This window comes from Streptomyces sp. NPDC048111 (genome assembly GCF_043202815.1).
GTDB lineage: Bacteria > Actinomycetota > Actinomycetes > Streptomycetales > Streptomycetaceae > Streptomyces.
Map to the genome: position 1 here is coordinate 86,328 of NZ_JBIDBD010000015.1, position 57,671 is coordinate 143,998.

A 57,671-nucleotide genomic window follows, 5' to 3' on the forward strand; every position below is an offset into this window, starting at 1 on the left:
TCGCGCCCCCAGCAGGGTCGGTGCTGGGCAGGACCAGGTCACCTCGGCCCTTCCTGCGCGGTTCCTCGCGCCCCCAGCAGGGTCGGTGCTGGGCAGCATCGGGGACCTCAGCCCGTCCGGCGATTGAGGACGAGCGCCGTTCAGGCGCGATCGGGGTGCGAGGGGCGGAGCCCCTCAGGGGGTCTGGGGCGCAGCCCCAGGGCTCAGCCGGGTCGATGCGCTGTACGGGTGGGCGGGTGGGCAACCCCCCGGGGTAGGGGCGGAGCCCCAGGGCCAGGCACCCTCCGACCCCGCTGCACGGGCGGGCGGGTGGGCAAGCCCCCCGGGGTATGGGGCGGAGCCCCAGAGGACCCCAACCCCCCGCACCGAGAAGGGGGTTGGGGGCGAACCCCAACTGCCTAAGCAGGAGGCGCCCCCGTGGATTCGCGGGGCTGGAGCCGGGGCAGCGGGTCCTGGAGTTGGCGCGGGGCGCCCCCGTCCAGCAGGGCCAGCAGTTCGGACGCCGCCCGCTCCCCGAACGCATCGGCCTGCCGCACCAGCGCCGTGAGCTGGGGATGCAGCGTGTGGCAGATCGCGGAGTCCTCCCAGGACACCACCGACACGTCCCGCGGAATCCGCAGCCCCCGCTCCGCCGCGACACTCACCGCCGCCACCGCCATCACCTCGTTGTCGCAGACGAGGGCCGTCGGCGGAGCGGGCGCCGAGAACAACCGCCGGGCCGCCTTGGCTCCCTGACGGTCCGTGAAGTCGGTGGTGACGGAGACGGCGTGGTCGAGGCCGAGCCGGCGGGCCGCGGCCCGCAGCGAGGCGATCCTGCGCGCCGTGTGGGCGAAGCCCGGCGTCCCCGCGATGTGGCCGATGCGGCGGTGCCCGAGCCCGTACAGGTGCCGCACGATGAGGTCCATCGCCCCCGCGTCGTCGGCCCAGATGTTGGACAGCCGTGCCTGGCGCGGGAGTTGGGGCGCACCGGGGTTGCCCGGCGCCTCCATCCCGCCGATGATCACGGCCGGCAGGCCGAGTACCGCGAGGGTCTCGGGGCGCGGGTCGGACACCCGGGGGTCGACCACGATGACCCCGTCGACCCGCCCCTCCGCCCACCAGCGCCGGTAGAGCTCGCACTCCGCCTGGACGTCGTCGACCATCTGGAACACCAGCGCGTGGTCGCGCGGCGCCAGGCTCGCCTGGATGCCCGAGACGAGCTGGAGGAAGAACGACTCGCCGCCCAGGCTGTCCGCCGGGCGGGCCAGGACCATGCCGACGGCCCCCGCGTTCTCGCCGGACAGCGCCCGCGCCGCGGAGCTCGGCCGCCAGCCGAGCCGGTCGGCGACCCGTATGACCCGGCGCCGGGTCGAATCGGACACGCCAGGACGGTTGTTGAGGGCGAAGGAGACCGCGCTCGTGGAGACGCCGGCCTCTCTGGCCACGTCCTTCATCGTCGGGCGGCGGGGCGGTGGCGCATCGCTTTCGAGCTCGCTCATGGGGTGATGGTAACGCGGTTTAGTCGAACGTCACTAAACCGCCTTAGTTCGCCGCCAACATTCAGGACTTTAGTCCCTTTTAGTTTTGCTGACCTGCGCGTTTAGCCAAAGGGCCCACTTATTCGCTATTGACGGCCAATTCCTGCGCGCTGCATGGTGTGCGGCAACGTCATCGGGACGAGGCGAAGGAGCCAGCCACTCATGTCCATTCATCGCAGTGTCGCGATCCGGACGGCCGTCGGACTCGGCGCGGCCCTCTCGCTCACCGTGCTCACCGCGTGCGGTGGGGGCGGGGGCGGCAAGGGCTCGGCCACCGACGGAAAGATCGAGGGCGAGATCAAGTTCCAGACCTGGAACCTCCGCGCCAATTTCAAGGACTACTTCGAAGGCGTCATCAAGGACTTCGAGAAGGCGAATCCCGGCACCACGGTCAAATGGGTCGACCAGCCCGCCGACAACTACGCCGACAAGCTCAGCGCCGACGCCACCGCCGGCACCCTTCCCGATGTCGTGAACCTCTCGCCGGACCTCGCCTATCCGCTGGCCAAGGCCGGCACCCTGCTCAATCTGGACCAGGACAAGGTCGCCGCCAAGTTCAGGCCCGAGTACCTGGAGGGTGCCTGGCACGGCTTCGACATGCCGGGTCTCGACGGCTCGTACGCCTTCCCCTGGTACCTGAACACCGGCCCGCTCTTCTACAACAAGACCATGTTCAAGGACGCCGGCCTCGACCCCGAGAAGGCGCCCAGGACCTTCGACGACCTCTTCGCCGACGCCGCCCAGTTGGCCAAGAAGGGCAAGGCGACGCTGGCCCAGCCGCCGACCGTCGAGGACTTCGGGCGCTACGGCGTCGACATCATGAGCAAGGACGGGACGAAGTTCACCTTCAACGACGCCAAGGGCGTCGAGTTCCTGACGAAGTATCAGGAGATGTTCAAGGAAGGCGGTCTGCACAAGCAGGCACTGACGCTGACCGCCGAGACGGCCGGGCAGAAGTTCCTCCAGCAGGAGGTCGCCATGAACCCGGGCAGCGCCCACGACCTGGACACCTTCAAGAAGAACGCGCCCTCGCTCTACAGCAGCCTCGGCATCACCGACGTACCGACCAACACCGGCAAGCAGAACATGTACCTCCAGGGCCTGTCGGTCAACTCGCAGAGCAAGAACGCCGCCACCGCCCTCGCCTTCGCGCACTTCGTCACCGACCAGAAGAACCAGGAGGACTTCGGCCACAAGGTCGCCGTCTTCCCCAGCACCAAGGGCTCGCTCGACAAGGAGTACTGGACGAAGGCCGACGGCTCCGAGGAGGGCAGGATCCGGGTCGCCTCGGCCAAGATGCTCCCCACCGCCGTCAACTACACGCCGGTGCTGTTCAGCGACGAGATGAAGACGGTCCTGCGCAACGAGATAGCCAAGTGCCTCCAGGGCAAGCAGTCGCCCAAGGAGGCCCTGGACAGCGCGGCGAACCAGATGACCAAGCTGATCCAGCAGAAGTGACCCGGCGGACCGAGACATGAGCACCCCCACCCCGAACCGGCGGTCCCCGCGATGAGCACCTCCACCCCCGCCGTCACCGCCGAGGGGGCCGCGCCCCGCCCGCGCGCCGCGGCCCCCGGGCGCCGCGCGGGCCGCGCCGCGGGCCGCCCGGCCGGCCGTACGCACCGGGCGACCAGCCCCTGGCTGTTCCTGGCCCCCGGCCTCCTGATCACCCTCGCCTTCAACCTCTACCCCTTCCTCGCCACCGTCTGGAAGTCGTTCACCGACGCCCGCACCCTGACCCCCGGCACCTTCGTCGGCCTCGACAACTTCACGGCGCTGCTCGACGACGAACAGTTCTGGGTCGCCCTGCGCAACAGCGCCCTGTACGTGGTCGTCGTCGTGCCCTGCCTGGTCCTGCTGCCGCTGCTGCTCGCGCTCCTGGTGCAGCGGCACATCCCCGGCATCGCCTTCTTCCGGTCCGCCTACTACACACCGGTCGTGGCCTCCGTGGTCGTCGTCGCCCTGATGTGGGTGTGGATGCTGGACGACCGCGGCTTCATCAACGGCGTCCTGCGGATGGTGGGCGTCGACCCGGTGCCGTTCCTGTCCAACCAGTGGCTGCTGCTGCTCAGTTCGATGGCCCTGACCGTGTGGAAGGGCCTCGGCTACTACATGATCATTTACTTGGCGGCGCTCGCGAACGTACCGAGGGAACTGCACGAGGCCGCCGAGGTCGACGGCGCCGGACCGATCCGCCGCTTCGTCTCCATCACCATGCCCTCCGTACGCTCCACGATGGTCCTGGTCGGCGCGCTCTCCTCGGTCTCCGCCTTCAAGGTCTTCAGCGAGGTCTTCATGATCGCGGGCCCGACCGGCGGGCCCGGCGGCGCCGACACCACCCTCGTCATGCTCATCCAGCGGGCCGGCACCGGCCTCCAGGGCCGCACCGGCTACGCCTCGGCCATGTCGATCGTGCTGTTCCTGCTGACCCTGGTCCTGATGCTCCTGGTGCTGCGGGCCAACCGGAAGGACAAGGACTGATGGCCACCGCCGCGCCGCGCCCCGCCGCTCCCCGCCCCCTCGCCCACCGCCCCGCGACCCCCCGCCGCACCCGCGCCCCGCGCTGGCGCACGGCGCTGCGCTACGCGGCCCTCGTCGCCGTGCTGCTGGTCATGATCGGGCCGTTCCTGTGGCAGCTGTCCACCTCGCTCAAGGGCACCACGGAGGACATCTACACCTCGCCGCCCCGGCTGCTGCCCGAGCACCCCACCGTCGCCAACTACCGGGACGTCGCGGACATCATCCCGGTGTGGGACTTCATCCTGAACTCCCTGAAGGTGGCCGTCAGCAACGTCCTGACCAATGTGATCGGCGCCGCCATGGCCGGCTACGCGCTCTCCCGGCTCCGCTTCAAGGGGCGCGGCGCGGCGGGCCTGGTCTTCGTCCTCGCGCTCCTGGTGCCGATGGAGGCGACCATGCTGGCCCAGTTCGCCACCATGCGCTCGCTCGAACTCAACAACACGCTGGTCGCCGTGGTGCTGCCCGGCTGCATCGGCGCGATGAACGTGCTCCTGATGCGCAACGCCTTCGACAACATCCCGTACGAGATCGAGGAGGCGGCCATCGTCGACGGGGCCAACGTGTGGCAGCGCTTCACCCGTATCGCGCTGCCCGCCGTGAAGGGCACCCTCGCGGTCGTCGCGATCTTCTCCTTCATGGGCGCCTGGGACGACTTCCTGTGGCCGCTGATCGTGCTGTCCGACTCCGACCACTTCACGCTCACCGTCGGCCTCAACTTCCTGCACGGCACGTTCTCCAACAACCAGCGCGTCGTCGCCGCGGGCACCATCATCGCGGTCGCCCCGCTGATCGTGATGTTCGCCTGCCTCCAGCGCTTCTTCTTCCGCGGGGTCGGCGAGGGCGCCGTCAAGGGCTGACCCCGCCCCCGCACGTGCACCTCCAACTCCCCAGGCCCAGAACTACCTTGGAGTCCACCCCATGGCCGCCCCGCGCTTCGGCGTCAACTACACGCCCAGCCAAGGCTGGTTCCACCACTGGCTCGACTACGACCCGGACGCGATACGCGCCGACCTCGACGCGATAGCCGCGCTCGGCCTCGACCACATCCGGGTCTTCCCGCTCTGGCCCTACTTCCAGCCCAACCGCACCCTGATCAGGCCCCGCGCCGTCGAACACCTCCTCGACCTCGTGGACGCGGCAGGCGAGCGCGGCCTCGACGTCAACGTCGACGGACTCCAGGGGCACCTGTCGAGCTTCGACTTCCTGCCCGCCTGGACCAGGACCTGGCACCGCCGCAACCTCTTCACCGACCCCGCGGTCACCGACGGTCAGGCCGTCTATCTGCGCACCCTGGCCACCGCCCTGGCCGACCGTCCCAACTTCATCGGCATGACGCTCGGCAACGAGATCAACCAGTTCTCCGCCGGACCCCATCCCGACCCCGACCGGGCGAGCGAGGCCGAGATCGACGGCTGGCTCGGGCGCATGCTGGCGGCCTGCGAGGAGGGCGCGCCCGGCCGGCTGCACCTGCACGCCGAGTACGACGCGTGCTGGTACCAGGACGACATGCCCTTCACTCCGGCCCAGGCCGCGCGGCACGGCGCGGTCACCGCCGTGCACTCCTGGGTGTTCAACGGCACCGCCCAGCGCCACGGCCGCGCCTCGGTGCCGAGCGAGCACCACGCCGCCTATCTGATCGAGCTGTCCAAGGCGTGGGCCGACGACCCGCGCCGCCCGGTCTGGCTCCAGGAGGTCGGCGCCCCGGCCCCCCTGGTGCCGCCCGCCCATGCCGCCGCCTTCACCGCGGCCACCGTGGAGAACGCCCTGGACTGCCCCGATCTGTGGGGCATCACCTGGTGGTGCTCCCACGACGTCTCGCGCGACCTCGCCGACTTCCCCGAACTCGAATACGGGCTCGGCCTGTTGACCAACGACCAGCGCCCCAAGGACACCGCCGCGGTGCTCGCCCGGACCGCCGCCGCCCTGCGTGACGGCGCCCGCCCGTACGCCCCCGACCCGCGCACCACCGCGCTCGTCGTCCCCGCCGACCCGGCCGCCCGCTCCGTCTGCGGACCCGGCGGTCCCGTCTTCGAGGCGTTCTTCCGGCTCACCGCCGACGGCGCCCGCCCCACCACGGTCCTCACGACCCGCGCCGACGACCGGGAACACCTCGCGGCCCGGGGCATCACCGAGGTCGTCACCCCCGCCCAGGTCCGGTAACGCTCCCCGCCCAGGAGGCATCCCGTGCACCATCCCACCCGACGCGCCGTGGTCCTCGCCGGCGCCGCGGCGGCCCTCAGCCCCGCGCTGCCCGCCCTGGCCTCAACGCCGGTACCCAGCAGGGCGGTTCAGCCCTACGCCTCGTACTGGTACCCCGATTCGCTGCCCGCCGGGAGCCCCGGTGAAGGCATCACCTGGCGCAGCCTGATGTCCTGGCGCGCGGACCGCGACGCCGACCTGGCCTTCAACGCGGCGTCCGTGCCGCTCGCCCCGCGCTTCACCCCCGTCGCGGCGAACGCGACCGCCCGCGCCGGGCAGGCCCGCGTCCAGTCCCTGGTCTCCTTCGGCCCCACCGCCGGCAACCCCTCCCAGGGGGCACCCACCGCCGACCACTACGCGCTCACGCACTGGGCGTACATCGACGAGCTGGTCTTCTGGGGCGGCTCGTCCGGCGAGGGCCTGATCCTCGCGCCGAACGCGCCCGTCGTGGACGCGGCCCACCGGCACGGCGTCCGCGTCCTGGGCAACGTCTTCCTGCCGCCCGCCGCGTACGGGGGACAGCTCCAGTGGACGCGCGACCTCGTCCAGAAGGACGCGGCGGGCCGCTACCCGCTGGCCGCCCGGCTCGTGGCGGTCGCCGCCGCGTACGGCTTCGACGGCTGGTTCGTCAACGCCGAGACCGACGGCGGCGACCCCGCGCTCGCCGCTGACATGCTGGGCTTCGTGAAGGAGCTCAAGCGACTCGGCGCCGCCAGGGGGCAGCGCGTCACCTGGTACGACGCGATGACCAGCAACGGTTCGGTGAGCTGGCAGGGCGCCCTCAACGACCGCAACCAGACGTACTTCGAAGCCGCCGACAGCATGTTCCTCGACTTCCGCTGGTCGCCCCGGACGCTCGCCGCCTCCGCCGAGCGGACGCGTCAACTCGGCCGCAGCGGCCGCGAGTTGTGGGCCGGCATCGACGTCGAGTCCCGCGGCTGGGAGACGCCGGTGGACTGGGACGCCATCGTGCCGAACGCGGGGCGCCACATCACGTCGTACGGGTTCTACCGCCCCGAATGGACCCGGTCCCACCTGCCCGCCGGCCGCACCCCGGGCGACTTCCACGCCGCCGACGACCGCTTCTGGACGGGGTCCTCCCTGGACCCCTCGCGTCCGGACACGGCGGCGGCGTGGCGCGCCCCGGCCGTCGCCGTCGCCGACCGCTCGACGGTGTGCGGGCTGCCCTTCGCCACCACCTTCAACACCGGCCACGGACTGCGCTGGTACGAGGCGGGCCGGGTCACCTCACCCGCCGAGTGGAACCACCTCGGCCTCCAGGACCGCCTGCCGTCGCGCCGCTGGGTCACCCGCACGTCCGGCCAACACCCCACCGTCGCCTTCGACTTCGCCGACGCCTGGCGCGGCGGCAGCAGCGTCCTGGTCTCCGGTGCGCCCGGCGCCCCGGTCACCCTCGACCTGTATGCCACCCGCCTCCCGCTGTCGCGACGCACCGTCGTCGAGCTCACCCACCGGGCCGACGCGGACGTGACGGTCGAACTGGCCGTCGCCACCGCCGAACCCGCCCGCCCCGGCGACCCCCAGCCCTACCGCTGCGTGCCCGCCGGCACGCTGACCGCGGGCAGCACCTGGACCACCACGCGCATCCCGCTCCCCGGCGCGTCCGGCACCGCCCGCGCGATCGGGCTGCGCCTGACGGCCCCCGGCGCCCTGGCCTATCGGATCGGCGCCCTCGCCGTGCACGATGCGGTACAAGTACCGTCCAAGCCAAGGGAGTTGCGCGTGTCGGTCGGGCCGGACGGCATGCGTTTCAGTTGGCGCGGCGCCCCCGGCCCCGTACGCCACTACGAGCTGCACCGGATCCTGCCGGACGGCACCCGCCGCTTCCTCGGCGGCGCCTGCCAGAGCGCGTACTACGTGCCCGGTGCGGTACCCGAGCAGGGCGAGAGGGCGGCCCGGTTCGAGGTGCGGGCAGTGGGTGAGCTGTACACCGCGTCGGCCCCGGCGTCCGCCGTCCATCCCTGGTAGATCCACCCCTTCCGAAACGGAGCACCCCTCATGCATGACGACCGCGGCCTGGTCGAAGCCCGCCTCAAGCGCGTTCTGGACGAGCGCGTCCGCCCCGCCGTGTACCCGGAGTCGGTGCCGCTCGACGTCGCCGTCTGGAACGCGCCGGGGGAGCCCGTCGCCGTGGCGGAGGGCCTGGCGGCCCCGGTGACACCGGTCGCGGTCGGCGACATGTGGGGCCCGCCGTGGGGCACCAGCTGGTTCCGGGTGACCGGGACGGTGCCCGAGGCGTGGGCGGGCCGGACGGTGGAGGCGCTCCTCGACCTCGGCTTCGACGAGAACATGCCGGGCTTCCAGTGCGAGGGCCTGGTCTACCGCCCCGACGGCACCCCGGTGAAGGGCCTCAACCCGCGCAACCAGTGGGTGCGCATCGGGGCCCCGGTCGACGGCGGCGAAGAGGTGCGCCTGCACATCGAGGCCGCCTCCAATCCGGTCCTGCTCGACTACCACCCCTTCGTGCCGACGAGCCTCGGCGACATCGAGACCTCGCACCGCGACCCGCTGTACCGGCTGACCCGCATGGACCTCGCGGTGTTCGACGAGACGGTGTGGCGCCTGGTCATCGACCTGGAGGTGCTCGGCGAGCTGATGGCGGAGCTGCCCGTCGACTCGGGCCGCCGCTACGACGTCCTGCGCGCCGTGGACCGGGCGCTCGACGCGCTCGACCTCCAGGACGTGAACGGCACCGCGGCGGCGGCCCGTGGGGAGCTGACCGGGGTCCTGTCCTCACCCGCCGAACCGTCGGCGCACCGCATCAGCGCGGTGGGTCACGCCCACATCGACTCGGCGTGGCTGTGGCCGCTGCGCGAGACGGTGCGCAAGGTGGCGCGGACGACGTCCAACATGACCGCGCTCCTGGACGAGGAGCCGGAGTTCGTCTTCGCCATGTCCCAGGCCCAGCAGTGGGCGTGGATCAAGGAGCACCGGCCCGAGGTGTGGGCGAAGGTGGTCAAGGCGGTCTCCGACGGGCGCTTCGTGCCGGCCGGCGGCATGTGGGTCGAGGCCGACACCAACATGCCGGGATCCGAGGCGATGGCCCGTCAGTTCGTGCACGGCAAGCGGTTCTTCCTCGACGAGTTCGGCGTCGAGAACGACGAGGCGTGGCTGCCCGACACCTTCGGCTTCGCCGCGGGCCTGCCGCAGATCATCAAGGCGGCCGGCGCCAAGTGGCTGCTCACCCAGAAGATCTCGTGGTCGCAGACCAACAAGTTCCCGCACCACACCTTCCAGTGGGAGGGCATCGACGGCACCCGGATCTTCACCCACTTCCCGCCGGTCGACACCTACAACTGCGCCATGAAGGGCAGTGAAATCGCCCACGCGGCAAGGAACTTCAAGGACAAGGGCGTCGCCCGGCACTCGCTCGCGCCGACCGGCTGGGGCGACGGCGGGGGTGGCACCACCCGCGAGATGATCGCCAAGGCGGCGCGCCTGCGCGATCTGGAAGGCAGCGCCCAGGTCGTCTGGGAGACCCCGGCCGACTTCTTCGCCAAGGCGGAGGCCGAGTACGCGAACCCCCCGGTGTGGGTGGGCGAGCTGTACCTGGAGCTGCACCGGGCCACGCTGACCAGTCAGGCCAAGACCAAGCAGGGCAACCGGCGCAGTGAGCACCTGCTGCGCGAGGCAGAGCTGTGGTCCGCGACGGCGGCGGTGCGCGACCCCGAATTCGCCTACCCCTACGCCGACTTGGACCGCATCTGGAAGACGGTCCTGCTCCACCAGTTCCACGACATCCTGCCGGGCTCGTCGATCGCATGGGTGCACCGGGAGGCGGAGAAGACGTACGCGGCGGTGGCCGCCGAGCTGACCGCCCTCATCGAGCGGGCCCAGCGCGCACTGGTGGGCGAGGGCGCCCAGGCCCTGGTGTTCAACGCGGCCCCGCACCCGCGGGACGGCGTGGCGGCGGGCGGCGCGGCGGTCGCGGCGGCGGTCGCGGCGGCCGGGCCGTCGCCCCGCCCGGACGGCGGGTTCGTCCTCGCCAACGAACGCCTGCGGGTGGAGATCGACGCCCGCGGCCTGGTGGTCTCGGCGTACGACCGGCTCGCGGGGCGCGAGACGATCGCCCCGGACCGCCCGGCCAACCTCCTCCAGCTCCACCCCGACTTCCCCAACATGTGGGACGCCTGGGACGTGGACGCGTTCTACCGCAACACGGTGACCGACCTGACGGAGGCCGACGAGGTGACGGCCGGCGACGGCGCCTCGGTCCGGGTGGTGCGCTCGTTCGGCTCCTCGAAGGTCACCCAGACCCTCGCCCTGGCCCCCGGTTCCTCTCGGCTCGACGTCTTCACGGAGGTGGACTGGCACGAGACGGAGAAGTTCCTGAAGCTGGCCTTCCCGTTGGACGTGCACGCCGAGCGGTACGCCTCGGAGACCCAGTTCGGCCACTTCTACCGGGCCACGCACACCAACACGAGCTGGGAGGCGGCCAAGTTCGAGGCCTGCAACCACCGCTTCGTGCACCTGGAGGAGCCGGGCTGGGGCGTGGCCCTGGTCACCGACTCGACGTACGGCCACGACGTGACCCGCACGGTGCGTACCGAGGACGCGGGCACGACCACGACCCTGCGGGTGTCCCTGCTGCGGGCTCCCCGCTTCCCCGACCCGGAGACCGACCAGGGTCTGCACCGCTTCCACCACGCGCTGGTCCCGGGCGCGACGATCGGGGACGCGGTGCGCGAGGGGTATGCGGTGAACCTTCCCGGGCGCCGGGTGCTCGGTGCCGGGCCGGTCGCCCCGCTGTTCACCGTCGACAGCGACGCGGTCGTGATCACGGCGGTGAAGCTGGCGGACGACGGGAGCGGTGACGTGGTGGTCCGCTTCCACGAGGCCCACGGCGGCCGGGCCCGCGCGACCCTGACCCCGGACTTCGCCGCGGCATCCGTCACCACGACAGACCTCCTGGAACGCCCCCTGACAGCCCCCGAACCGACCCCCGGCCCGGTGCCGGTGACCCTGCGCCCCTTCGAACTGCGAACGCTGCGGTTCGGGCGGGGGTAGCCCCTGCCGACCTGCGGGACAGGCCGAGGGCCCGTGCCCGGACGAGTCGTCCGGGCACGGGCCCTCGGCTTGTGTCGGCGGATCAGTTGTAGGGCTTCAGGATGGTGTTCGCGGCGAAGCTCCAGTTCGCCGGTGTGGTGAACGCGTAGCCGCTCGCGGCGCCGTTGAGGGTGGCATCCGGTCTGGTCGTCCAAGTGAGCATCTTGGAGGTGCCGTCGCTGTACCCGTACATGGCGCCGAGGCCGTCGAAACCGCACGGACCACTTGTCGTCTTCGTACGTGGATTACAAGCAGCGGGTGTCAGCGGGCTTGTTCCAAGCACCCGGACTGCAAGAGCTGGAACGGGAGTCACGTCTCCTACAGCAATGCGAGCGTAGATCGCGAAGCGGCTGAGAGAAGGAAGAAGCAGGAAACCGAGAATGCCAAGAAAGGCGTTTGGAGCAGTATCGAGAGCGGCCTCGGCCACAGTGTTTCGAGCCTTGTGCGTGGGGATTTTCAAGACTCCTGGGACGCCCTGAAGGACACAGTGGTCGAGAACCGGCACTGGCTGATCGACAAGGGTTTCGGATTCTTGGCAGCGGCAGGAACGTTCGCTTGCATGGCATCGGCTGTATGTGGTGTCGCGATCCTCATCACGAGCGCCGGGGTGCTGCTCGCCTCTGGTATCGCGGCTCACAGAGCCGCTGCGTCAGACGATGAACGGGACACCGATAGGGGCAATCCGTGCGAAGTACGGCCAAGGCGGGTTCTTCGCTTGCCGGTGTTTCACGACCGGGGCTGCCCGGTGCGGCGGTCGAGCAGGTGGGGCGCACGCTGAAGGACTGGCTCTTCTAACGGCTGCCCCCTCCCTCGTTGCCTATGATGCGCGGGAGGGGAGCAGGTCGTTGAGCCAATCAGCATGTGCTCTGGAGTCCGAGGAGTCGAATTCTGTGGCTGCGAAAAAATATTTAGGCGTGATGAAGAACTGGGAAAGACCACCGGTTCCGCTCGAGGACGAGCAGTGGGTATCGCAATTCGAGGCAGCCAAAATTCTCGGAATCTCCGTGGTGCGCGTCGGATGGCGTGTGGCCTGCGGGCATCTTCAGCCGGCGGACAATGAGCGAGGGGGTGCGGGGGTTTCGCTGGCAAGCGTCCACGCGGAGAAGGAGTGGCGTGCGACAGCACGCAAGAGGTCGAAGGCGGCCCGAATGCTGAAGGACTTTCTTCGGGGCTTCTGACAGCGCCGGAAACCCATGCTGTCGCGCAGGGCTCCGGCACGGGGTGACTGGCCGCCGTGCCGGAGGTGGCGGCCCGGTGGTGGGCAGTGCTCACCACCGGGGCGCTGCCCTGCGGGGGAACGAGCGCTCTTATGCTCCGTGGCAGGTCTCGGGGATGGGGGTGGGGAAGATGGTCCGCGTCGTGGACGGTCCGACCTCGGAGGAGAAGCAGAGCTGGATCGCGGTCTGTGCCGTCCGGTACTGCGTGACGTTCGCGATCGGATGGATCGTGACGGCGGCCATTGCCCCGCCCGGGCAGGACCCGCACCGACCGGATGCCTTCGTGGCGATGTCGAGGTGGGCGTCGTTCAAGGACTACCTGTCCGCGGGCCCCGGAATCTTCTTGTTGATCGCGGTGCCGTCCCTGATCATCCTCTTGATCATCGGGCATCGGGGTCAGCGGATGCAGCCGGAGGAGATACGGGTGATGACGGGTTTCCTGTTGTTGCTCCCCACCCTCTTCCTTGCCCTCGGCGGTGGAGTCCTGCTGCTGGTCACCGCGGTGTTCCAGGGCGGGTTCGGCGCGGTCATGCCGGGGCCGCTGGCCCCGAGAGAGGACTGACGGGCTCGCCTCGACCCTCCCGGCGTGCCCCGGCACGGGCCGGCGGTGGGAGAGCGCCCCACCAGGGCCGTGTCCGCCGGCTACGCCGGGTGGTCGGGCTCGGCGAGCAGGTCGTCGATGAGCTGGAGCCGCGTCTCGGGAAAGCGCTCGGCGATGGCGTCGCTCATCAGGGCGGCGCCCTCGGGATCGGGCATCGCACACTGCTCACGGCTCTCGGCATCGGGCCACCGCGCGTACGCCACCCACGTGCCGTCGTCCGCCCGGTGCAGCCGGGACCCGTAACTTCCGCACCGCTCGTGAATGGCCTCGGTCACCCGATGCCATCCGTCGCGGAACTGCTGCTCCTTGCCGGGCTTGAGACTCCACCGGTAGATCACTGCGAACATGCCTGCTCCCCCTCGTTCGTGGGCCGTCCCGAAGCATCGTGCGCGTCGGATACGGCCCGATGAACAGTAGGGACAGGAGGGGTGGTGTGGTGTGACGAGGGTGATGTGTTCAAAGTGTGTGGTCGGCTTCTATGCTCTGAGGTCGTTCAGGTAGGTCGATGCTTCCTCCTGACCGGCAGGGGCCCCGGGCTCCCGTCGTTTCTGAGGTGGGGGTTGCAGCGTGCTCGATCACGACGTTCCGGCGATATCCGGGCCCCGGCAGCGCGCCGGGCATCGGCGCCCGGCCCTGACCGGGGCCGTACCACCCCCGCGCGGGCGGGTCTTCGCGCTGGACGGGCTGCGGCTGCTGGCCGCTCTGTCGGTGGTGGCGTACCACTACACGGCGCGGGTGGGCAGCTGGCCGAAGAAGCCCGAGACGGTCTTCCCGGCGCTGTTCCCGGTGACCGCCTACGGATGGCTCGGGGTGCACCTGTTCTTCCTGATCAGCGGGTTCGTGATCTGCATGAGCTGCTGGGGCAAGCCGCTGCGGGACTTCTTCGTCTCGCGGGTGGTGCGTCTGTACCCGGCGTACTGGTTCGGAGTGCTCGCCACTACGGTGACCCTCGCGGTGTTCCCGAAGGGGAACCGGCACCTGCCGTGGACCGACGTCCTCACCAACCTCACCATGCTGCAAGAACCCCTCGGCGTGCCCTCGGTCGACGGCGCGTACTGGTCACTCTTCGCCGAACTGCGCTTCTACGTACTGTTCGCGGCCCTCGCCTGCTGGGGACTGACCTACCGCAGGGTGCTGGTCTTCTGCTGTGTGTGGGCGACGGCAAGCATGCTGTGTGCGAAGGCGGAGCCCGGGCCGCTACGGCTCCTGGTGATGCCCGAGTACAGCTGGTACTTCATCGCCGGCATCGCGTTCTACCTGATGTACCACTTCCGCCCGAACCTGATGCTCACCGGCATCGTGCTGCTCTGCTTCGCGGCAGGTCTGCCCGCCACCCTGAAGATGTGGCGCAGCACCGGTGTCTACGTCGGCCGCCTGGTTCCGGCCTGGCCGGTCGTCCTTATCCTCGCGCTGTCCTTCGCCCTGCTCGCCCTCGTCGCCACCGGCAAACTCTCCTGGATCCGCTGGAGCTGGCTCACGTATGCGGGCGCCATCACCTACCCCCTGTACTTGACGCACCAGATGATCGGCTGGGAGCTCTTCCACACCTTCTCGGGCCGTATCGCGACCTATCCCCTCCTCGCCCTGGTCACAACGGGCTTGGTGCTCATGGCCTGGCTCATCCACCGCTGCGTGGAGCGGCCCCTGGGTCGAAGGCTCAAGCGGGGGCTCATACCGGCCTGAGGCTTCCTGCCGCGGTCGGTGAACGCGAACTCACCCCGAGCGCGACGATCGGGGACGCGGTGCGCAAAGGGTACCGGGGCACTGTCCTGCGGGGGGAACGAGCGGGCACGGCCTGCTTCGGAACCGTCAGAACCACCCGCCGGATCTGCGGCTCGCGGGTGGTTCTGGGCCCGGAATGGGTGGTGGTGAACCCCGTCTTCAGCGGGCGGCGTACGCATCGCACGTGACGCCGCCCGTCATCGCGTACCGGGCCGACTCGACCCGTCACACCCCCCGCAGCCAAACAGTCCCCAGCGGCGGCAGTGTCACCGTCAGGGAGGTCGGGTGGCCGTGGGAGGGGGACGGCTCCGGTTTCAGGGGGGTCGGGTTGGTTACGCCGCCTCCGCCGTAGCGGGTCTCGTCCGTGTTCAGGATCTCCTGCCACGCCGGTACCGACTCCGGTACGCCCAGGCGGTAGTCCGCCCGGACGACGGGGGAGAAGTTGGAGACCGACAGGAGCGGGGTGCCCTTCGCGTCGTGGCGCAGGAACGCGAAGACGTTGTCCTCGGCCGCGTCGCCCGCGATCCAGGAGAAGCCCGCGGGGTCGGTGTCGCGCTCCCACAGGGCGGGCTCGGAGGCGTACACCGTGTTCAGGTCGCGGACCAGGTCGCGTACGCCCCGGTGGTCCGACTCCGCGCTGTAGGACGGGTCGAGCAGCCACCAGTCCGGGCCGTGGCCCTCCGACCACTCCGCGCCCTGCGCGAACTCCTGCCCCATGAACAGGAGTTGCTTGCCGGGGTGGGCCCACATGAAGCCCAGGTAGGCGCGGTGGGTGGCGCGCTGCTGCCACCAGTCGCCGGGCATCTTGGAGACGAGCGCGCGCTTGCCGTGGACCACCTCGTCGTGCGAGATGGGCAGGACGTAGTTCTCGCTGTACGCGTACACCATCGAGAACGTCATCTCGCTGTGGTGGTACTTGCGGTGCACCGGCTCGTGCTGCACGTAGCCCAGCGAGTCGTGCATCCACCCCATGTTCCACTTCAGGCCGAAGCCGAGGCCGCCCTGGTCGGTGGGCCGGGTCACGCCGTCCCAGGCGGTGGACTCCTCGGCGATGGTCACGACGCCGGGGCAGCGCCGGTACACCGTCGCGTTCATCTCCTGGAGGAAGGCCACCGCGTCCAGGTTCTCGCGGCCGCCGTGCTCGTTCGGGGTCCACTCGCCGTGCTCGCGCGAGTAGTCGAGGTAGAGCATGGAGGCCACCGCGTCCACCCGCAGGCCGTCGACGTGGAACTCCTCGCACCAGTACGTCGCGTTGGCGACCAGGAAGTTGCGGACCTCCTTGCGGCCGTAGTCGAATTCGAGGGTGCCCCAGTCGGGGTGCTCGGCGCGCAGCGGGTCCTCGTGCTCGTACAGGGTGCGCCCGTCGAACCGCGCGAGCGCCCAGTCGTCCTTGGGGAAGTGCGCCGGCACCCAGTCCACGATCACGCCGATGCCCGCCGCGTGCAGTGCGTCGACGAGGAAGCGGAAGTCGTCCGGGGTGCCCATGCGGGAGGTCGGCGCGTAGAAGCCCGTCACCTGGTAGCCCCACGACCCGCCGTACGGATGCTCGGCGACCGGCAGGAACTCGACGTGGGTGAACCCCAAGTCCTTGACGTAGGCGGGCAGTTGATCGGCCAGCTGGCGGTAGGTGAGGCGGGGGCGCCAGGAAGCCAGGTGGAGCTCGTAGACCGAGAAGGGCGCCTCGTGCACCGGGCGGGCGGAGCGCCGCGCCATCCACTCCTCGTCCCGCCACACGTGGTGCGACTCGGTGACGATCGAGGCGTTCGCCGGCGGCACCTCGGCGCGCCGCGCCATCGGGTCGGCCCGCAGGGTGTGGCTGCCGTCCGGGCGCATGATGTCGAACTTGTAGAGCGCGCCGTCACCGATGCCGGGCAGGAACAGCTCCCACACCCCGGTGGAGCCGAGCGAGCGCATGGGGTGCGCGGTGCCGTCCCAGTAGCTGAAGTCCCCGGTGACGCGCACCCCTTGGGCGTTCGGCGCCCATACCGTGAAGCGGGTGCCGGTGACGCCCTGGTGGGCCATCGGGCGGGCCCCGAGCGCCGTCCACAGCTCCTCGTGCCGGCCCTCGCCGATCAGGTGCAGGTCGAGGTCGCCGAGCGAGGGCAGGAAGCGGTACGGGTCCTGGACCTCGATCTCGCTGTCCTCGTAGGTGACCAGCAGGGTGTAGTCGGGGATCTCGCTCAGCGGGAGCACCCCCGAGAAGAGCCCGTCGCCGTCGTCGTGGAGCACTGCCCGCAGCCCCTTGCCGAGCACGGTGACGGCCTGCGCGTACGGGCGCAGCGCCCGGAACGCCACCCCGCCGCGCACCGGATGCGCGCCGAGCAGGGAGTGCGGGTCGTGATGGCCGCCCGCGAGCAGGCGCCCGCGGTCCGTCGCGTCGAGGGCGGGCGCGGGCCGTACGCCGCGGCTCGCGGCGCGGCGCGGCGCGGGCGGCGCCTTGACGGCCTTCGCCCCGGCCACGGGTTCGGTGGTGCGCTGGGCGGACTTGGCGGAGTTGCGGGCGGGGCGGGGGGTCACGGGGTCTGCCTCCTCAAGTGGCGTACTGCGCGGGCGGGTTCAGGCACCGGCGAGCCGGCGGATGGCAGCCATCGGCACCGGCAGCCAGTCGGGGCGGTGCCGGGCCTCGTAGAGCACCTCGTACACCGCCTTGTCGGTCTCGTACGCGCGCAGCAGCCGGGGGGTGTCGCGCGGGTCGGAGCCCGACCGTGCCGCGTAGCCGTCGCAGTACGCCGCCCGGCAGTCGGTGGCCCACCCCGGGTTCGCGGGGCGTGCGGTGCGGGCGGCGTAGTCGAAGGAGCGCAGCATGCCCGCGATGTCGCGGACGGGGGACTGGGGGCGGCGGCGCTCGGCGATCGGGCGGGCCGGTTCGCCCTCGAAGTCGATCAGCGACCAGCGCCCGTCGGCGGGCAGCAGCGCCTGGCCCAGATGGAGGTCGCCGTGCACGCGCTGGGCCGTACCGGCCGACGGGAGCCCGGCGACCGCCTCGAACGCGCCGCGCAGCCCCGGCACGTACGGCGCGAGCGCGGGGACCGCCTGGGCGGTGGCCTCCAGGCGCTCGGTCATCGCGGCGGCGATCAGAGCCGTCTGCGGACGGCCGAGGGTGACCGGGGCGAACGCCTCGGCCAGCGCCAGGTGCACGTCGGCGGTGGCCCGGCCCAGTTCGTAGGCCTGCCGGGTGAAGGGGCGCCCGTCGGCGAGCGAGGCCAGCGCGAGCGTCCAGCCGTCGTCGGCGCCGCGCAGGAACGGCTGGAGCACGCCGAGGGTGGCCTCCGCGGGCTCGGAGGTGCCGAACCAGGCGGCGGGCGCGGGCACCCGGTCGCAACCCTGGCGGGCCAGGGCCCAGGGCAGCTCCAGATCCGGGTTCACGCCCGGCTGCACCCGCCGGAACACCTTGAGAATGAACGTATCTCCGTAGACGAGCGAGGAGTTGGACTGCTCGACGCCGAGCAGGCGCGGGGTGAGGCCCGGCGGCACCTTCACGTCCGGATCGTGCTCGAAGGTGAGGGGGCCCACGGTGCCGGGCGTACGCAGGCGCTCCATGAGCAGGGCCGCGGACTGCGGGTCCTGGAGGGCGTCGTACACCGACCGGCCGGCCAGCGGGCCGTGGCTCGCGCGTCCGATCAGCGCGGGGGCGAGCCGGGGCGGCAGCTCCTCGCGCACCCCGATCAGGAGCTGGTAGCAGTCGGCCGGGCCGGACGCGGTGCCGGCGGTCAGCGGCTGCGGGCCGTGCTCGGCGCGTACGAGCAGATGCAGGTGGCCGGGCAGCAGCTCGGTCGTGGTGAGCAGGGTGAAATCGGTGACGGGCCGCCCCTTGCCCGCGAACCAGCGCTGCCGGGGCAGCCATTCGTGCAGGAGGGGGGCGAGCGAGCTCAGCAGTGAGGTGGAGGGGAGGCCGGTGGTACGGGGCGGTGCGGCCTTCGGCATGGCGGCGCATCCTTTCCCCGGGCACACAATCGATTTGCGCAGAGTGTCCCGGATTCCAACAAGAAGCTGTCCGGCGGCGCGCGGGGGTTCGGCTTTCCGGGTGCCCCCGGGCGGTGCGGCCGAAACCGCTCCGCCCGGGGCGCCGGGTCAGGCGAGCACGGGGTCCTTCCGCAGCCGGAACCAGTAGAAGCCGTGTCCGGCGAGGGTGAGCAGATAGGGCCATTCGCCGATCGCGGGGAAGCGCACCCCGCCGATCAGCTCCACCGGGTGCATCCCGTTGAAGGCCCGCAGGTCCAGCTCGGTGGGCTGGGGGAACCGCGAGAAGTTGTGCACGCACAGGACCAGGTCGTCGCCGCACTCCCGCAGGAAGGCGAGGACGGCCGGGTTCGACGACATCAGCTCGGTGTACGAGCCGAGGCCGAACGCGGGGTTCTGCTTGCGGATCTCGATCATCCGCCGGGTCCAGTGCAGCAGCGAGGAGGGCGAGGCCATGGCCGCCTCGACGTTGGTGACCTGGTAGCCGTAGACCGGATCCATGATCGTGGGCAGATAGAGCCGGCCGGGGTCGCAGGAGGAGAAGCCCGCGTTGCGGTCCGGGGTCCACTGCATGGGGGTGCGCACCGCGTCGCGGTCGCCGAGCCAGATGTTGTCGCCCATGCCGATCTCGTCGCCGTAGTACAGGATCGGCGAGCCGGGCAGGGACAGCAGCAGCGCGGTGAACAGCTCGATCTGGTTGCGGTCGTTGTCGAGCAGCGGGGCGAGCCGGCGCCGGATGCCGATGTTGGCCCGCATCCGCGGGTCCTTGGCGTACTCGGCGTACATGTAGTCGCGCTCTTCGTCCGTGACCATTTCGAGGGTGAGCTCGTCGTGGTTGCGCAGGAAGATGCCCCACTGGGCGTTCTTCGGGATCGCCGGGGTCTTGGCGAGGATTTCCGAGACCGGATAGCGGGACTCGCGCCGTACCGCCATGAAGATGCGCGGCATCACCGGGAAGTGGAACGCCATGTGGCACTCGTCGCCGCCCTTGGCGTAGTCGCCGAAGTAGTCGACGACGTCCTCGGGCCACTGGTTGGCCTCGGCGAGCAGCACCGTGTCCGGGTAGCTCGCGTCGATCTCGGCGCGTACCCGCTTGAGGAACTCGTGCGTCGCCGGAAGGTTTTCGCAGTTGGTTCCCTCCTGCTGGTACAGGTAGGGCACCGCGTCGAGGCGGAAGCCGTCGATGCCCAGGTCGAGCCAGAAGCGCAGCGCGGAGACGATCTCCTCCTGCACGGCCGGGTTCTCGTAGTTGAGGTCCGGCTGGTGCGAGAAGAAGCGGTGCCAGTAGTACTGCTTGCGGACCGGGTCGAAGGTCCAGTTGGACGTCTCGGTGTCGACGAAGATGATCCGGGCGTCCTGGAACTGCTTGTCGTCGTCGGCCCAGACGTAGTAGTCCCCGTAGGGGCCCTGGGGATCCTTGCGCGACTCCTGGAACCACTCGTGCTGGTCGCTCGTGTGGTTCATCACGAAGTCGATGATCACGCGCATGCCGCGCTGGTGGGCGGCGTCCACGAACTCGACGAAGTCGGCGAGGTCGCCGAACTCGGGGAGCACGGCCGTGTAGTCCGAGACGTCGTAACCGCCGTCACGGAGCGGGGATTTGAAGAACGGCGGCAGCCAGAGGCAGTCGACACCGAGCCACTGGAGGTAGTCCAGCTTGGCCGTGATGCCCTTGAGATCCCCGACGCCGTCGCCGTTGCTGTCCTGGAAGGACCGCACGAGCACCTCGTAGAACACCGCACGCTTGAACCATTCGGGATCGCGGTCCTTGGCGGGGGTGTCCTCGAAGGTGTCGTGGACGGGCTCGTTGACGATCATGGTGTGGGTGACCCTCCGATCGGCGGGGACGGTCGCAGGACCAGGATGTGCGCGGGCGCTCGGCCCGGCTCCAGGCGCACATAGCTGTTCCTGCCCCAGTGGTAGGTCTCACCGGTGAGCTCGTCGCGCACCGGGACGGACTCGTCCCACGCGAGGCCGAGTGCCGGCATGTCCAACGAGACCGTGGCCTCCTGGGTGTGGTGGGGGTCGAGGTTGGCGACCACCAGAACGGTGTTCGACCCCGAGCGCTTGCTGTAGGCGATCAGGGCGTCGTTGTCGGTCGTGTGGAAGTGCACCGAGCGCAGCTGCCGCAGGGCCGGATGGCGGCGCCTGACGCGGTTGAGCGTGGTGATCAGCGGGGCGATGGAGCGGCCCTCGCGTTCGGCCGACTCCCAGTCGCGGGGCCGGAGTTGGTACTTCTCGGAGTCCAGGTACTCCTCGCTCCCCGGCCGGGCCGGGGCGTTCTCGCACAGCTCGTACCCCGCGTACAGGCCCCAGGACGGGGAGAGGGTCGCGGCGAGCACGGCCCGCACCTCGAAGGCCGGGCGCCCGCCCTCCTGGAGGTAGGCGTGCAGGATGTCCGGGGTGTTCACGAAGAAGTTGGGCCGCATGTAGGAGGCCGACTCGCCCGCGAGCTCGGTGACGTACTCGGTGAGTTCGTGCCGGGTGTTGCGCCAGGTGAAGTACGTGTACGACTGCTGGAAGCCGACCTTGGCGAGGGTGTGCATCATCGCGGGGCGGGTGAACGCCTCGGCCAGGAAGATCACGTCGGGGTCGGTGCCGTTGATCTCGGCGATGACCTTCTCCCAGAAGACCACCGGCTTGGTGTGCGGGTTGTCCACCCGGAAGATCCGTACGCCGTGGCCCATCCAGAAGCGCAGCAGCCGCACCGTCTCGGCGATCAGGCCCGGCATGTCCTGGTCGAAGGCGATCGGATAGATGTCCTGGTACTTCTTGGGCGGGTTCTCGGCGTACGCGATCGAGCCGTCGGCGCGGTGGTGGAACCACTCGGGGTGCTCGGTGACCCAGGGGTGGTCGGGGGAGCACTGGAGGGCGAAGTCGAGCGCCACCTCCAGGCGCAGGTCGCGGGCGGCGGCCACGAAGGCGTCGAAGTCCTCCAGGGTGCCGAGATCGGGGTGGACCGCGTCGTGGCCGCCCTCGGCCGAGCCGATCGCCCAGGGCACGCCGACGTCCCAACGCTTCGCCTTCAGGCTGTTGTTGGCGCCCTTGCGATGGGTGGTGCCGATGGGGTGCACGGGTGGCAGATAGACCACGTCGAAGCCCATCGCCGCGATGGCGGGCAGCCGCTCGGCCGCGCTGCGGAAGGTGCCGGAGACCGGCTTGCCGCGGCTCTTGACCACGGCGCCCTCCGAGCGCGGGAACAGCTCGTACCAGGAGCCGAACAGGGCGCGCTCGCGCTCGACGAGCAGCGGCATCCGGGCGGAGGAGGTGACGAGCTCGCGCAGCGGATGCGTGGCGAGGGCCTCCTCGGCGTCCTGGGCGCGGGCCGCCGCGAGCCGGGCGGCCGGGGTGCGGCGGGTGTCGCGCAGGGCGTCGGCCACCGCGAGGACCGCCTCGCGGCGCCCCTTGGCCTTGGGCACCCCGGCGGCGGCCCGCTCGTACAGCGCGGCGCCCTCGGCCAGGACCAGCTCGGTGTCCTGGCCCGCCGGGATCTTGATGCCGGCCTGGTGGTGCCAGGTGGCGACCGGATCGCTCCAGGCCTCGACGGCGTACGTCCACAGGCCCTCGGCGTCCGCGACGACCTCGGCGCCCCAGCGGTCGGTGCCGGGGGCGAGCTCGCGCATGGGGAGGTAGGGGCCCGGCCTGCCGCCGGGGTCTCTCAGCACGACATTGGCCGCGACGGCGTCGTGGCCCTCACGGAAGACGGTCGCGGTGACCCGGAAGCTCTCCCCGGTCACCGCCTTGGCGGGCCTGGTGCCGCACTCGACGGCGGGGCGCACGTCGAGCACGGGGATGCGGCCGATTGACGCGTTCGGGTTCACGGTCTCACCTGTGGGTGATGGGTAGGGTTTGCCGCGTTTGCGGGAATCTGTCCTTTTTAACTGTTCCGTTGACGGCTGACCGGCTGCGGGCATGGCCGCTCCTGTCCGCGTTCACTCGAATGGCGTGCGGGAGAGAGTGCGGGTATCCGTTACCGGAGGAGCCTTCCACGGTGTCCGGGCGGGCATTCCGGCGGTTCGTTAACTACCTGCGCGTAACGGCGGGGACAAGGAGTCCGGTGCCGGCTTGCGCCGACAACGGCTCGAACATCGCCTACCCCGAAGACGGATGACGGCACATCAGGGAGCCGGACGCGTTCGGGCCCGCGGCGCCCCTGGCCGCGGGGCGCGGTGGGTGCCGGGGGCGCACCGGCGTTACCTTCGGGGGTGAAGGAGGGGCGCACATCGCGGTGTGCCCGCCCCGGAACGTAGGTCCCCTGCGAAGGTGGAAGCGTGAAGGCAATCCGTCGATTCACCGTGCGCCCTGTCCTGCCCGACGCCCTCCGGCCGCTCAACGACCTCGCCCGCAATCTGCGCTGGTCCTGGCACACCGAGACCCGAGAACTGTTCCAGTCCGTGGACCCCGACGGCTGGCGGGCGGCGGGTGAGGACCCGGTGCGCCTGCTCGGCGCGGTCGGCGCCGCCCGGCTCGACTCGCTCGCCCAGGACCGCCGCTTCCTGCGCAGACTGACCGCCGCCGTCGACGACCTCGACGACTATCTGCACGGCCGCCGCTGGTACCAGGAGCAGGACGGTGAACTCCCGTCCGCCATCGGCTACTTCTCGCCCGAGTTCGGCATCACCGCGGCCCTGCCGCAGTACTCCGGCGGCCTCGGCATCCTCGCCGGGGACCACCTCAAATCCGCCAGCGACCTCGGGGTACCGCTCATCGGGGTCGGCCTGCTCTACCGGCACGGCTACTTCCGCCAGTCGCTCTCGCGGGACGGCTGGCAGCAGGAGCACTACCCCCTGCTCGACCCCAACGAGCTGCCCGTCTCCCTGCTGCGCGAGGAGGACGGCAGCCCCGTACGCGTCTCGCTCGCGCTGCCCGGCGGCCACGCCCTGCACGCCGCCGTCTGGCAGGCCCGGGTCGGCCGGGTGCCGCTGCTGCTGCTCGACTCCGACGTCGAGGAGAACGCGACCCGCGAACGCGACGTGACCGACCGGCTCTACGGCGGCGGCAGCGAGCACCGGCTGCTCCAGGAGATGCTCCTCGGCATCGGCGGGGTGCGCGCGCTGCGCACCTACTGCCGCCTCACCGGCCACCCCGCCCCCGAGGTGTTCCACACCAACGAGGGCCACGCGGGCTTCCTCGGCCTCGAACGCATCCGTGAACTCGCCGACGAGGGGCTGGAATTCGACGCCGCTCTGGAGGCGGTGCGCTCCGGCACGGTGTTCACCACCCACACCCCGGTGCCCGCCGGGATCGACCGCTTCGACCGCGAGCTGGTCGCCCGCCACCTCGGCGACGACGGCGAGCTGCCCGGGGTCGACGTGGAGAAGATCCTGCGGCTCGGCATGGAGACCTACCCCGGCGGCGAGCCGAACCTCTTCAACATGGCCGTCATGGGGCTGCGCCTGGCGCAGCGCGCCAACGGCGTCTCGACGCTGCACGGCGCGGTCAGCCGCCAGATGTTCGCGGGCCTGTGGCCGGGCTTCGACGCGCAGGAGGTGCCGATCACCTCGGTCACCAACGGCGTCCACGCCCCCACCTGGGTGGCGCCCGAGGTCGTGCGGCTCGGCGCCCGCCAGGTCGGCGCGGGCCGCACCGAGGACGCGCTGAGCGTGGGCGGCGCCGAGCGCTGGGACGCGGTCGCCGACATCCCCGACACCGAGATCTGGGAGCTGCGCAGGAACCTGCGCGAGCAGCTCGTCGTCGAGGCCCGGGAACGGCTGCGCGCCTCCTGGCGCCAGCGCGGCGCGGGATCGGCCGAACTCGGCTGGATCGACGGGGTGTTGAGCCCCGACGTGCTCACCATCGGCTTCGCCCGCAGGGTCCCCTCGTACAAGCGGCTCACCCTGATGCTGCGCGACCGGGACCGGCTCATGGAGCTGCTGCTGCACCCGACGCGTCCGGTGCAGATCGTCGTCGCGGGCAAGGCGCACCCGGCCGACGACGGCGGGAAGCGGCTGGTGCAGGAGCTGGTGCGGTTCGCCGACGACCCGCGGGTGCGCCACCGCATCGTCTTCCTGCCCGACTACGGCATGGCGATGGCGCAGAAGCTCTACCCGGGCTGCGACGTGTGGCTCAACAACCCGCTGCGCCCCCTGGAGGCCTGCGGGACCAGCGGCATGAAGGCGGCCCTGAACGGCTGCCTCAACCTGTCCGTCCTGGACGGCTGGTGGGACGAGTGGTTCGAGCCCGACTTCGGCTGGGCGATCCCCACCGCCGACGGCGCGGCCACCGACGAGGACCGGCGCGACGAGCTGGAGGCCAACGCGCTCTACGACCTCATCGAGGACCGGGTCGCGCCGCGCTTCTACGACCAGGGCGCGTCCGGCCTGCCGGACCGCTGGATCGAAATGGTCCGCCGCACCCTGACCACGCTCGGCCCCAAGGTGCTGGCCGGGCGCATGGTGCGCGAGTACGTGACCCGGCTGTACACCCCGGCCGCCGCCGCCCACCGGTCCCTCGACCCGTCCGGCGCACGGGAGTTGGCGCAGTGGAAGGGGCGGGTGCGGGAGGCCTGGCCGCGGGTCGCGGTCGATCACGTGGAGGCGCTGGCCCCGGCGGCGGCCGCTCCGGGCGGCACCGCCGAGCTCGGCTCCACGCTGGCGCTCAGGGTCCGGGTCGCGCTCGGCGACCTCGCGCCCGACGACGTCGAGGTGCAGGCCGTGGCGGGCCGGGTCGACGCGGCCGACGCCATCGTGGACGCCTCGACGTTCCCGCTGAAACCGGCCGGCGGCCCCGACCTGGAGGGCCGCTGGACGTATGAGGGGCCGCTCGCGCTGGACCGTACGGGGCCCTTCGGATACACCGTGCGCGTCCTGCCGGCCCACCGCCGGCTCGCCGGCCACACCGAGCTGGGCCTGGTGGCCGGGCCGACCGGGGCGACCGGCGAAGGGGCGGGCGTGCTCATGCGCTGAGCCCGGTCCGCCCGGGCGCGGACATGGGCGGTGCCCGGAGCCTCGTGGGCTCCGGGCACCTTCACTTTCCGGCCAGCCGCCTGGTCAGAAGGTGAGTTTCCAGAGGGTGGACGTCACGGCGTCAGGGACGCGCGAGGTCCGGCTCGTCCGGAAGCGGACCGGTTCAGAAGGTGAGCTTGAAGTCGGTGACGGTGCCGACGTCCTGCCGTGCCTTGTCCTGGACCTTGAGCTTCCACACACCGTTCGCCGCGACGCTGGAGGCGTTCACGGTGTACGTCTTGTCGAGGTTCCGCGTCGAGTCCGACGAGGAGCTCTTCAGACGGAACGTCGTGCCGTTCGGGGCCACCAGGTCGATCTGGAGGTCACCGATGTAGGTGTGCGTGATCTTCACGCCGACCTGGAGCGCCGACGGCGCGTTGCCCGTGATGCCCGAGACGGTGACCGGGTCGGTGACCGCGGCGCCCGGGTAGTCCGGGATCGCCACACGGGTGGTGGACTCGAAGACCTTGCCACCGGGGTCGGTGCCGCCGCCGTGGCGGGCGCCGACGTTGATGGCGGCCCAGGCGTCGGTGATGTTGTTGACCTCGGCGCTGCCCGCGCCGTACAGCTCGGTCGCCGCGGCGATGGTGCCCGCGCGGGCCCCCGCGTAGTCCGTGCTGGAGTTGAACTTGGTGGTCAGGGCCTTGTACCAGATCAGCTGGGCCTTGTCGCGGCCGACGCCGGTGACCGGCAGGCCGTCGGAGGTCGGCGAGTTGTAGGTCACGCCGTTGATGACCTTGGTGCCGCTGCCCTCGGAGGCCAGGTAGAACCAGTGGTTCGCGGGGCCCGAGGAGTAGTGCACGTCCAGGTTGCCGACGCCGTTGTACCAGCTGTCCGCGGACCCGCCGTCCTTGCTCGGCTTGTCCATGTAGCGCAGCGGGGTGCCGTCGCCGTTGATGTCGATCTTCTCGCCGATGAGGTAGTCACCGGGGTCCGAGGCGTTGTTCGCGTAGAACTCCACCGAGGTGCCGAAGATGTCGGAGGTGGCCTCGTTCAGACCGCCCGACTCGTCGGCGTACTCCAGGCCGGCCGTGGCCGCGGTGACGCCGTGGGACATCTCGTGGCCCGCCACGTCCAGCGCGGTCAGCGGGTCGTTGTTGCCCGAGCCGTCGCCGTACGTCATGCAGAAGCAGCTGTCGTCCCAGAACGCGTTGACATACGCGTTGCCGTAGTGGACGCGGGAGTAGGCGCCGACGCCGTCGCCCCGGATGCCGCTGCGGCCGAAGACGTTCTTGTAGAAGTCCCAGGTCGCGCCGGCGCCGTAGGCGGCGTCCGCACCGGCCGTCGCGGCGTTGGAGTTGGTGCCGTCGCCCCAGGTGTCGGTGGTCTGGGTGAACAGCGAACCGGTGCCGGACGAGCCGTGGTTCAGGTTGTACGTCTTGTGGCCGCCGCGGGGTCCGTCGGTCAGCGTGTAGTTCGACCCGCTCTGGGTCGTGTTCAGCGTGACCTGGCCGCTGTAGCGGGTCTTGCCGACGCCGGTCTCGATGGCCTGCCACTGGTGCAGCTTGGCGCCGGTCTTGGCGTCCGTGATGACGTGCAGCCGGTTCGGGGTGCCGTCGTCCTGCAGTCCGCCCACGACGGTCTCGTACGCCAGGGTCGGCGCGCCCTTGACCATCCAGATGACCTTGCGGGCGCTGTCGGCCTTGTCGGCCTTCGAACCCGCGGCCTTGGCGGCCTTGAGGGCCGTGTTCGCGGCGGCGGCCGGCGCGTTGTCGGGGGCGCTGGTCGAAACGCCCTGCAGCTGCGCGTTGTTGGCCTTGATGACGCCCTTGGTCTTGCCGGCCGCGGTGTCGACCATCAGGTCGCCGCCGAGGACGGGCAGGCCCTGGTAGGTGCGCTCGTAGCGGGTGTGGATCGTGCCGTCCTGGTCCTTGGAGACGTCGTGGACGACGAGGTTCTCCTGTGCGCCGAGGCCCAGCGACTTGGCGGTGGCCGCCGTGGTCGAGGTGGCCTGGCGTATGAGCTCGGCACGCTGGGAGGGGCTCAGGCTCGCGGGCAGGGCGCCCGGATTGCGTACCGCCTGGGCCTTGAGGGCCGCGGTGGCCGCGGAGTCGTCGGGGCGTGCGCTGGCGCTACCTGCCTGGACGCCGACACTGAGCATGGCGGCTGCGGCGATCAGGGCGCCGGTGGCGGTGGCACGACGACGATGCGTGGATCTCACGCGAACTCCTTCTGCGAGGGGGTTCCGGTCGACTGGGTGGGGCCGGCCGGGCAGAGCAAAGCGGAGCATGTGCGGCAACGAACTGTTGTGCGTGGAAACTTCGTGCGTGGAACGGGGGAAGAGTGCCAGCAGTGGAGAACCGGTGTCAGGAGCGCGTCAAGAACTTGGCCGAAAACCGTCCGCTGTCCGAAGGTCGTCGTTCGTTAAGCGGACGTTTCGCGCGTGCTCACCGCAAAGCCGTACGAGTGTCGTGCCTGGCCCTCCCCCCGAACCGGCACCAAGTGCCCGGTGTACACAACGTGTTCGAACGGGGCGCGCCCATCGCCGGTCCCGTCCGCCGACACGATGGCCGCAAACCGACCCCCGCCGACCCGCCCTCGCGGCACGGGGTGCCGATGGGGGGCGCGGAAACTCCCTCGTGCCGCCGACGATCACCCCGGTACTGTTCGGGCGCCCGGCCGGACAGTGCGAGGAGCAGCGCCATGAACGACCCCCGTATCGGACCGCCCCACTTCGGGGACGAACGCGAGACGCTGCGGGCGTTTCTCGACTACCAGCGCGCGACGCTGGCCATGAAGTGCCGGGGGCTGAGCGACGACGAGCTGCGCAGCCGCTCGATGCCGCCCTCCACGCTGACCCTGCTCGGCCTGGTCCGGCACCTGGCCGAAGTCGAACGGGCCTGGTTCCGGCGGGTGTTCGAGGACCACGACGTGCCGATGGTGTGGTCGGACGAGATCGACTTCCAGGCGGCGTACGACGCCAGTGCGTCCACCCGGGCCGAGGCGTTCGCCGCGTGGGAGGACGAGGTCGAGCACTCCCGGCGCATCGAGCGCGAGGCCGCGTCGCTCGACCTCGCCGGCCGCCAGCCGCGCTGGGACGAGGACGTGTCGCTGCGCATGGTGATGGTCCACGTGCTCCTGGAGTACGCGCGCCACAACGGCCACGCCGACCTGCTGCGCGAGGGGATCGACGGCGAGGTCGGCGCCTGAGCGGCGCCCCCGGCCACCGGGCGGTGGTGCCTCACTCGGCGCGGGCGGTTCCCAAGTGCCTCTGTAGAAAGTCCAGTTGAGCCTCGGCTGCCTGCTGGTGAGCCGCGAGGAACGGCGCGTAGTGGGTGCCCGGCAGATGGACGACCTCGGCCCGCGGCGCCCGGCCGGCGGCGCGCAGCGCGGGCCCGGGCAGGGCGCTGGCGTCCTGGTCGCAGACGACCACCAGGAGCGGGCAGCGCACCCTCGGGGCGTGGCGGCCCGGGCGGTAGCCGCCGATCCGCAGCGCGATCCGGGCGGCGACCGTCCGCTCCCAGGCGGTGTGCCTGCCGTCCGGATCGAGGGCCCGGTCGGCGTCCGCGGCGTCGGGGGTGGTGAGCGAGGCGACGGCGCCGCGGGGGCCGGCCGTGGGCACCAGGAGCGGCGGGCGCCCGACGAGGCCGCCCAGCGCGTCGGCGAGGCCCAGAGCCATCAGGCGCACCACGGCGGACGGCGTCATGGAGCGCAGTGCGTGCGGCGCGAGCGCACGGCCGTCGACCACCGGGGTCTGGGCGATGGCGCAGGCCAGGCGCGGATGGTCGGCCGCGACGTGGAAGAGGTGGCCGCCGGCGAGCGAGAAGCCCCAGGCCGCGACCCGGTCCGGAGCCACGCCGGGGAGCCCCGCCGCGCAGTCGATCGCCGCGTGCCAGTCGGCGACCTGCTCGTCGAAGCGGACGATCTGGCGCGGTGCGCCCCCGCTCTCGCCGAACCGCCGGTGGTCGAAGGCGAGTACGGCGAAACCGGCGTCGTGGAACCGCGCGGCGAACAGCTCCGACGCCGGTTCCTTGGTGACCGAGGTCCCTCCGGCCATGACCACGCAGCCGCCGTTGGATCCCGGGTAGTACCAGGCGGCGCACGAGGTGTCACCGCTGGCGAACCGGACCTTCTCCCGCTGTCTGGACGTGTGCACGAGGACCTCCGCGAAGGATCCGCCGGGCCTGCGCCCGGGCGAGGTGGATGCCTCCATCCTTGGGCCGGTCCTGCCGCAACGGCCGTTGCCGGGGCCCGTCATGGGCGAAACTGGTCCTCATGGCGCGCACATCGGCGGATTCGGTACTGAGCCTCCTGGACCAGCGGCTGGTGGCCGCGTTGCAGTGGGACGGCCGGCTCACCGCCGAGCGGGCGGCCCAGGTGCTCGGCACCGGCGCCGCCACCGTGCGCCGCCGGCTGCGGGCGCTGGGCGCCGAGGGCACCCTGCGAGTTGTGGTCTCACCCGTGGCGCGACCGCGCGCCGGCGGCTCGGCCGGTGCGCTGTTCCTGCGCCTCCGGGTACTGCCGGGGAAGCTCGACACGATCGTGGCCGCGCTCGCGGCGCGCGAGGACATCCCGTTCATCGACGTCACCACCGCGGGCGACGAGATCTTCGCCGTGGCCCGCACCGAGCCCGGGTCGAGCGATCCGCTGGTCTTCCGCCAGCTGCCCGCCACCCGGGCGGTGACGGCCCTGGAGAGCGCGACCATCCTGCACGTCTTCCGGCTCACCTCGGAGTGGCGCCACCAGGTCCTGACCGCCGCCGAGCGCGAGGCCCTGGCCCCGGCCCCGGTCGCCCCGGCCGCCACCGCGCCGGGCCCGTACGGAATCGAGGCGGACGCCCTGGAGCAGGCGCTCATCGACGCCCTCACGCCGGACGCCCGGCTGCCGGCGGCGGCCCTCGCGGCCCGTACCGGGCACCCGGAGAGCACCGTGCGCAGGCGCCTGGCCCACCTGGCCGACCAGGGGCGCCTGGTCACCCAGGTCCTGGTCGACCCGCACCGCCTCGGGCTGCCCATCGAGGCCAAGCTCCTGCTGCACGTGGCCCCGGACCATCTGGCCGCGGCCGGTCAGGCGCTCGCCGCGCACCCGGCGGTGCACGGCGCGTTCGCGACCTCGGGCCCCTCCAACCTGCACGCGGCCGCGTACTTCCCGGACCTCGCGGCGCTCTACGGCTTCCTCTCCCGCGATCTGGTGGGCCTCGGCATCAGCCACGTCGAGACCGCCATCGTGAGCCGCGCCGTCAAGCGCACGCCGCTGCCCGCCCGCCCCCGGTGAGCGGCCCCGCCCGCACCGCTCAGGCCAGGCTGTCGCGCCAGGCGCGGTGCAGGTCGGCGAAGCGGCCGGTGCCCGCGATCAGATCGGCGGGGGAGCCGTCCTCGACCACGCGGCCGTGCTCCATCACCAGGACCCGGTCGGCGATCTCGACCGTGGAGAGCCGGTGGGCGATCACCACCGCGGTCCGGCCGTCGAGGACGGTGTGCATGGCGCGCTGCACCGCCCGCTCACCCGGGATGTCGAGCGAACTGGTCGCCTCGTCCAGGATGAGCACCGCCGGGTCGGCGAGCAACGCCCGTGCGAACGCGACCAGTTGGCGCTGGCCGGCCGAGATGCGTCCGCCCCGCTTGCGCACGTCGGTGTCGTAGCCGTCCGGCAGCGAGGCGATGAAGTCGTGCGCCCCGATCGCCTTCGCGGCCTGCTCGATCTCGTCCCGGGTGGCGTCGGGGCGGCCGATCGCGATGTTCTCGGCGACCGTGCCGGAGAACAGGAACGCCTCCTGGGTGACCATGACGACCCCGCGCCGCAGGTCCCGTACGGAAAGCTCGCGCAGATCCGTGCCGTCGAGCAGCACGCGGCCCGCCGTCGGGTCGTAGAAGCGGGCCAGGAGCTTGGCGAGGGTGGACTTGCCCGCGCCGGTCGAGCCGACCACGGCCACCGTCTGGCCGGCCGGGATGCTCAGGTCGAAGCGGGGCAGCACCTCGCCCCCGGTGCGGTAGCCGAAGCCGACCTGCTCGAAGTCGACGCGGCGGCCCGGGAGCGCGGCCGTGGTCGCGGGCAGCGGCGTGGGCCGGGCCGGCTCCGGAACGGACGGTGTCTGGGCGAGCAGCCCGGCCACCTTCTCCAGGGACGCGGCGGCCGACTGGTAGGAGTTGAGGAACATGCCGAGCCGGTCGATGGGGTCGTAGAGGCGGCGCAGATACAGCACCGCCGCCGCCAGCACGCCCAGTTCGAGGCCGCCGTCGGCGACCCGGGTGGCCCCCCACAGGACCATCGCCGCCACCGCCGTGTTGGCCACCAGACGCGAGCCGACCACATAGCGCGCCATCTCCAGGAGCGCGTCCCCGTTGGTGCGTTCGTGGCGCCGGTTCAGCTCCCGGAACTCCGCGTCGTTGGCCCGCTCGCGCCGGAAGGCCTGCACCGGGCGGATGCCGTTCAAGGTCTCGGCGAACTTCACGATCACCGCCGCGATGGCCGTGGAGCGCGCCGCGTACACCGTCCCCGCCCGGCGCTGGTAGCGGCGGATCAGGAAGTGCAGCGGCAGATAGGAGGCGACGGCGAGCGCGCCGATGCCCCAGTCGAGCCAGAGCAGCATCGCGCAGATGTAGACCGAGGAGAGGATCACCCCGATCAGCTCCTGGAGGCCCTCGCTCAGCAGCTCGCGCAGCGACTCGACGTCGGTGGTGGACCGCGAGATGAGCCGGCCCGAGGTGTACCGCTCGTGGAAGTCCACGCTCAGCGCCTGCGCCTGGCGGAAGATCCGGCCGCGCAGATCGAGGAGCACGTCCTGGTTGACGCCCGCCGAGACCCGCACGAACGCGTACTGGAAGAATCCGGAAGCCAGTGCGCTGACCAGATAGCCGGCGCCGACGGCGATCAGCGGCCCGTAGTCGTGCGCCCGGAACGCCGGCACGCCCCGGTCGATGGCGTACGCCACGAGCAGCGGGCCCGCCTGGGCCGCGGCCTGCTGCACGACCAGCATCAGCGTGGCGAGCGCCACCCGCCGCCGCAGCGGACGCAGCAGCGACCTGAGCAGTGCGCCGGTGGCCCCGGCGGGCGCCGGCAGCTCGTCGCGGTCGAAGGGGTCCTTCGTGGGGTCCTTCGCCCGGCCGGGCTCCAACTCCCCGTCTCCGGCGGCCTGTTGCTCCCCGACGGTCGTGGTCATCGTCCGCCCTCCCGCTCGTCGTCGTGGTGTTCGTCGGTCCCGGACATCAGGTGGGCGTACTCGGCGTTGCCGCGCAGCAGTTCCTGGTGGGTGCCGACCGCGGTGATGCGGCCCCCGGACAGCAGCGCCACCCGGTCGGCCAGCATCACCGTGGACGGGCGGTGCGCCACCACCAGCGCGGTGGTGTCCGCGAGCACCCGGCGCAGCGCCGCCTCCACCAGGCCCTCGGTGTGGACGTCCAGGGCGGACAGCGGGTCGTCGAGGATCAGGAACCTCGGCCGCCCCACGACCGCGCGGGCCAGCGCGAGGCGCTGGCGCTGCCCACCGGACAGGCTCAGCCCCTGCTCGCCGACCTGGGTGTCCACCCCCTGCGGCAGGTCCCGTACGAACTGGGCCTGCGCGATGTCGAGCGCCCGCTCCAGGTCGGCCGCGTCGCCGCCGCCCATCAGCACGTTGTCCCCGACGGAGGCCGAGAAGAGCGTGGGCTCCTCGAACGCCATCGAGACGAGCCCGCGCAGCCGCTCCCGGGTGAGGTGCGCGATGTCCTGCCCGTCGAGCGTGATCCGCCCCTCGGTCAGCTCGTGCAGCCTCGGCACCAGCGCGGTGAGCGTGGTCTTGCCCGAGCCGGTCCCGCCGACCAGGGCCATGGTCTCCCCGGGCCGGATGTGCAGGTCGACCCCCGACAGGACGGGCGCGCTCCCGCTCTCGGCATCGGGATACCGGAACCCGACCCCCTCGAACCGGATGCCCCGCTCTTCGGCCGCGACCGCTTCGCCCCGGGCCGGCGCGTCCGGCGCCTCGGTCTCCTCCCGCGCGTCCATCGCCTCGAAGAACCGCGCCGTCGCCGTCGCCGACTCCTGGCTCATCGCGAGCAGGAACCCGATCGACTCCACCGGCCAGCGCAGTGCGAGCGCCGTGGACAGGAACGCCACCAGCGTTCCGGCCGAGAGGTCGCCGTCGGCGACCTGCACCGTGCCGAGCACAAGCGCCGCCCCGATGGCGAGTTCGGGGATCGTGGTGATCAGGCCCCAGAGCCCGGCGAGCAGCCGCGCCTTGGCGAGTTCGGTGCCGCGCAGGCGTGCGGAGAGCTCGCGGAAGGCCAGCGCCTGGCTGCGGTGCCGCCCGAACCCCTTGATGATCCGGATGCCGAGCACGCTCTCCTCGACGACCGTCGTCAGATCGCCCACTTGGTCCTGCGCCCGCCGGGCGACCAACGAGTACCGGGTCTCGAACAGCGAGCAGAGGACGACCAGCGGGATGACGGGCACGAGCAGCACGAGCCCGAGGCTCCACTGCTGCGACAGCAGGATCGCGAACCCGGCCAGGATGGTGACCCCGTTGACGAGCAGGAAGGTCAGCGGGAACGCCAGGAACATCCGCAGCAGCATCAAATCCGTGGTGCCGCGCGACAGGAGCTGGCCCGATGCCCAGCGGTCGTGGAAGGCGACGGGGAGCCGCTGGACGTGCCGGTAGAGGTCGGCCCGCATGTCCGCCTCGACGCTCGCGAGCGGCCGCGCCACCAGCCACCGCCGGAACCCGAAGAGCGCCGCCTCCGCGATCCCGAGCAGCAGCAGGTACAGCGCGCCGAGCCACACCCCGCCGGGGTCGTGCTCGGCCACCGGTCCGTCGACGATCCACTTCAGGACGAGCGGGATCACCAGACCGAGACAGGAGGCGACAACGGCCACAAATGCCGCACTGAACAGGCGCGTTCGTACGGGGCGCACATACGGCCACAGCCGCAGGAGCGAGCGCGTGGCCGACTGGTCCTTGGTGGGTGCATGTGTTTCGGACATCGAAGCCGAGCCTACGGACGGGCACCGACAGTGCCCAGCGAGTTTCGGACGGGCCCGGCTGGTCCGCCGACCCCAGGACCGTTCGGGCGGCCCGCGTCCCGGGGGGTCGTAGGTCCCGGTCAACCGATCGGTTGATGCGCGGTCGAGCGCGATGGGCGATGTGGCGGACCCCCGCCGACCGGGATTCTCGAGCCATGGCAATCATCGAGGTCGACTCAGTACGCAAGGCATACGGGCCGAGGCCCGCGGTCGACGGCGTCAGCTTCGCGGTCGAGGAGGGCGAGATCTTCGGGATCCTCGGCCCCAACGGCGCCGGGAAGACCACCACCGTCGAATGCGTGGAGGGGCTGCGGGTCCCGGACGCCGGGCGGATCCGGGTCGCCGGGTACGACCCGGTCGCCGACCACGACGAGGTGACCCGCATCCTGGGCGCCCAGCTCCAGGAGAGCGAGCTCCAGCCCAAGCTGACCGTGCGCGAGTCCCTGGAGCTGTACGCCTCCTTCTACCCGGACCCGGCCGACTGGCGCCCCCTCGCCGAACGCCTCGGCCTCGCGGAGAAGCTCACCACCCGCTTCGCCAAGCTGTCGGGCGGCCAGAAGCAGCGCCTGTTCATCGCGCTCGCCCTCCTGGGCAACCCGCGCGTGGTGGTCCTCGACGAGCTGACCACCGGGCTCGACCCGCGGGCACGGCGCGACACCTGGGAGCTGATCGAGGACGTGCGCCGCGGCGGGGTCACCGTGCTCCTGGTCACCCACTTCATGGAGGAGGCCCAGCGCCTCTGCGACCGCATCGCCGTGATCGACAAGGGGCGGATCGCCGCCCTCGACACCCCCTCCGGGCTGATCCGGCGGGCGGCCGGCTCCACCGTCATCTCCTTCACGCCCTCCGCCCCGCTCGACGACCTCGCGCTCGCCGGGCTGCCGCAGGCCGCCGCCGTCGAGGAGAAGCAGGGCCGGGTGACCATCCACGGCACCGACGAGACCGTCAACGCCGTGATCACCCTGCTCGCCCGGCACCACATCACCGCCCACCAGCTCCGTGTCTCCGAGGCCACCCTCGACGACGCGTTCCTCGACCTGACGGAGGCCTCGGCATGACCAGCACCCTCACCCCGCCGCGCTCCACCCGGGCCGCGCGCACCGCGCGCCCCGCCGTCGTCGCCGTACTGAGGACCGAGGCCAAGCTCTTCCGGCGCGAGCCCGCCGGGCTGTTCTGGATCATGGTCTTCCCGACCGTCCTGCTGATCGTGCTCGGCTCGATCCCGGCCTTCCGCGACCCCGACAAGGCGCTGGGCGGCATCCGCTTCGTCGATGCCTACGTCCCCGTAGCCGTGCTGATCTCCATGATCATGGCCGGGCTCCAGGCGATGCCGCCGGTCATCACCGGCTACCGCGAACGCGGCATCCTGCGCCGGATGTCGGTCACACCGGTACGGCCGTCCGCGCTGCTCGGCGCCCAGATGGGACTGCACGGCGCCGCGGCCCTCGTCTCGGCCGTCCTCTCGCTCGCGGTGGGCCGGACCGTCTTCGACGTGGCGCTGCCGCGCCAGCTGTTCGGGTACCTCGTCGCGCTGCTGCTCGCCGTCCTGAGCGCGCTCGCCCTCGGCGCCCTCGTCTCCGCGCTCTCGCGCACCTCCAAGGTCGCCAACGCGGTCGGCTCCGCGGTGTTCTTCCCGATGATGTTCAGCGCCGGCGTCTGGCTGCCGGTGCAGGCCATGCCGGACACGCTCGGCCGGATCGTGGAGCTGCTGCCCTTCGGCGCCGCCGCCCAGGCGTTGAGCGAGGCCGCGGCCGGCGGCTGGCCCGGCTGGGACCACCTCGGCATCCTCGCCCTGTGGACGGTGGTCCTCTCGACCGCCGCGACCCGCTGGTTCCGGTGGGAGTGAGCGCCGTGTCCTTCGGGGGCGGCGCCCTCGACGCCCCGGCCGTGGACGAGACTGACCCCATGAGCGACGGGGTGAGCACGGCCAGGCGGGATCCGGTGGAGGAACGCTGGGCGGCCTTCCACCGGTGGGGGCCCTACGGACTCCTCCTGGTCGGCACGCTGGCCGCCGCGGCCACCGCCGACCTCCTGATGAGCAGTGCCGACCGCTGGGCCGCCTTGGCCCTGGTCGGCTCCGCCGTACTGCTCCAGCTGTGCTGGGGACGGCTGCGCCGCACCCGGCCGGGGCCGGGCGCGGCCGCGGCCGTGTACTACTTCCTGCGCTGGGGTCTGGCCTTCGCGCTGACCTGGCTCAACCCGTTCTTCGCCTTCTACGCCGTCTGCGGCTACTTCGGCGCGCAGGTGCTGCTGCCCCGGCGCCTGGTCAAGGTCGGCCTGTTCGCCAGCGCCGTCACCATGGCCGGCTCGCAGTCCGGCGGGCTGCCGCCGAAGGGGTCCATGGGGTGGGTGCTGTTCGGCGCGGTGCTCGTCATCAACGTCGTCCTCATCACCGTGTTCAGCCACCTCGCCGCCCAGGAGGACGAGCGGACCCGGGTGCAGGGCGAGACGATCGCCGAACTGGAGACCACCAACGCCCGGCTCCAGCAGGCGCTCGACGAGAACGCCGCCCTGCACGCCCAACTCCTGCTCCAGGCGCGGGAGGCGGGCGTCGCCGACGAGCGGCGCCGGCTCGCCGCCGAGATCCACGACACCATCGCCCAGGGCCTGGCCGGCATCATCGCCCAGCTCCAGGTCGTCACCAGCAGCACCGACCCGGCCCTGGCGCGCGAACACCTCGCCAGCGCCCAGGCCCTGGCCCGGCACAGCCTCGGCGAGGCCCGCCGCTCCGTGCAGAACCTCAGCCCGCTCGACCTCGAACACGACGTGCTGCACGAGGCGTTGAAGAAGACCGTCACCGAATGGGGCGCCCGGCACGAGGTGCGCGCCGACTTCACCGTGACCGGCACCGCCGTCCAGCTCCACGAGGAGATCGAGGCCACCCTGCTGCGCATCGCCCAGGAGGCGCTCGCCAACGCGGGCCGCCACGCGGGCGCCTCCCGCGTCGGCGTCACGCTGTCCTTCATGGGCGACGAGGTCTCCCTCGACGTCCGCGACGACGGCCGGGGCTTCGACCCGCTGGACCTGCCGGCCCGTTCGGGCACCGGGGGCTTCGGGCTCGACGGCATGCGGGCCCGCGCCGAACGCATCGCGGGCGCGGTCACGGTGGAATCCGAACCCGGCCATGGCACCGCCGTCTCGGCCCGCGTACCGTTGGTCCCCCATGACCACTGACGCCACCATCACCCTCCTGATCTGCGACGACCACCCGGTCGTCCGCGACGGTCTGCGCGGCATGTTCGCCTCGGCCGACGGCTTCGAGGTGCTCGGCGAGGCATCCGACGGCGTCGAGGGCGTCGACCTCGCCGAGCGGCTCGACCCGGACGTCGTCCTGATGGACCTGCGGATGCCGGGCGGCGGGGGAGTGGCCGCCATCGCGGAGCTGACCCGGCGCCGGCTGCGCTCCAAGGTCCTGGTCCTGACCACGTACGACACCGATTCCGACACCCTGCCCGCGATCGAGGCGGGCGCGACCGGCTATCTGCTCAAGGACGCCCCGCGCGAGGAGCTGTTCACCGCGGTACGGGCCGCCGCCGCGGGCCGCACCGTGCTCTCGCCCGCGGTCGCCTCACGGCTGGTCACCGCGGTGCGCCGGCCCGCCGCCCCCGCGGGCGAGCCGCTGTCGGCGCGCGAGCGCGAGGTGCTCGAACTCGTCGCCAAGGGCACCCCCAACCGCGAGATCGCCCGCGCCCTGTTCATCAGCGAGGCCACCGTGAAGACCCATCTGACGCACCTCTACGGCAAGTTGGGCGTCAAGGACCGGGCGGCCGCGGTGGCGGTGGCGTACGACCGGGGCATCCTCGGCTAGGCCGTCCCTCCGGGGCCGGGCCGCATCCGCGGGAGACGGACCGGCCCGGCGTCACCCCGTCACCTTCAGGACCAGCACCGAGCGGGCCGGCAGGGTCACCATCTCGCCGCCCCGGTGCACGACCCCCGGCTCCTCGGCCTGGTCCTCCCGCGAGGTGTCCACGACCAGTTCGTAGGAGGCCGCCCACGGGGGCCCCGGCAGGACGCAGTCCGCGGGGCGGTCCGCGGCGTGCAGCAGGATCAGGAAGCTGTCGTCGGTCACCGGCGCCCCCCGGGCGTCGCGCCCCGGGATGTCGCGCCCGGACAGGTACAGGCCGAGCGTGGCGGCCGGCGCGTACCAGTCCCGCTCGGTCATCTCCTCGCCGCGCGCGGTGAACCAGGCCAGGTCCCGCAGTCCGTCCGCGGCCTGGGCCCGCCCCGAGAAGAAGGCGCGCCGCCGCAGGACCGGATGGCGGTGCCTCAACCGTACGAGCCGGGTGGCCAGTTCGAGCAGCTCGCGCGAGCCCGGCTGGTCCAGGAGCGACCAGTCGAGCCAGCTCACCTCACCGTCCTGGCAGTAGGCGTTGTTGTTGCCGCCCTGGGTGCGGCCCAGCTCGTCCCCGGCCACCAGCATCGGCACGCCGGTGGACACCAGCAGGGTGGTGAGCAGATTGCGCAGCTGGCGCCGCCGCAGCGCGTTGACGCCCGGGTCGTCGGTCTCGCCCTCCACCCCGCAGTTCCAGGCCCGGTTGTCGTTCGTGCCGTCCCGGTTCCCCTCGCCGTTGGCCTCGTTGTGCTTGCGCTCGTACGACACCAGGTCGCGCAGCGTGAAGCCGTCGTGCGCGGTGATGAAGTTGATCGACGCGTACGGGCGCCGGCCGCCCCAGGCGTACAGGTCGCTCGAACCCGACAGGCGGTAGCCGAGGTCGCGCATGTCGGGCAGTGCGCCCCGCCAGAAGTCCCGCACCGCGTCGCGGTAGCGGTCGTTCCACTCGGTCCACAGCGGCGGGAAGGCGCCCACCTGGTAGCCGCCGCTGCCCACGTCCCACGGCTCGGCGATGAGTTTCACGCGGCGCAGCACCGGGTCCTGGGCGATCACGGCGAGAAAGGGCGACAGCATGTCCACGTCGTGCATCGAGCGGGCCAGCGCCGCCGCAAGGTCGAACCGGAAGCCGTCCACGCCCATCTCGGTCACCCAGTAGCGCAGCGAGTCCGTGATCAGGCGCAGCACATGGGGCTGGACCACATGGAGCGTGTTGCCGCAGCCCGTGTAGTCGGCGTAGCGCCGGGCGTCGGACTGGAGGCGGTAGTAGCCGCGGTTGTCGATGCCGCGCAGGGACAGCGTGGGGCCCAGCTCCCCGGCCTCGGCGGTGTGGTTGTAGACCACGTCCAGGATGACCTCGATGCCCGCCTCGTGCAGCGCCCGCACCATCCGCTTGAACTCGCCCACCTGCTGGCCCGCGGTGCCGCTCGCCGAATAGCCCGCGTGCGGGGCGAAGTAGCCGATCGAGTTGTAGCCCCAGTAGTTGCGCAGGCCCCGCCGCAGCAGATGGTCCTCGTGCGCGAACTGGTGCACCGGCAGCAGCTCGACCGCCGTCACGCCGAGCCGCACCAGGTGCTCGATCGCCGCCGGGTGCGCGAGGCCCGCGTACGTGCCGCGCAGCGGTTCGGGGATCTCCGGGTGGAGCCGGGTGAAGCCGCGCACGTGCAGTTCGTAGATGACGGAGTCGGACCAGGGGGTCTTGGGGCGGCGGTCGTCCGCCCAGTCGTCGTCGTCCAGGACCACCACGCCCTTGGGGACGTGCGGCGCCGAGTCGCGGTCGTCGCGCACCGTGTCGGCGACCTGCTGCTGCGGCCAGTCCCGCACGTGCCCGTACACCTCGGGCGGCAGCACGAAGTCGCCGTCCACGGCGCGCGCGTACGGGTCGAGCAGCAGCTTGGCCGGGTTCCAGCGGGCCCCCGTCCACGGGTCCCAGCGCCCGTGCACCCTAAATCCGTACCGCTGCCCGGCCCGTACGCCCGGCACGAAGCCGTGCCAGATCCCGTGGGTCAGCTCGGTGAGCGCGAGCCGGGTCTCGGTGTCCGCCGCGTCGAACAGGCACAGCTCGACCGCCTCGGCGCCGCCCGCCCACAGCGCGAAGTTGGTGCCGGCCACCCCGTCGGGGCCGACCCTGAAGCGCGCCCCGAGCGGTGTGGGGGCGCCCGGCCAGACGGGAGGGCGCAGGGCCCCCGGTTCACCCCGGTGGCCGTTCACGGCGGGGCGGAGCGGGTGCTGCCCCTCCGTACCGGGCGCACCGCCCATGGCCTCCCGCACTGCCTTCTGTTCGGCTGCGCTCGACACCTGACGGCCTCCCGCGGCTCGGCGCCGGGCAGCCGCGGCGTCCCGGCCGCGGCTCCCCAGCGTGTTCCTGCACCTGTTCTTCCCGCAACAGCCCTCGTACTCACGTTTCCCCCGGCGGGGGGCGGTCGTTGGGCCGGTCGTGACAGACGTACTGAAGCGGGCAGGGGCGGGCGCGGCCGCCGCCCTGGCATGGGCAGGACTGACGGCGGTCCTGGTGACCGCGCTGACCGGGTGCTCGGGCGGCGCCCTGGACATCGGCGACATCGGCGGCAAGCCGTTGACGCCGCAGGAGGCCATTGTGGTGACTCCGGACGACGGGGCCAAGGCGGTCTCGGCGGACCAGAAGGTGGAGGTGCGGGTGCCGGGCGGGCGCCTGGAGCGGGTGAGGATGATGAAGACGGAGGACGCGCAGCCCGAGGAGGTGCGGGGCCGGATCTCCGCGGACGGGCTGGCCTGGACGCCGTCCGCCGGCGCACTGCAACTGGCCGCGCGCTACACGCTGGACACCGTGGCGCTCGACGGCCACGGCCGCCGCCAGGCCCGCCACACGAGCTTCACCACCTTCGTGCCCGAGCACCGCTTCATCGGGTACTTCAAGCCGGAGAACCGCTCCACGGTGGGCGTCGGCATGATCGTCTCGTTCAACTTCAACCAGGCGATCAAGGACAAGGCGGCCGTCGAGCGGGCCATCCGGATCACCGCGCAGCCGCCGGTGGAGGTCAGGGGCCACTGGTTCGGCAAGGACCGGCTCGACTTCCGGCCCGAGAAGTACTGGGCTCCCGGCACCAGGGTCACTGTCGACATGCACCTGCGGGACGTGCTCGCGGCCCCCGGGGTCTACGGCATCCAGGACAAGACGATCGCCTTCACCGTGGGGCGCGACCAGGAGTCCCTGGTGGACGCGGAGGCGCACACCATGGAGGTGCGGCGCGGCGGCGAGCTGGTCTCCACCCTGCCGATCTCCGCGGGCTCGCCGAAGAACACCACGTACAACGGCAAGATGATCGTCACCGAGATGTACGACGTGACGCGGATGAACAGTCAGACCGTCGGGTTCGGCGGTGAGTACGACATCCCGGACGTGCCGCACGCCATCCGGCTCACCAACACCGGCACCTTCCTGCACGGCAACTACTGGGCCCCCTCCAACACCTTCGGCAACTCCAACACCAGTCACGGCTGTGTCGGTCTGCGCGATGTGAAGGGGGGCAGCTCGGACACCCCGGCCGGCTGGTTCTTCGACCGCACCCTCATCGGGGACGTGGTCGAGGTCGTCAACTCCCATGACCGCCAAGTGGCTCCGGACAACGGGCTGAGCGGCTGGAATCTGGACTGGCCGAAGTGGAAGGCGGGCTCCGCGCTCTCCTGAGGCGCGCGCACCTCCGCACGCGCGCCCCTGACCGTTCCCGGTTGCCGAACCGGGAACGGTCTCTGTGTTTTGCCTGAGAGTTCCAGGAAAAGTTGGGACTGAACGGTGACATGGGAGGGGCGTGCGGGGCTCGTCCGGTGTGATTGTCTTGCGCCGTGCGTGCGCGAGGACGTGCGCGGGGGTGCGTTGAGTGCGGGTGGCGGAGCCACACCGTGCGAGGGGAGAAGAAGTCGTGAACGGGCAGCCTATTTCGGGCGCTTCGGCGGGGGCCGGACGGCGCGGGCGCAGGGGCGGCGCACTGCTGTCCCTCATCTTCGGGGCGCTGCTGCTCCTGGTCACCGCCTGCGGCGGCGGCGACGGAGCCGGTTCCAAGGCCAAGGACGGCGGCGCGGACACCGCCTCGGACACCAAGGCGTCCGAGGCCGTGGTCACCATCGTCCCGGCGGACAACGCCAAGGACGTGGCCACCAGCGGCACGCTGAAGATATCCGCCGACAAGGGCAGGCTGACCGCGGTGGCCGTCGCCGACAGCAAGGGCAACGCGGTCGCCGGGAAGATATCCGCCGACGGTCTCGGCTGGGCCCCGGACCAGCACCTCGCCTCCGCGACGCAGTACAAGGTCCACGCGGTCGCCCAGGACACCAAGGGCCGCGAGTCCGCCAAGGACACCACGTTCACCACGCTCGTCCCGAAGAACACCTTCATCGGCCAGTACGTGCCCGAGGACGGCTCCACCGTCGGTGTGGGCATGCCGGTCTCCATCAACTTCAGCCGGGGCATCACCAACCCGGCGGCGGTGAAGAAGGCGATCACCGTCACGGCCGAGCCGTCCGTCCCGGTCGAGGGCCACTGGTTCGGCAACGACCGCCTGGACTTCCGCCCCGAGCACTACTGGGCGCCCGGCACCAAGGTCACCGTCAAGATGAACCTCGACGGTGTCGAGGGCCGGCCCGGGGTCTACGGCAAGCAGACCCGCACCATCCACTTCACCATCGGCCGCTCCCAGGTCTCCACCGTCGACGCGAGCGCCCACACCATGAAGGTGCAGCGCGACGGCGCGCTCCTCAAGACCATCCCGATCAGCGCGGGCTCCCCGGCGAACACCACGTACAACGGGCAGATGGTCATCAGCGAGAAGTTCAAGGTGACGCGCATGAACGGCGCCACCGTCGGCTTCGGCGGCGAGTACGACATCAAGGACGTCCCGCACGCGATGCGCCTGTCCAGCTCCGGCACCTTCATCCACGGCAACTACTGGGGCGCCTCCTCGGTGTTCGGCTCCGCCAACACCAGCCACGGCTGCGTCGGTCTGCGCGACGCGCGCGGTGCGGGCGACCCGTCGACCCCGGCCGCCTGGTTCTACGACAACTCCCTCATCGGCGACGTGGTCGTGGTCAAGAACTCCAAGGACAAGGTCATCCAGCCCGACAACGGTCTCAACGGCTGGAACCTCTCCTGGTCGGAGTGGACCAAGTAACCCACGCCTCGGGCGCGACGGGCCCGGTGCCGTGCGGCCGGATCGCGGGGGTGGCCCCCACGATCCGCCCACGCGCCGGGCCCGTCGGCGTTAGTGCCCGTTAACCTGCCTCCATGACTGAGACCGTGAAGCTGGAAGTTTCCGAGGGCGTCGCCACCATCCGCCTGGACCGCCCCCCGATGAACGCCCTCGACGTCGCGATGCAGGACGGGCTGCGCGAGCTGGCCGAGCAGGCGACCCGGCGCGACGACGTGCGGGCCGTGGTCCTGTACGGCGGCGAGAAGCTGTTCGCGGCCGGCGCGGACATCAAGGAGATGCAGGCGATGGACCACGCGGCGATGGTCGTACGCGGCCGTGCGCTGCAGGACGCCTTCACCGCCGTCGCCAAGATCCCCAAGCCCGTCGTCGCGGCCGTGACCGGCTACGCGCTCGGCGGCGGCTGCGAGCTGGCGCTCTGCGCGGACGTCCGCATCGCGGGGGACAACGCCAAGCTCGGCCAGCCCGAGATCCTGCTCGGCCTCATCCCGGGCGCGGGCGGCACCCAGCGGCTGGCCCGGCTGGTCGGCCCGTCCAAGGCCAAGGACCTCATCTTCACCGGCCGCCAGGTGAAGGCGGACGAGGCGCTCGCCATCGGCCTGGTCGACCAGGTGGTGCCCGCCGCCGAGGTGTACGAGCGGGCCCTGGCGTGGGCCGCGCGCCTCGCGAAGGGCCCGGCCATCGCGCTGCGCGCCGCCAAGGAGTCGATCGACGCGGGTCTGGAGACCGACCTCGACACCGGTCTCGCGATCGAGCGCAACTGGTTCGCGGGCCTGTTCGCGACCGAGGACCGCGAGCGCGGCATGCGCAGCTTCGTCGAGGAGGGCCCGGGCAAGGCCAAGTTCGTCTGATCGCCGGGGGGTTGGGGCGGCGGTCGGGTCAACCACCGCTGTACATGTGAGGGCGGTGTGTACACCCTGTGGGGGGATTAGCACAGCCTTAAGGGCGGCTTAACGAAATCCCGGCCGGAACGCTTGGTGATCATGCATGCGCACCACGTCACCGCAGGTCGGAAGGGGTGTTGATCTCCCTCGACTGCCCCCGTCATATGCCAAAGGGCGCCTTCGGAACGTCAGCTTCCGGAGGCGCCATTCCTTCGGAACCGCCCCGGAGGCCGCCCAGGGCCGCCATGATGGAGGCATGGCGGGGCTGGAGGGTGTGGAACAACCGGCGCAGCGCGTCAGTGCGACCGCGGCACGCTGGATGCCGTCCGCCGATGACGAACTGGCGCTGAAGGCACTGGAGTTGTTCGGGAATCCGACGGAGGAAGAGGTCCGGCTGCCCTCGCGCCCGGAGTCCGCCGCGACGGCACGCCGGATCACCCAGTCGGTGGTGCTGCGCCAGTGGGCGCTCTCGCCCACCCTGGCCGAGCACGCCGTCCTGCTCGTCTCCGAGCTCGTCGGCAACGCGGTCCGGCACACCGGCGCCCGCGTCTTCGGCCTGCGGATGCTGCGCCGCCGGGGCTGGATCCGGATCGAGGTCCGCGACCCCTCGCGCGGGCTGCCCTGTCTGATGCCGGTGCACGAGCTCGACATCAGCGGCCGGGGCCTCTTCCTGGTCGACAAGCTCTCGGACCGCTGGGGGGTCGACCTGCTGCCGCGCGGCAAGACCACCTGGTTCGAGATGCGGGTGGCCGACCGCTGAGCCGACCGGTGAACGGGCCCGGCATCACAGAAGCCCCCTGGCTGCCGGGTGCGGCGCCGCGGGGGCTTCTGTGGAGCGCCGAGGATCTGGGGGGGTGTGATCCACGGCGACTGAGGACGACCTGGCCCGGGTCAATGGGGGTCGTGGCTCCGACTATGACAGATGGGCGGCCCATCCTCAAAAGTCCCCAGTCGGACATAACGCCTCAAACCATCACAGTTTAACTGTGAATCGTAGGTGAGCTACAGCACTCACCTTCCAAACCATGAATAACTATCGAGGGCGCTGAGTGAAACAGCGATCTCCGAGGCCCCGGGGGTTTCCGAATCGATGCGACCCGCAATCGTCCTGAAGTGGGTCAATCGTTACGAACCGCCCTTCGGCCCACTTAAATGTCCATGTGCTGAATCCAGAACCCCGTGCGGTCGACCGCCGCAGCGCCCTGCGCGCCGGGGCGGGCGCGGCCATCGTGGGGGCGTTCACGACGGGCTGCTCCGGCGACCGCGGCGGCGCCCGGCCGCCCGCCCCGCCGAAGCCGCCGTCGTCCGCCTCCGCGGCGGCCGCCGCCCGCCCCAAGGCGCCCCGCCCCGCACCCGCCCCCCGGGCCTTCCCCGGGCAGCCGGTGCAGATCAGCAGCGGACCACGGGCCCGTGCCCAGGTCGCGCTCACCTTCCACGGCCAGGGCGATCCGAAGATCGCCACCACCCTGCTCAGCGAAGCCGAGAAGGCCGGGGCCAAGGTCACCGTCCTCGCCGTCGGCAGCTGGCTCGACGAGCAGCCCGCGATGGCCCGCCGCATCCTGGACGGCGGCCACGAACTGGGCAACCACACCCAGCGCCACATCGACATCTCCGCCATGGACGAGGCGGAGGCCTACGCCGAGATCACCGGCTGCGCCGACCGCCTGCGCCGCCTCACCGGCTCCATCGGGACCTGGTTCCGGCCCTCCCGCACCCAGGACGCGACACCGCTCGTTCAGAGACTGGCCCAGCGGGCGGGGTATCCGCACGTCCTGTCGTACGACGTCGACTCGCTCGACTTCACCTCGCCCGGCGCCTCGGCCGTGACCCGTAACGTCACCGGGCAGATCCGCAACGGATCGGTGGTGAGCCTGCACTTCGGCTATGCGGACACGGTCGCCGCGCTGCCCGTCCTCCTCGCCGAACTGGAACGCCGCCGACTGCGCGCGGTCACGACCACGGAGCTGCTGACCTGATGCCGACCGTAAAGAAGACGACCACCGCGCTGCTCGCGGCGGCCCTGCTCGCGGCCCTCGCCGGCTGCGGTTCGGGCGCCGACCACCAGGACGAGGCGATCGGCACCAGGCCCGCCGCGCCGCCCGCCGTCGCCAAGAAGCCCGTGGTGCCGCAGGGCCTGCCCGGAATGCCCCCCGTGCTCGACCCCAAGGACGCCTACGCGGCGGACCGGCCGAACGCGCTCCAGCCGGCCGTCAAGAACTTCCTGCCGCGCGTGTACGTGCCCAACACCAACTCCAACACGGTGTCCGTGATCGACCCGGCCACCTACAAGGTCATCGAGACCATCCCGGTCGGCCACCAGCCGCAGCACGTCGTGCCGTCCTGGGACATGAAGACGCTCTGGGTCAACAACGACCTGGGCGACTCGCTCACCGCCATCGACCCGGCCACCGGAAAGACCGGCCGCACGGTCCAGGTGTCCGACCCGTACAACCTCTACTTCACGCCCAACGGCAAGTACGCCGTCGTCATGGCCTCGATGGACCGCGAGCTGGTCTTCCGCGACCCCGTCACCATGAACCGGGTCAAGACCGTCCCGGTGACCTGCGCGGGCGTCAACCACGCCGACTTCTCCATGGACGGCCGGTACTTCATCGTGTCCTGCGAGTTCTCCGGCGAACTCCTCAAGGTCGACACCGAGCAGATGAAGATCGTCGGCCAGCAGAAGCTGCCCTTCGACGGCGCGATGCCGCAGGACGTGAAGATGTCGCCGGACGGCAAGACGTTCTACGTCGCCGACATGATGGCGCACGGCATGTGGGTCCTGAACGGCGACACCTTCGACAAGCCCACCCTGCTGCCCACCGGCAAGGGCTGCCACGGCCTCTACATCAGCCGCGACTCCAAGGAGATGTACATCTCCAACCGGGGCGAGGGCACCATCTCCATCTTCGACTTCACCCAGAACAAGCTGACCAAGAAGTGGGAGCTGCCCGACGGCGGCAGCCCCGACATGGGCGGTGTCTCCGCCGACGGCAAGGTGCTCTGGCTCTCCGGGCGCTACAACGCCGAGGTCTACGCCATCGACACCTCCACCGGCAAGGAGCTGGCCCGCATTCCGGTCGGCTCGGGCCCGCACGGTCTCGCCGTCTATCCGCAGCCCGGCCGGTACTCCCTCGGCCACACCGGCATCTTCCGCTGATCCGGCGCGCGGGCTCCCGGCCGCACCGTGCCCCGGGGCCCGCCGGCCCCGGGGCACCCGGCCGTCACCACAGCACCGGAAGCCGCTCCGGCAGGCGCTTGATGAAGCCCGTGCGCCACACCAGCTGTTCGGCCGGGACGGCGAGCCGCAGCCCCGGCATCCGGTCCACCAGCACCGACAGCGCCGTCTCGGCGTGCAGCCGGCCGAGCCCGGTGGCCGGGCAGAAGTGCCGCCCGGCGCCGAAGGACAGGTGCGGGTTGTGCTCGCGGTCGAGGTCGAGGCGCTCGGGGTCGGTGAAGACGGCCGGGTCGAAGTTGGCCCCCTCCACCAGGACGAGCACCAACTCGCCCTTGCGCACCAGGACTTCGCCCAGCTGGACGTCCTCGAGGGCGAGCCGGGGCAGCCCGTCGCCGATGGACAGGTTCCAGCGCAGCAGCTCCTCCACGGCCCGGCCCATGCGCTCCGGGTGCTCGCGCAGATACCCGATCAGCTCCGGGTGCTGGAGCAGGGCCAGGATCGCGAGGACCAGGAACGCCGAGGTGGAGACCGCGCCCGCGCCGAACAGGGAGACCGCGACCGTGGCCAGCATCTCGTCGGTCAGATGGGCGGACTCGCGGTCCTCGCGCAGCGCCCCGAGGCGCCCGAGCAGACTGTCCGGCGGCACGTCGGGCGCGTTCAGGCGCTCCACCATGTAGGCGAGGTCCTTGTACCAGTTGAGGCCCGCGCCCTCGAAGGCGTGCGCGCTGGTCATGAACGCGGTGTCGAGCCCCGACATGAGCCGGCGCCAGTCCGTGAACGGCAGCCCGATCACCTGGCAGTGCAGCGCGGCCGAGAAGGGGTCGGCGAACCCGGCCCGCAGATCCGCCGGCGGGCCCTCGGCGAGCAGCGCGTCGACGAACTCGCCGGCCCGCTGGCGCAGCCCGGCCGTGAGGCCCTCGGCGCGCGGGCTGAGGGACTTCATGACGGCGGAGCGCAGGCCCGCGCTGTTGATGTTGCCCATGTTGTTGACGACCTCGGGCGGGATCGTCAGCGCGTACTGGCGCGGCACCCCGGCGGCGGCGGTGTCCTTGAGGCTGAACCGCTCGTCCTCCAGGACCTGTCGCGCCAGCGCGTGTGTGCTCACCAGCCAGGCGTGGTCGCCGGTGAGCGTGCGGACGCGTGCCACCGGCCGCTTCTCGCGCAGCCAGGCGCACTCCTCGGGGAGCACGTCCGCGCGGCGCGAGAGCGGGAAGTCGAGTACGGGCTCGGCGGTCATGCGGGGATTCCTTCCGGGCGCACCACGGCGTGGGCCTGGTTGCGGGAGGCCCGCAGGCCGCCGCCCTTGGCGTACAGGAGGTCGGTCAGCGGGATCGGGGCGTGGTAGCACGACACCGAGGAGGGGACGCCGAGGATGCCCGGGGTGTCCAGGAAGAAGGGGAGTTCCGCGGCGATGTAGTCGAGGCAGGCGGCGAGCTGGCGCTCGCTGGGGGCGGGCCCGCCGGCCTTCGTGGCGAGGAAGTGGGCCGCCATGCGCCCGCAGGCGGCGGCGAAGGCCGGGTCGGTCGCCAGGAAGTGCCGCACCCGTCGGTGCAGCAGGCCGTACACCGGGTTCTGGGCGAACTCCGAGAGTCCGTGGACGCCGACCGGGGTGCCCGCCGGGTCCGCCTCCTGGACGCCGCGCACGATGCGGCGGCGGACCGCCTTCAGCTCCTTCGACGCGCGGCGTGCCGCGTGGTCCTCCTCGTAGCCGAGCGCGCTGAACAGCTCGGCGACGTGGAGGTCGGCGTACACGAGGTCGATGCGGGAGAACCGTGCCGAAGCCCAGCGGACGAGTTCGGTGATGCGGCCGGCGCTGAAGTAGCTGTTTCCCGGACTCACCCCGATGAGGACGTGGTCGCCCTCGTCCCATATGTGGTGGCAACTTCGCGTGAAGGGCCGCACGGTAAATGCCTCAGTTGTGATGGCCACAGCTGTAACGCCCCAGCGCCGCTAGTCCCTGGGAGCCCTGTGCTCCCGGTGTGGCGGCGACAGCAAGAAGTTATCCGCCGGTGGCGGAGCGTGAGGAAGCGCGGACGTGAACTTGGCGCGAACTCCTCTTTGTCGGGCGCGAAAGTACCCCTTCCGTATTTCGAACAGTCAGAGTGGAGAAGTTCGCAGGTCAGCGACGGTTCGTCAGGGCGCGATCAGCAGTGCCTCGGAGGCGACCGGCCGGAAACCGGCGGCCTGGAAGGTGCGCACGCTGCGCGCGTTGCCCGGCGACTGCTGCGCCCAGAGCACGTCGTCGGGTACCAAGTGGCGTGCAGCCAGGGCGAGTTGACGTCCGATCCCGCGGCCCCGCGCGCTCTCGTCGAGCTCGATGGCGGTCTCCCAGCGGCCCGCGACACCGCGTCCGAGGATCAGCACACCGCCGTCCGCCGCCCACACCCGTACGTCGTCGCGGTACTTCAGGGCCCGGGCCACCCGCGGGTGCGCCGGGTCCTCGATCTCCCGCAGCTCCAGCGGCGGTTCGCCCGGCAGGGCGGGCGCGCAGGTCAGCAGATCGACACAGCTCATCGTCCGGCCGGTACGGGCCAGCAGGGCGGCGAGGAAGCCGGGGTGCATCGAGGCGCCCAGCGGATCCGCGCCCGTCGCGGCCAGGGCGGCCCGCAGCCAGTCCTCGTCCTCGTCCAGGAAGATCACCGAATGCGCCGTGAAGGCCAGCACGCCCGCGTCGCGCCGTCCCGGCTGCGCCACCAGCGTCGTCCTGCCGTCCGTCGGCGGGAAGCGTCCGCCGGCGGCTGCCGCCAGGATGTCGCCGAGTGCCTCACCCATGTCGTCCCCGTTTCCTCGCTCCGGCCCCGAAACCTCCTCCTGCGGAAGGCCGGGCACCCTGCCCATGATCGACGACGGGCGGGACGTCCTCACCACCGGGCGGGGGCCGGGTGCCTCGCAGCCGGCCGCCGCATCGCGCGGGCACATCGACGGCTAATCTGACCCGCGTCAGAAACGCACCAAGCAGTAGCACCAACAAAGGGGTGGACCCAGTGGCGGACATCGAAGAGGCGCGCAAGGCCTTCGCGAGGCTCGACGTCGACGGCGACGGACGCGTCACCGCGAGCGAGTACAAGACGGTCATGGCGCAGCTGGGCGACTTCCACGTCACCGAGACCGTGGCCCAGGCCATCATCAGGGCCAAGGACGCCAACGGCGACGGAAAGCTCTCCTTCGAGGAGTTCTGGGCCTCGCTGAACAAGTGACGCCGCACGGCGCCGGTGGCGTGCCCGCGCTCGCGCGGTACGCCGCCGGGGCCGGCCCGGAATAACCTCCCGGGCCCCACCGGTTGCCCGGAGCGTGCCAACGCACTCTCTCCGGAAGGCCAGCTCATGAAGATCGGCATCATCGGCGCGGGCAACATCGGCGGCAACCTGACCCGCCGGCTCACCGCCCTCGGCCACCAGGTGTCCGTCGCCAACTCCCGCGGCCCGCACACCCTTTCCGCCCTCGCCGAAGAGACCGGGGCCACCCCGGTCACCGTCGCCGAGGCAGCCGACGGGGCGCAGGTCGTGGTGGTCACCATCCCGCTCAAGCACGTGCCCGACCTGCCCAAGGGCCTGTTCGACAAGGCCGCCGACGGCGTCGCCGTCATCGACACCGGGAACTACTACCCCAAGGAGCGCGACGGCCGCATCGACGCGCTCGAGGACGAGGCCGGCCTCACCGAGAGCCGCTGGACCGAGCGGCACATCGGCCACTCGGTGATCAAGGTCTTCAACGGGACGTACGCGCAGGACCTCCTCGACCGGCCCCGCCCCCAGGGCGACCCCGAGCGCATCGCGGTGCCCGTGGCGGGCGACGACGAGGCCGCCAAGCGCCTGGTCCGCGCGCTGGTGGACGAGCTGGGCTTCGACACGGTGGACGCCGGCGGCATCGACGACTCCTGGCGCCAGCAGCCCGCGACGCCCGTCTACGGCCTGCGCGGCGGCGTCGAGGAGGTCACCGAGGCCCTGGCGGCGGCCCCCAGGGAGAGGCCGGCCGCGCACAGCTTCTGAGGGCCCCGTCTAGCGCGTGTTCTAGCACTCGATGATGTTGACGGCGAGGCCGCCGCGGGCCGTCTCCTTGTACTTGACGCTCATGTCGGCCCCCGTCTCCTTCATCGTCTTGATGACCTTGTCCAGGGACACCTTGTGGCTGCCGTCGCCGCGCATCGCCATCTTCGCCGCGGTGACGGCCTTCACGGCCGCCATGCCGTTGCGCTCGATGCACGGGATCTGGACCAGACCGCCGACCGGGTCGCAGGTCAGGCCGAGGTTGTGCTCCATGCCGATCTCGGCCGCGTTCTCGACCTGTTCGGGGGTGCCGCCCAGCACCTCGGCGAGCGCGCCCGCCGCCATCGAGCAGGCGGAGCCGACCTCGCCCTGGCAGCCGACCTCGGCGCCGGAGATCGAGGCGTTCTCCTTGAACAGCATGCCGATCGCGCCCGCGGCGAGCAGGAAGCGGACGATGCCGTCCTCGTCGGCACCGGGCACGAAGTTCATGTAGTAGTGCAGGACCGCCGGGATGATGCCGGCGGCGCCGTTGGTGGGCGCGGTCACGACCCGGCCGCCCGCCGCGTTCTCCTCGTTGACCGCCATCGCGTACAGCGTCGCCCACTCCATGGCGTGCGCCTCGGGGTTACCCTCGGCGCGCAGCAGGCGGGCGGTGGTGGCGGCGCGGCGGCGGACCTTGAGGCCGCCGGGCAGGATGCCCTCGCGGGACATGCCGCGCGCGACACAGGCCTGCATGACCCGCCAGATGTCGAGGAGCCCGGAACGGATCTCCTCCTCGGTGCGCCAGGCCTTCTCGTTCTCCAGCATCAGGGCGGAGATCGACAGACCGGTGTCGCGGGCGAGCCGCAGCAGCTCGTCGCCGGTGCGGAAGGGGTGCTTGAGGACGGTGTCGTCCGGCACGATCGGGTTGTCGCCGGCGACGGCGTCCTCGTCCACGACGAAGCCGCCGCCGACCGAGTAGTACGTCTTCTCCAGGAGCAGCGCGCCCTCGGCGTCGTAGGCGAACACCGTCATGCCGTTGGCGTGGTACGGCAGGGCCTTGCGGCGGTGCAGGACCAGGTCGTCGTCGTAGGCGAAGTCGATCTCGTGCATGCCGAGCACGTTGAGCCGCCCGGAGTCCTTGATCCGCTCCACCCGCTCGTCGGCGCTCTCCACGTCCACCGTGCGCGGCGAGTCGCCCTCCAGGCCGAGCAGCACCGCCTTAGGGGTGCCGTGGCCGTGGCCGGTCGCGCCGAGCGAGCCGTACAGCTCGGACCGTATGCGGGCGGTGTGGGCGATCAGGCCCTCGTTCTTCAGCCGCGCCGCGAACATCCGGGCCGCCCGCATCGGGCCGACGGTGTGAGAGCTGGACGGGCCGATGCCGATCGAGAACAGGTCGAAGACCGAGATGGCCACGGGAGACTCCTTGTGGGGGTTGGTAGACGCCGTTGTCTGCCGGGGTATCGCAGAGCAAAGCTGGCACAGCATGGAATGGGGCACCGCGCTCACTGCCCAGTGTGCGCGGTGCCCCGGGGCTTCGTACGGAATGAACCGAGAACGAAAGCGTACGAAACTACTTCAGGCCGGGGTACAGCGGGTGCTTGGCGGCCAGAGCGGACACCCGGGCCGACAGCGCGTCCTTGTCGAACTCCGGCTTCAGGGCCTCGGCGATGATGTCGGCGACCTCGCGGAAGTCCTCGTCGCCGAAGCCGCGGGTGGCGAGCGCCGGGGTGCCGATGCGCAGACCCGAGGTGACCATCGGCGGCCGGGGGTCGTTCGGGATGGCGTTGCGGTTGACCGTGATGCCGACCTCGTGGAGACGGTCCTCGGCCTGCTGGCCGTCGAGCTCCGAGTTGCGCAGGTCCACCAGGACCAGGTGCACATCGGTGCCGCCGGTGAGCACGTCCACGCCCACGGCCTTGACGTCGTCCTGGACCAGGCGCTCGGCCAGGATCCGGGCGCCGTCCAGGGTGCGCTGCTGGCGCTCCTTGAACTCGGGCGAGGCCGCGACCTTGAAGGACACCGCCTTCGCCGCGATCACGTGCTCCAGGGGGCCGCCCTGCTGACCCGGGAAGACCGCCGAGTTGATCTTCTTGGCGAGCTCCTGCGTCGACAGGATGACACCGCCGCGCGGACCGCCGAGGGTCTTGTGCGTGGTGGTGGTCACGACGTGGGCGTGCGGCACCGGGTTGGGGTGCAGGCCCGCGGCGACCAGGCCCGCGAAGTGGGCCATGTCGACCATCAGGTAGGCGCCGACCTCGTCCGCGATCCGGCGGAAGGCGGCGAAGTCCAGCTGGCGCGGGTAGGCGGACCAGCCGGCCACGATCAGCTGCGGCTTGGACTCCTTGGCCAGGCGCTCGACCTCGGCCATGTCGACCTGGCCGGTCTCGTCGACGTGGTACGGGACCACGTTGTAGAGCTTGCCGGAGAAGTTGATCTTCATGCCGTGGGTCAGGTGGCCGCCGTGGGCCAGGTTGAGACCCATGATCGTGTCGCCCGGCTTGAGCAGCGCGAACATGGCGGCCGCGTTGGCCTGGGCGCCCGAGTGGGGCTGCACGTTGGCGGCCTCGGCGCCGAACAGCGCCTTGATGCGGTCGATCGCGATCTGCTCGACCACGTCGACGTGCTCACAGCCGCCGTAGTAGCGGCGGCCCGGGTAGCCCTCGGCGTACTTGTTGGTGAGGACCGAGCCCTGGGCCTCCATGACCGCGACCGGAGCGAAGTTCTCCGAGGCGATCATTTCGAGGGTGGACTGCTGACGGTGGAGCTCGGCGTCGACGGCGGCGGCGACGTCCGGGTCCAGCTCGTGGAGGGGCTGGTTCAGAAGCGACATCAGACGATCCCTGTATCCCTGTTGGTCCGGCTCAGCCGGCGAAGTCGGTGTACTCGTCGGCGGAGAGCAGGTCGCCCGGCTCGTCCGTGACCTTCACCTTGAACAGCCAACCGCCCTCGAACGGGGCCGAGTTGACGAGGGACGGGTCGTCCACGACGTCCTGGTTGGCGGCGACGACCTCGCCGGTGACCGGGGAGTACAGGTCGCTGACCGACTTGGTGGACTCCAGTTCGCCGCAGGTCTCGCCCGCGGTCACCGTGTCACCCACCTCCGGAAGCTGTACGTACACGACGTCACCGAGCGCGTTGGCCGCGTGCTCCGTGATGCCGACCGTCGAAACGCCCTCCTCGGCGCTCGACAGCCACTCGTGCTCCTTGCTGTAGCGCAGCTGCTGCGGGTTGCTCATGACCTGAATTCTCCTGTACGCGGGGGAGTGCTGCTGACGTGGTCTCGACGAGTGTCTCGGACGGCGAGACGCGAGGGGTGGAGCGGGAGGGAGGCGCGCGTCACTTCTGGCGCTTGTAGAACGGCAGCGCGACGACCTCGTACGGCTCGTGCGTCCCGCGGATGTCGATGCCGACCCCGGCGGTGCCCGGCTCGGCGTGAGCGGCGTCCACGTACGCGATGGCGATCGGCCGGCCCAGCGTCGGCGACGGCGCGCCCGAGGTGACCTCGCCCACGACCTCGCCGCCGAGCACGACCGAGAACCCGGCGCGCGGCACCCGGCGGCCCCCGGCGATCAGACCGACCAGCTTGCGCGGCGGGTTCGCGGCGGCCTTCTCGGCGGCGGTCTCCAGGGCGGCGCGGCCCACGAAGTCGCCGTCCTTCTCGAACTTGACGACCCGGCCGAGCCCCGCGTCGAAGGGCGTCAGCGCCGTGGTCAGCTCGTGCCCGTACAGCGGCATGCCCGCCTCAAGGCGCAGGGTGTCGCGGCAGGACAGGCCGCACGGCACGAGGCCGGCCTCCTGGCCGGCCTCGGTCAGCGCGCGCCACAGCTGCTCGGCGTGCTCCGGCGCGACGAACAGCTCGAAGCCGTCCTCACCGGTGTAGCCGGTGCGGGCGATGAGCGCGGGGACGCCGGCGACGGTGCCGGGCAGGCCCGCGTAGTACTTCAGGCCCTCCAGGTCGGCGTCCGTGACGGAGGCCAGGATGCCGGGGGACTCGGGGCCCTGCACGGCGATCAGGGCGTAGGCGTCGCGGTCGTCGCGCACCTCGGCGTCGAAGCCGGCCGCGCGCTCGGTGATCGCGTCGAGCACGATCTGCGCGTTGCCCGCGTTGGCGACCACCATGTACTCGGTCTCGCCCAGGCGGTAGACGATCAGGTCGTCGACGATGCCGCCGTCCTCCTGGCAGATCATCGTGTACCGGGCCCGGCCGGGGCCGATGGTGGCGATGTTGCCGACCAGCGCGTAGTTGAGCGCCTTCATGGCCTCGGGGCCCGTGACGGTGATCTCGCCCATGTGGGAGAGGTCGAAGAGACCGGCGCGGGTGCGGACCGCGGTGTGCTCGTCGCGCTCGCTCCCGTAGCGCAGCGGCATGTCCCAGCCCGCGAAGTCGGTCATCGTGGCGCCCAGCGATCGATGCAGTGCGTCGAGCGCGGTGAGGCGTGGGGCATTGCTCATGGATGGTGCTCCTGGGTCCCGGGACATGTCGGTCGAAGACATCCTCCCCATCTGTCATCGGAACCTGAGAGGTTCACCGGCGCGCGTCGCGCGGCACGGCTTGCACCTTGGGTGGGACCGCCCGGCAGGGGACGGCCCGCTTTTCAGATCTGCCTCACCCGCGCGGTACGGGGCCTGAGAGATTCAAGGGAGGAACTTGCTCCTTCGGCGCCCCAGCTCACAGCTGCTGAGGACTCTCCCGCGCGGATTCGAACGGCCGGTATGCAGTTGGCGCGCACATCATTGCACGCATCCCGGAAGCGGCATATCGCCGGTGACCTATTACCGGCTCTTTACACTCCCTGGGCAAGGGACGCGCCAAGCGAACAGGGGGGAGAGCCATGACGCCGGAACGGAAGACGGGCCGGGTGCGGGAGGTGGCCGCGCCGCAGCGCGGGGCCGGGCAGCAGGACGGTGCGGGCCCAAGGGTGCCGGGCCCGCGCCCCGCGGTGCACGAGGCGGTGCGCGACCTGCGGGGGCGGCCCGGGCGCACCCCGGCCGAGCTGCTCTTCGACGCGGGGGACGTGGTGGTCGTCTCGGGGCTGCCCGGCAGCGGCAAGACGACCCTGATGCGCCGCACCGTCACCGCTCGGCGCATCGACTCCCAGGACACCCGGCTCGCCTGGCAGCGCCGGCTGCCCGGCATCCCGTACGTCCTGTACCGCCCGCTCACCCGCACCGCGCACTTCGTCAGGACCTGGTGGGCGCTGCGCTCCGGCGACAGCCTCGTGGTGCACGACTGCGGCACCCAGGCCTGGGTGCGGCACTGGCTCGGCCGCGGGGCGCTGCGCCGGGGGCGGGCGCTGCGCCTGGTCGTGCTCGACGTGCCGGCCGGCACCGCGCTCGAAGGCCAGGCGAGCCGGGGGCGCTGGGTCTCGCGGTACGCCTTCGCCCGCCACCGCGGCGCGGCCCGCCGTCTGATAGCCCAGGTGGAGGCCGGGCGGTTGCCGACCGGCTGCGCGAGCGCGGTGCTGCTCGACCGGGAGTCGGCGTCGGTACTGCGCCGGATCGGCTTCGCCGAGTAGCGCCGCGGGCACCCGCCGCAGCCTTTCCCCGCGCGCCGCCCTCGGCGCTAGGGTCGTGGGGCACGACAGCAGTCGGGGGAGAAGGACGGCACATGAACTTTCCGCAGCACGCGTTCGCCCATCCGCACGGCGGCGGGGGCTGGCCGGGCAACGAGCTCGAAGAGGCCCTGGCGGCGGCGCTCGGCCACCCCGACGCCGGGCCCCGCCTCATAGAGGTGCTCGGCCGCAACGCGGTGTGGGTGCCGCTGCCCAACGGCGGAAGCCAGGACAGCAGCGACCTGGACCTGCCGACCATGGAGCTCGACGGCGCGCCCTATGTGCCCGTCTACAGCTCCGAGCAGCAGTTCCTGCAGTGCGTGGGACCCCATATGTCGTTCGCGGTGGCGCCCGCCGTCGAGTTCGCCCGCGGTCTGCCGCCGCAGCTGGGCATCGTGG

Annotated in this window: 45 protein-coding genes and 1 riboswitch (1 of these 46 only partly in view); of the genes, 26 read left to right on the forward strand and 19 right to left on the reverse strand. The window is 71.5% G+C overall.

The genetic code is table 11. The features are described 5' to 3' along the window. Positions 1-398: 398 nt before the first annotated feature. On the reverse strand, positions 399-1,478 hold the full coding sequence (locus ACGF3I_RS23085; RefSeq protein WP_393134879.1) for a LacI family DNA-binding transcriptional regulator: 1,080 nt from the start codon (positions 1,476-1,478) through the stop codon (positions 399-401). A gap of 201 nt (positions 1,479-1,679) precedes the next feature. Here ACGF3I_RS23085 and ACGF3I_RS23090 point away from each other — a divergent pair, with 201 nt between their 5' ends. The 6 genes from ACGF3I_RS23090 to ACGF3I_RS23115 all read left to right on the forward strand — a co-directional run bounded on the left by ACGF3I_RS23090 (position 1,680) and on the right by ACGF3I_RS23115 (position 11,264). After that, complete coding sequence (locus ACGF3I_RS23090) at positions 1,680-2,975, forward strand: ABC transporter substrate-binding protein (RefSeq protein WP_393134881.1); 1,296 nt, start codon at positions 1,680-1,682, stop codon at positions 2,973-2,975. A gap of 51 nt (positions 2,976-3,026) precedes the next feature. Then, entirely contained in the window at positions 3,027-3,998 is a 972-nt protein-coding gene (locus ACGF3I_RS23095) for a carbohydrate ABC transporter permease (RefSeq protein WP_393134883.1), read from the forward strand. After that, positions 3,998-4,894, forward strand: a complete 897-nt coding sequence (locus ACGF3I_RS23100) for a carbohydrate ABC transporter permease (RefSeq protein ID WP_393134885.1) — start codon at positions 3,998-4,000, stop codon at positions 4,892-4,894. The genes ACGF3I_RS23095 and ACGF3I_RS23100 overlap by 1 nt, the downstream gene beginning before the upstream one ends. Before the next feature lie 61 nt (positions 4,895-4,955). Next, positions 4,956-6,197, forward strand: coding sequence for a glycosyl hydrolase (locus ACGF3I_RS23105; RefSeq protein WP_393134887.1), 1,242 nt, complete (start codon positions 4,956-4,958; stop codon positions 6,195-6,197). A 24-nt stretch (positions 6,198-6,221) separates the two neighbouring features. Then, entirely contained in the window at positions 6,222-8,225 is a 2,004-nt protein-coding gene (locus ACGF3I_RS23110) for an endo-beta-N-acetylglucosaminidase (RefSeq protein ID WP_393134889.1), read from the forward strand. A 30-nt stretch (positions 8,226-8,255) separates the two neighbouring features. After that, entirely contained in the window at positions 8,256-11,264 is a 3,009-nt protein-coding gene (locus ACGF3I_RS23115) for an alpha-mannosidase (protein ID WP_393134890.1), read from the forward strand. Between the two features lie 82 nt (positions 11,265-11,346). Here the strand turns inward: ACGF3I_RS23115 and ACGF3I_RS23120 are convergent, their stop codons facing one another. Beyond that, positions 11,347-11,496 (reverse strand): hypothetical protein, encoded by a 150-nt coding sequence (locus tag ACGF3I_RS23120; RefSeq protein WP_393134892.1) that lies wholly within the window; start codon positions 11,494-11,496, stop codon positions 11,347-11,349. A gap of 721 nt (positions 11,497-12,217) precedes the next feature. Between ACGF3I_RS23120 and ACGF3I_RS23125 the strand changes: the two genes are divergently transcribed. Beyond that, positions 12,218-12,481, forward strand: coding sequence for a DNA-binding protein (locus ACGF3I_RS23125; protein ID WP_393134894.1), 264 nt, complete (start codon positions 12,218-12,220; stop codon positions 12,479-12,481). Between the two features lie 181 nt (positions 12,482-12,662). Continuing rightward, positions 12,663-13,082: a hypothetical protein gene (locus ACGF3I_RS23130; protein WP_393134896.1), complete on the forward strand. Its 420-nt coding sequence runs from the start codon at positions 12,663-12,665 to the stop codon at positions 13,080-13,082. A gap of 80 nt (positions 13,083-13,162) precedes the next feature. Here ACGF3I_RS23130 and ACGF3I_RS23135 read toward each other — a convergent pair whose 3' ends face one another. After that, complete coding sequence (locus tag ACGF3I_RS23135; RefSeq protein WP_393134898.1) at positions 13,163-13,468, reverse strand: antibiotic biosynthesis monooxygenase family protein; 306 nt, start codon at positions 13,466-13,468, stop codon at positions 13,163-13,165. A gap of 220 nt (positions 13,469-13,688) precedes the next feature. Here ACGF3I_RS23135 and ACGF3I_RS23140 point away from each other — a divergent pair, with 220 nt between their 5' ends. Beyond that, positions 13,689-14,804 (forward strand): acyltransferase family protein, encoded by a 1,116-nt coding sequence (locus ACGF3I_RS23140; protein ID WP_393134900.1) that lies wholly within the window; start codon positions 13,689-13,691, stop codon positions 14,802-14,804. Between the two features lie 264 nt (positions 14,805-15,068). On the opposite strand, the gene glgB is transcribed toward ACGF3I_RS23140, so the two are convergent. The 4 genes from glgB to ACGF3I_RS23160 all read right to left on the reverse strand — a co-directional run bounded on the left by glgB (position 15,069) and on the right by ACGF3I_RS23160 (position 22,717). Continuing rightward, a complete protein-coding gene (glgB, locus tag ACGF3I_RS23145; RefSeq protein WP_393134985.1) occupies positions 15,069-17,303 on the reverse strand; it encodes a 1,4-alpha-glucan branching enzyme in 2,235 nt (744 codons plus the stop codon). Positions 17,304-17,399: 96 nt separating this feature from the next. Beyond that, positions 17,400-18,767 (reverse strand): phosphotransferase, encoded by a 1,368-nt coding sequence (locus tag ACGF3I_RS23150; protein WP_393134902.1) that lies wholly within the window; start codon positions 18,765-18,767, stop codon positions 17,400-17,402. Positions 18,768-18,914: 147 nt separating this feature from the next. Next, positions 18,915-20,621, reverse strand: a complete 1,707-nt coding sequence (gene treS, locus ACGF3I_RS23155) for a maltose alpha-D-glucosyltransferase (protein WP_393134904.1) — start codon at positions 20,619-20,621, stop codon at positions 18,915-18,917. Next, on the reverse strand, positions 20,618-22,717 hold the full coding sequence (locus ACGF3I_RS23160) for an alpha-1,4-glucan--maltose-1-phosphate maltosyltransferase (protein ID WP_393134906.1): 2,100 nt from the start codon (positions 22,715-22,717) through the stop codon (positions 20,618-20,620). Before ACGF3I_RS23160 ends, treS begins: the two co-directional genes overlap by 4 nt. Positions 22,718-23,074: 357 nt before the next feature. On the opposite strand from ACGF3I_RS23160, the gene glgP reads away from it, so the two are divergent. Further along, a complete protein-coding gene (glgP, locus tag ACGF3I_RS23165; RefSeq protein ID WP_393134908.1) occupies positions 23,075-25,708 on the forward strand; it encodes an alpha-glucan family phosphorylase in 2,634 nt (877 codons plus the stop codon). Positions 25,709-25,871: 163 nt separating this feature from the next. On the opposite strand, the gene ACGF3I_RS23170 is transcribed toward glgP, so the two are convergent. Next, on the reverse strand, positions 25,872-27,908 hold the full coding sequence (locus tag ACGF3I_RS23170) for a M4 family metallopeptidase (protein WP_393134910.1): 2,037 nt from the start codon (positions 27,906-27,908) through the stop codon (positions 25,872-25,874). Between the two features lie 482 nt (positions 27,909-28,390). On the opposite strand from ACGF3I_RS23170, the gene ACGF3I_RS23175 reads away from it, so the two are divergent. Continuing rightward, positions 28,391-28,897, forward strand: coding sequence for a DinB family protein (locus ACGF3I_RS23175; protein WP_393134912.1), 507 nt, complete (start codon positions 28,391-28,393; stop codon positions 28,895-28,897). Between the two features lie 31 nt (positions 28,898-28,928). Here ACGF3I_RS23175 and ACGF3I_RS23180 read toward each other — a convergent pair whose 3' ends face one another. After that, entirely contained in the window at positions 28,929-29,900 is a 972-nt protein-coding gene (locus ACGF3I_RS23180; RefSeq protein ID WP_393134914.1) for an alpha/beta hydrolase, read from the reverse strand. A 62-nt stretch (positions 29,901-29,962) separates the two neighbouring features. Between ACGF3I_RS23180 and ACGF3I_RS23185 the strand changes: the two genes are divergently transcribed. Further along, complete coding sequence (locus ACGF3I_RS23185; RefSeq protein WP_393134916.1) at positions 29,963-30,961, forward strand: Lrp/AsnC family transcriptional regulator; 999 nt, start codon at positions 29,963-29,965, stop codon at positions 30,959-30,961. Positions 30,962-30,980: 19 nt separating this feature from the next. Here ACGF3I_RS23185 and ACGF3I_RS23190 read toward each other — a convergent pair whose 3' ends face one another. Next, positions 30,981-32,846, reverse strand: coding sequence for an ABC transporter ATP-binding protein (locus ACGF3I_RS23190; RefSeq protein ID WP_393134918.1), 1,866 nt, complete (start codon positions 32,844-32,846; stop codon positions 30,981-30,983). Next, positions 32,843-34,642: an ABC transporter ATP-binding protein gene (locus tag ACGF3I_RS23195; protein ID WP_393134920.1), complete on the reverse strand. Its 1,800-nt coding sequence runs from the start codon at positions 34,640-34,642 to the stop codon at positions 32,843-32,845. Before ACGF3I_RS23195 ends, ACGF3I_RS23190 begins: the two co-directional genes overlap by 4 nt. 194 nt (positions 34,643-34,836) lie before the next feature. On the opposite strand from ACGF3I_RS23195, the gene ACGF3I_RS23200 reads away from it, so the two are divergent. The 4 genes from ACGF3I_RS23200 to ACGF3I_RS23215 are packed head-to-tail and all read left to right on the forward strand — an operon-like array spanning position 34,837 to position 38,489. Continuing rightward, a complete protein-coding gene (locus tag ACGF3I_RS23200) occupies positions 34,837-35,739 on the forward strand; it encodes an ATP-binding cassette domain-containing protein (protein WP_393134922.1) in 903 nt (300 codons plus the stop codon). Next, entirely contained in the window at positions 35,736-36,527 is a 792-nt protein-coding gene (locus tag ACGF3I_RS23205; RefSeq protein ID WP_393134924.1) for an ABC transporter permease, read from the forward strand. The genes ACGF3I_RS23200 and ACGF3I_RS23205 overlap by 4 nt, the downstream gene beginning before the upstream one ends. 59 nt (positions 36,528-36,586) lie before the next feature. Next, positions 36,587-37,855: a sensor histidine kinase gene (locus ACGF3I_RS23210; protein WP_393134987.1), complete on the forward strand. Its 1,269-nt coding sequence runs from the start codon at positions 36,587-36,589 to the stop codon at positions 37,853-37,855. Continuing rightward, positions 37,845-38,489, forward strand: a complete 645-nt coding sequence (locus ACGF3I_RS23215; RefSeq protein ID WP_393134926.1) for a response regulator — start codon at positions 37,845-37,847, stop codon at positions 38,487-38,489. The genes ACGF3I_RS23210 and ACGF3I_RS23215 overlap by 11 nt, the downstream gene beginning before the upstream one ends. 51 nt (positions 38,490-38,540) lie before the next feature. Here the strand turns inward: ACGF3I_RS23215 and glgX are convergent, their stop codons facing one another. Further along, positions 38,541-40,808, reverse strand: a complete 2,268-nt coding sequence (gene glgX / locus ACGF3I_RS23220; protein ID WP_393134928.1) for a glycogen debranching protein GlgX — start codon at positions 40,806-40,808, stop codon at positions 38,541-38,543. A gap of 139 nt (positions 40,809-40,947) precedes the next feature. Between glgX and ACGF3I_RS23225 the strand changes: the two genes are divergently transcribed. The 6 genes from ACGF3I_RS23225 (at position 40,948) to ACGF3I_RS23250 (ending at position 47,734) form a co-directional block, all read left to right on the forward strand. Further along, entirely contained in the window at positions 40,948-42,177 is a 1,230-nt protein-coding gene (locus tag ACGF3I_RS23225; RefSeq protein ID WP_393134930.1) for an Ig-like domain-containing protein, read from the forward strand. Between the two features lie 232 nt (positions 42,178-42,409). Further along, positions 42,410-43,654 (forward strand): Ig-like domain-containing protein, encoded by a 1,245-nt coding sequence (locus ACGF3I_RS23230; protein WP_393134932.1) that lies wholly within the window; start codon positions 42,410-42,412, stop codon positions 43,652-43,654. Positions 43,655-43,767: 113 nt separating this feature from the next. Then, positions 43,768-44,541, forward strand: a complete 774-nt coding sequence (locus ACGF3I_RS23235) for an enoyl-CoA hydratase/isomerase family protein (protein WP_393134934.1) — start codon at positions 43,768-43,770, stop codon at positions 44,539-44,541. A 289-nt stretch (positions 44,542-44,830) separates the two neighbouring features. After that, positions 44,831-45,334 carry an ATP-binding protein gene (locus tag ACGF3I_RS23240; RefSeq protein WP_189963864.1) on the forward strand — a complete coding sequence of 168 codons (504 nt, stop codon included), beginning with the start codon at positions 44,831-44,833 and terminating at the stop codon, positions 45,332-45,334. A gap of 403 nt (positions 45,335-45,737) precedes the next feature. Beyond that, a complete protein-coding gene (locus ACGF3I_RS23245; protein ID WP_393134989.1) occupies positions 45,738-46,550 on the forward strand; it encodes a polysaccharide deacetylase family protein in 813 nt (270 codons plus the stop codon). Further along, a complete protein-coding gene (locus ACGF3I_RS23250; RefSeq protein ID WP_393134936.1) occupies positions 46,550-47,734 on the forward strand; it encodes a YncE family protein in 1,185 nt (394 codons plus the stop codon). The genes ACGF3I_RS23245 and ACGF3I_RS23250 overlap by 1 nt, the downstream gene beginning before the upstream one ends. A 64-nt stretch (positions 47,735-47,798) precedes the next feature. On the opposite strand, the gene ACGF3I_RS23255 is transcribed toward ACGF3I_RS23250, so the two are convergent. The 3 genes from ACGF3I_RS23255 to ACGF3I_RS23265 all read right to left on the reverse strand — a co-directional run bounded on the left by ACGF3I_RS23255 (position 47,799) and on the right by ACGF3I_RS23265 (position 50,524). Continuing rightward, positions 47,799-48,989 (reverse strand): cytochrome P450, encoded by a 1,191-nt coding sequence (locus ACGF3I_RS23255; RefSeq protein WP_393134937.1) that lies wholly within the window; start codon positions 48,987-48,989, stop codon positions 47,799-47,801. Further along, positions 48,986-49,654: a tRNA-dependent cyclodipeptide synthase gene (locus ACGF3I_RS23260; protein ID WP_393134939.1), complete on the reverse strand. Its 669-nt coding sequence runs from the start codon at positions 49,652-49,654 to the stop codon at positions 48,986-48,988. Before ACGF3I_RS23260 ends, ACGF3I_RS23255 begins: the two co-directional genes overlap by 4 nt. Positions 49,655-49,885: 231 nt before the next feature. Next, complete coding sequence (locus ACGF3I_RS23265; protein ID WP_393134941.1) at positions 49,886-50,524, reverse strand: GNAT family N-acetyltransferase; 639 nt, start codon at positions 50,522-50,524, stop codon at positions 49,886-49,888. Between the two features lie 212 nt (positions 50,525-50,736). On the opposite strand from ACGF3I_RS23265, the gene ACGF3I_RS23270 reads away from it, so the two are divergent. Then, the gene (locus tag ACGF3I_RS23270) at positions 50,737-50,949 is read left to right on the forward strand and encodes an EF-hand domain-containing protein (protein ID WP_393134943.1); all 213 of its coding nucleotides are present in this window, start codon (positions 50,737-50,739) and stop codon (positions 50,947-50,949) included. A gap of 126 nt (positions 50,950-51,075) precedes the next feature. Then, positions 51,076-51,741, forward strand: a complete 666-nt coding sequence (locus ACGF3I_RS23275) for an NADPH-dependent F420 reductase (protein WP_393134945.1) — start codon at positions 51,076-51,078, stop codon at positions 51,739-51,741. A gap of 21 nt (positions 51,742-51,762) precedes the next feature. On the opposite strand, the gene ACGF3I_RS23280 is transcribed toward ACGF3I_RS23275, so the two are convergent. From ACGF3I_RS23280 to gcvT, 4 genes are all read right to left on the reverse strand, one after another. Further along, complete coding sequence (locus tag ACGF3I_RS23280; protein ID WP_393134946.1) at positions 51,763-53,133, reverse strand: L-serine ammonia-lyase; 1,371 nt, start codon at positions 53,131-53,133, stop codon at positions 51,763-51,765. A 157-nt stretch (positions 53,134-53,290) separates the two neighbouring features. Continuing rightward, positions 53,291-54,550, reverse strand: coding sequence for a serine hydroxymethyltransferase (glyA, locus tag ACGF3I_RS23285; RefSeq protein ID WP_393134948.1), 1,260 nt, complete (start codon positions 54,548-54,550; stop codon positions 53,291-53,293). Between the two features lie 31 nt (positions 54,551-54,581). After that, a complete protein-coding gene (gene gcvH / locus ACGF3I_RS23290; RefSeq protein ID WP_393134950.1) occupies positions 54,582-54,956 on the reverse strand; it encodes a glycine cleavage system protein GcvH in 375 nt (124 codons plus the stop codon). A 100-nt stretch (positions 54,957-55,056) separates the two neighbouring features. Then, complete coding sequence (gene gcvT / locus ACGF3I_RS23295; RefSeq protein ID WP_393134952.1) at positions 55,057-56,172, reverse strand: glycine cleavage system aminomethyltransferase GcvT; 1,116 nt, start codon at positions 56,170-56,172, stop codon at positions 55,057-55,059. Positions 56,173-56,325: 153 nt separating this feature from the next. Further along, a riboswitch (glycine riboswitch) is annotated at positions 56,326-56,423 on the reverse strand. Between the two features lie 129 nt (positions 56,424-56,552). Here gcvT and ACGF3I_RS23300 point away from each other — a divergent pair. Then, complete coding sequence (locus ACGF3I_RS23300; RefSeq protein WP_393134954.1) at positions 56,553-57,236, forward strand: AAA family ATPase; 684 nt, start codon at positions 56,553-56,555, stop codon at positions 57,234-57,236. 92 nt (positions 57,237-57,328) lie between these two features. Continuing rightward, a protein-coding gene (locus ACGF3I_RS23305; RefSeq protein ID WP_393134956.1) for an enhanced serine sensitivity protein SseB crosses the window boundary here: on the forward strand, positions 57,329-57,671 show its 5' portion. Its footprint extends 431 nt past the window's final position; 343 of the gene's 774 nt are visible here — the first part of the coding sequence; the start codon lies at positions 57,329-57,331; the stop codon falls past the right edge of the window.

Coding starts and splice junctions, on each gene's coding strand:
- ACGF3I_RS23085 (WP_393134879.1), bottom strand. CDS start 1,478: ATGAGCGAGCTCGAAAGCGATGCGCCACCGCCCCGCCGCCCGACGATG.
- ACGF3I_RS23090 (WP_393134881.1), top strand. CDS start 1,680: ATGTCCATTCATCGCAGTGTCGCGATCCGGACGGCCGTCGGACTCGGC.
- ACGF3I_RS23095 (WP_393134883.1), top strand. CDS start 3,027: ATGAGCACCTCCACCCCCGCCGTCACCGCCGAGGGGGCCGCGCCCCGC.
- ACGF3I_RS23100 (WP_393134885.1), top strand. CDS start 3,998: ATGGCCACCGCCGCGCCGCGCCCCGCCGCTCCCCGCCCCCTCGCCCAC.
- ACGF3I_RS23105 (WP_393134887.1), top strand. CDS start 4,956: ATGGCCGCCCCGCGCTTCGGCGTCAACTACACGCCCAGCCAAGGCTGG.
- ACGF3I_RS23115 (WP_393134890.1), top strand. CDS start 8,256: ATGCATGACGACCGCGGCCTGGTCGAAGCCCGCCTCAAGCGCGTTCTG.
- ACGF3I_RS23120 (WP_393134892.1), bottom strand. CDS start 11,496: ATGTACGGGTACAGCGACGGCACCTCCAAGATGCTCACTTGGACGACC.
- ACGF3I_RS23135 (WP_393134898.1), bottom strand. CDS start 13,468: ATGTTCGCAGTGATCTACCGGTGGAGTCTCAAGCCCGGCAAGGAGCAG.
- ACGF3I_RS23150 (WP_393134902.1), bottom strand. CDS start 18,767: ATGCCGAAGGCCGCACCGCCCCGTACCACCGGCCTCCCCTCCACCTCA.
- treS (WP_393134904.1), bottom strand. CDS start 20,621: ATGATCGTCAACGAGCCCGTCCACGACACCTTCGAGGACACCCCCGCC.
- ACGF3I_RS23160 (WP_393134906.1), bottom strand. CDS start 22,717: ATGCCCGCAGCCGGTCAGCCGTCAACGGAACAGTTAAAAAGGACAGAT.
- ACGF3I_RS23175 (WP_393134912.1), top strand. CDS start 28,391: ATGAACGACCCCCGTATCGGACCGCCCCACTTCGGGGACGAACGCGAG.
- ACGF3I_RS23180 (WP_393134914.1), bottom strand. CDS start 29,900: ATGGAGGCATCCACCTCGCCCGGGCGCAGGCCCGGCGGATCCTTCGCG.
- ACGF3I_RS23185 (WP_393134916.1), top strand. CDS start 29,963: ATGGCGCGCACATCGGCGGATTCGGTACTGAGCCTCCTGGACCAGCGG.
- ACGF3I_RS23190 (WP_393134918.1), bottom strand. CDS start 32,846: ATGACCACGACCGTCGGGGAGCAACAGGCCGCCGGAGACGGGGAGTTG.
- ACGF3I_RS23195 (WP_393134920.1), bottom strand. CDS start 34,642: ATGTCCGAAACACATGCACCCACCAAGGACCAGTCGGCCACGCGCTCG.
- ACGF3I_RS23200 (WP_393134922.1), top strand. CDS start 34,837: ATGGCAATCATCGAGGTCGACTCAGTACGCAAGGCATACGGGCCGAGG.
- ACGF3I_RS23205 (WP_393134924.1), top strand. CDS start 35,736: ATGACCAGCACCCTCACCCCGCCGCGCTCCACCCGGGCCGCGCGCACC.
- ACGF3I_RS23210 (WP_393134987.1), top strand. CDS start 36,587: ATGAGCGACGGGGTGAGCACGGCCAGGCGGGATCCGGTGGAGGAACGC.
- ACGF3I_RS23215 (WP_393134926.1), top strand. CDS start 37,845: ATGACCACTGACGCCACCATCACCCTCCTGATCTGCGACGACCACCCG.
- ACGF3I_RS23235 (WP_393134934.1), top strand. CDS start 43,768: ATGACTGAGACCGTGAAGCTGGAAGTTTCCGAGGGCGTCGCCACCATC.
- ACGF3I_RS23240 (WP_189963864.1), top strand. CDS start 44,831: ATGGCGGGGCTGGAGGGTGTGGAACAACCGGCGCAGCGCGTCAGTGCG.
- ACGF3I_RS23250 (WP_393134936.1), top strand. CDS start 46,550: ATGCCGACCGTAAAGAAGACGACCACCGCGCTGCTCGCGGCGGCCCTG.
- ACGF3I_RS23255 (WP_393134937.1), bottom strand. CDS start 48,989: ATGACCGCCGAGCCCGTACTCGACTTCCCGCTCTCGCGCCGCGCGGAC.
- ACGF3I_RS23265 (WP_393134941.1), bottom strand. CDS start 50,524: ATGGGTGAGGCACTCGGCGACATCCTGGCGGCAGCCGCCGGCGGACGC.
- ACGF3I_RS23275 (WP_393134945.1), top strand. CDS start 51,076: ATGAAGATCGGCATCATCGGCGCGGGCAACATCGGCGGCAACCTGACC.
- glyA (WP_393134948.1), bottom strand. CDS start 54,550: ATGTCGCTTCTGAACCAGCCCCTCCACGAGCTGGACCCGGACGTCGCC.
- gcvH (WP_393134950.1), bottom strand. CDS start 54,956: ATGAGCAACCCGCAGCAGCTGCGCTACAGCAAGGAGCACGAGTGGCTG.
- gcvT (WP_393134952.1), bottom strand. CDS start 56,172: ATGAGCAATGCCCCACGCCTCACCGCGCTCGACGCACTGCATCGATCG.
- ACGF3I_RS23300 (WP_393134954.1), top strand. CDS start 56,553: ATGACGCCGGAACGGAAGACGGGCCGGGTGCGGGAGGTGGCCGCGCCG.